58 protein-coding genes and 1 tRNA gene (1 of these 59 only partly in view) are annotated in these 55,861 nt (G+C 57.6%); 38 read left to right on the forward strand and 21 right to left on the reverse strand.

What is annotated here, in order from left to right; genetic code table 11:
- The first annotated feature begins 266 nt into the window (after positions 1–266).
- Positions 267–1,481 (forward strand): alanine transaminase, encoded by a 1,215-nt coding sequence (gene alaC, locus ACLH1I_RS00805; protein WP_004202031.1) that lies wholly within the window; start codon positions 267–269, stop codon positions 1,479–1,481.
- Between the two features lie 69 nt (positions 1,482–1,550).
- Here alaC and ypdK read toward each other — a convergent pair whose 3' ends face one another.
- From ypdK to ACLH1I_RS00820, 3 genes are all read right to left on the reverse strand, one after another.
- On the reverse strand, positions 1,551–1,622 hold the full coding sequence (ypdK, locus tag ACLH1I_RS00810) for a membrane protein YpdK (RefSeq protein ID WP_099119320.1): 72 nt from the start codon (positions 1,620–1,622) through the stop codon (positions 1,551–1,553).
- Positions 1,623–1,959: 337 nt separating this feature from the next.
- Positions 1,960–3,156, reverse strand: coding sequence for a CynX/NimT family MFS transporter (locus tag ACLH1I_RS00815; RefSeq protein WP_004202032.1), 1,197 nt, complete (start codon positions 3,154–3,156; stop codon positions 1,960–1,962).
- The gene (locus ACLH1I_RS00820) at positions 3,153–3,611 is read right to left on the reverse strand and encodes a nucleoside deaminase (protein WP_004202034.1); all 459 of its coding nucleotides are present in this window, start codon (positions 3,609–3,611) and stop codon (positions 3,153–3,155) included. The genes ACLH1I_RS00815 and ACLH1I_RS00820 overlap by 4 nt, the downstream gene beginning before the upstream one ends.
- A 132-nt stretch (positions 3,612–3,743) precedes the next feature.
- Between ACLH1I_RS00820 and cynR the strand changes: the two genes are divergently transcribed.
- Positions 3,744–4,652 carry a transcriptional regulator CynR gene (gene cynR / locus ACLH1I_RS00825; protein ID WP_049004003.1) on the forward strand — a complete coding sequence of 303 codons (909 nt, stop codon included), beginning with the start codon at positions 3,744–3,746 and terminating at the stop codon, positions 4,650–4,652.
- A 30-nt stretch (positions 4,653–4,682) separates the two neighbouring features.
- Here the strand turns inward: cynR and ACLH1I_RS00830 are convergent, their stop codons facing one another.
- From ACLH1I_RS00830 to ACLH1I_RS00850, 5 genes are all read right to left on the reverse strand, one after another.
- Positions 4,683–5,543, reverse strand: a complete 861-nt coding sequence (locus ACLH1I_RS00830) for a hypothetical protein (protein WP_065802946.1) — start codon at positions 5,541–5,543, stop codon at positions 4,683–4,685.
- 364 nt (positions 5,544–5,907) lie between these two features.
- Positions 5,908–6,390 carry a WbuC family cupin fold metalloprotein gene (locus ACLH1I_RS00835; RefSeq protein ID WP_043520206.1) on the reverse strand — a complete coding sequence of 161 codons (483 nt, stop codon included), beginning with the start codon at positions 6,388–6,390 and terminating at the stop codon, positions 5,908–5,910.
- 118 nt (positions 6,391–6,508) lie between these two features.
- Complete coding sequence (locus ACLH1I_RS00840; protein ID WP_151628833.1) at positions 6,509–7,846, reverse strand: sensor domain-containing diguanylate cyclase; 1,338 nt, start codon at positions 7,844–7,846, stop codon at positions 6,509–6,511.
- 363 nt (positions 7,847–8,209) lie between these two features.
- Positions 8,210–8,284, reverse strand: a tRNA-Arg gene (locus tag ACLH1I_RS00845).
- Positions 8,285–8,373: 89 nt separating this feature from the next.
- A complete protein-coding gene (locus tag ACLH1I_RS00850) occupies positions 8,374–9,303 on the reverse strand; it encodes a formate/nitrite transporter family protein (RefSeq protein WP_151628831.1) in 930 nt (309 codons plus the stop codon).
- Between the two features lie 289 nt (positions 9,304–9,592).
- Here ACLH1I_RS00850 and mlaA point away from each other — a divergent pair, with 289 nt between their 5' ends.
- Positions 9,593–10,354 carry a phospholipid-binding lipoprotein MlaA gene (gene mlaA, locus ACLH1I_RS00855; protein WP_004201799.1) on the forward strand — a complete coding sequence of 254 codons (762 nt, stop codon included), beginning with the start codon at positions 9,593–9,595 and terminating at the stop codon, positions 10,352–10,354.
- A 59-nt stretch (positions 10,355–10,413) separates the two neighbouring features.
- Here the strand turns inward: mlaA and fadL are convergent, their stop codons facing one another.
- Positions 10,414–11,736: a long-chain fatty acid transporter FadL gene (gene fadL, locus ACLH1I_RS00860; protein ID WP_023318794.1), complete on the reverse strand. Its 1,323-nt coding sequence runs from the start codon at positions 11,734–11,736 to the stop codon at positions 10,414–10,416.
- 373 nt (positions 11,737–12,109) lie between these two features.
- On the opposite strand from fadL, the gene ACLH1I_RS00865 reads away from it, so the two are divergent.
- The 4 genes from ACLH1I_RS00865 to sixA all read left to right on the forward strand — a co-directional run bounded on the left by ACLH1I_RS00865 (position 12,110) and on the right by sixA (position 16,702).
- Positions 12,110–12,394: a YfcZ/YiiS family protein gene (locus tag ACLH1I_RS00865; protein WP_004201797.1), complete on the forward strand. Its 285-nt coding sequence runs from the start codon at positions 12,110–12,112 to the stop codon at positions 12,392–12,394.
- 158 nt (positions 12,395–12,552) lie between these two features.
- On the forward strand, positions 12,553–13,863 hold the full coding sequence (gene fadI / locus ACLH1I_RS00870; protein ID WP_151628829.1) for an acetyl-CoA C-acyltransferase FadI: 1,311 nt from the start codon (positions 12,553–12,555) through the stop codon (positions 13,861–13,863).
- Entirely contained in the window at positions 13,863–16,007 is a 2,145-nt protein-coding gene (gene fadJ, locus ACLH1I_RS00875) for a fatty acid oxidation complex subunit alpha FadJ (RefSeq protein WP_411302668.1), read from the forward strand. Before fadI ends, fadJ begins: the two co-directional genes overlap by 1 nt.
- 209 nt (positions 16,008–16,216) lie before the next feature.
- On the forward strand, positions 16,217–16,702 hold the full coding sequence (gene sixA, locus ACLH1I_RS00880) for a phosphohistidine phosphatase SixA (RefSeq protein WP_004201794.1): 486 nt from the start codon (positions 16,217–16,219) through the stop codon (positions 16,700–16,702).
- Positions 16,703–16,721: 19 nt separating this feature from the next.
- Here the strand turns inward: sixA and smrB are convergent, their stop codons facing one another.
- Positions 16,722–17,273 carry an endonuclease SmrB gene (gene smrB, locus ACLH1I_RS00885; RefSeq protein WP_004201792.1) on the reverse strand — a complete coding sequence of 184 codons (552 nt, stop codon included), beginning with the start codon at positions 17,271–17,273 and terminating at the stop codon, positions 16,722–16,724.
- Between the two features lie 167 nt (positions 17,274–17,440).
- On the opposite strand from smrB, the gene prmB reads away from it, so the two are divergent.
- The 6 genes from prmB to ACLH1I_RS00915 are packed head-to-tail and all read left to right on the forward strand — an operon-like array spanning position 17,441 to position 21,998.
- Complete coding sequence (gene prmB, locus ACLH1I_RS00890; protein WP_004201790.1) at positions 17,441–18,373, forward strand: 50S ribosomal protein L3 N(5)-glutamine methyltransferase; 933 nt, start codon at positions 17,441–17,443, stop codon at positions 18,371–18,373.
- Positions 18,374–18,415: 42 nt separating this feature from the next.
- The gene (gene aroC / locus ACLH1I_RS00895; RefSeq protein WP_017899506.1) at positions 18,416–19,501 is read left to right on the forward strand and encodes a chorismate synthase; all 1,086 of its coding nucleotides are present in this window, start codon (positions 18,416–18,418) and stop codon (positions 19,499–19,501) included.
- A 2-nt stretch (positions 19,502–19,503) separates the two neighbouring features.
- Complete coding sequence (gene mepA, locus ACLH1I_RS00900) at positions 19,504–20,328, forward strand: penicillin-insensitive murein endopeptidase (RefSeq protein ID WP_004201788.1); 825 nt, start codon at positions 19,504–19,506, stop codon at positions 20,326–20,328.
- On the forward strand, positions 20,328–21,137 hold the full coding sequence (locus tag ACLH1I_RS00905; protein ID WP_004201787.1) for a sulfite exporter TauE/SafE family protein: 810 nt from the start codon (positions 20,328–20,330) through the stop codon (positions 21,135–21,137). Before mepA ends, ACLH1I_RS00905 begins: the two co-directional genes overlap by 1 nt.
- The gene (locus tag ACLH1I_RS00910; RefSeq protein ID WP_017899508.1) at positions 21,137–21,685 is read left to right on the forward strand and encodes an elongation factor P hydroxylase; all 549 of its coding nucleotides are present in this window, start codon (positions 21,137–21,139) and stop codon (positions 21,683–21,685) included. The genes ACLH1I_RS00905 and ACLH1I_RS00910 overlap by 1 nt, the downstream gene beginning before the upstream one ends.
- A gap of 31 nt (positions 21,686–21,716) precedes the next feature.
- Complete coding sequence (locus ACLH1I_RS00915; protein ID WP_004201785.1) at positions 21,717–21,998, forward strand: YfcL family protein; 282 nt, start codon at positions 21,717–21,719, stop codon at positions 21,996–21,998.
- Positions 21,999–22,059: 61 nt separating this feature from the next.
- Here ACLH1I_RS00915 and mnmC read toward each other — a convergent pair whose 3' ends face one another.
- Positions 22,060–24,048, reverse strand: a complete 1,989-nt coding sequence (gene mnmC, locus ACLH1I_RS00920; RefSeq protein WP_043520211.1) for a bifunctional tRNA (5-methylaminomethyl-2-thiouridine)(34)-methyltransferase MnmD/FAD-dependent 5-carboxymethylaminomethyl-2-thiouridine(34) oxidoreductase MnmC — start codon at positions 24,046–24,048, stop codon at positions 22,060–22,062.
- Between the two features lie 158 nt (positions 24,049–24,206).
- Here mnmC and fabB point away from each other — a divergent pair, with 158 nt between their 5' ends.
- On the forward strand, positions 24,207–25,427 hold the full coding sequence (gene fabB, locus ACLH1I_RS00925) for a beta-ketoacyl-ACP synthase I (protein WP_002913291.1): 1,221 nt from the start codon (positions 24,207–24,209) through the stop codon (positions 25,425–25,427).
- Between the two features lie 209 nt (positions 25,428–25,636).
- Entirely contained in the window at positions 25,637–26,812 is a 1,176-nt protein-coding gene (locus ACLH1I_RS00930) for an MFS transporter (RefSeq protein ID WP_023318791.1), read from the forward strand.
- A gap of 86 nt (positions 26,813–26,898) precedes the next feature.
- On the opposite strand, the gene flk is transcribed toward ACLH1I_RS00930, so the two are convergent.
- Positions 26,899–27,876 (reverse strand): flagella biosynthesis regulator Flk, encoded by a 978-nt coding sequence (flk, locus tag ACLH1I_RS00935; RefSeq protein WP_017899511.1) that lies wholly within the window; start codon positions 27,874–27,876, stop codon positions 26,899–26,901.
- A 110-nt stretch (positions 27,877–27,986) separates the two neighbouring features.
- Here flk and pdxB point away from each other — a divergent pair, with 110 nt between their 5' ends.
- From pdxB to ACLH1I_RS00985, 10 genes are all read left to right on the forward strand, one after another.
- Positions 27,987–29,123 carry a 4-phosphoerythronate dehydrogenase PdxB gene (gene pdxB, locus ACLH1I_RS00940; protein WP_004201779.1) on the forward strand — a complete coding sequence of 379 codons (1,137 nt, stop codon included), beginning with the start codon at positions 27,987–27,989 and terminating at the stop codon, positions 29,121–29,123.
- Positions 29,124–29,186: 63 nt separating this feature from the next.
- Positions 29,187–30,200 (forward strand): aspartate-semialdehyde dehydrogenase, encoded by a 1,014-nt coding sequence (locus tag ACLH1I_RS00945; protein WP_004201776.1) that lies wholly within the window; start codon positions 29,187–29,189, stop codon positions 30,198–30,200.
- Positions 30,200–31,012, forward strand: coding sequence for a tRNA pseudouridine(38-40) synthase TruA (truA, locus tag ACLH1I_RS00950; protein WP_198079922.1), 813 nt, complete (start codon positions 30,200–30,202; stop codon positions 31,010–31,012). Before ACLH1I_RS00945 ends, truA begins: the two co-directional genes overlap by 1 nt.
- Before the next feature lie 26 nt (positions 31,013–31,038).
- A complete protein-coding gene (locus tag ACLH1I_RS00955) occupies positions 31,039–31,698 on the forward strand; it encodes a DedA family protein (RefSeq protein WP_002913221.1) in 660 nt (219 codons plus the stop codon).
- Between the two features lie 185 nt (positions 31,699–31,883).
- A complete protein-coding gene (gene accD, locus ACLH1I_RS00960) occupies positions 31,884–32,804 on the forward strand; it encodes an acetyl-CoA carboxylase, carboxyltransferase subunit beta (RefSeq protein WP_004201773.1) in 921 nt (306 codons plus the stop codon).
- A 75-nt stretch (positions 32,805–32,879) separates the two neighbouring features.
- Complete coding sequence (gene folC, locus ACLH1I_RS00965; protein WP_017899514.1) at positions 32,880–34,148, forward strand: bifunctional tetrahydrofolate synthase/dihydrofolate synthase; 1,269 nt, start codon at positions 32,880–32,882, stop codon at positions 34,146–34,148.
- Positions 34,138–34,824 carry a cell division protein DedD gene (gene dedD, locus ACLH1I_RS00970; protein WP_004201770.1) on the forward strand — a complete coding sequence of 229 codons (687 nt, stop codon included), beginning with the start codon at positions 34,138–34,140 and terminating at the stop codon, positions 34,822–34,824. The genes folC and dedD overlap by 11 nt, the downstream gene beginning before the upstream one ends.
- 217 nt (positions 34,825–35,041) lie before the next feature.
- Positions 35,042–35,530, forward strand: a complete 489-nt coding sequence (gene cvpA / locus ACLH1I_RS00975) for a colicin V production protein (protein ID WP_002913214.1) — start codon at positions 35,042–35,044, stop codon at positions 35,528–35,530.
- A 33-nt stretch (positions 35,531–35,563) separates the two neighbouring features.
- A complete protein-coding gene (gene purF, locus ACLH1I_RS00980) occupies positions 35,564–37,081 on the forward strand; it encodes an amidophosphoribosyltransferase (protein ID WP_004180758.1) in 1,518 nt (505 codons plus the stop codon).
- Between the two features lie 137 nt (positions 37,082–37,218).
- A complete protein-coding gene (locus ACLH1I_RS00985; RefSeq protein ID WP_004180755.1) occupies positions 37,219–37,803 on the forward strand; it encodes a UbiX family flavin prenyltransferase in 585 nt (194 codons plus the stop codon).
- A 65-nt stretch (positions 37,804–37,868) separates the two neighbouring features.
- On the opposite strand, the gene ACLH1I_RS00990 is transcribed toward ACLH1I_RS00985, so the two are convergent.
- Positions 37,869–38,030, reverse strand: a complete 162-nt coding sequence (locus ACLH1I_RS00990) for a hypothetical protein (protein WP_004140952.1) — start codon at positions 38,028–38,030, stop codon at positions 37,869–37,871.
- 40 nt (positions 38,031–38,070) lie between these two features.
- Here ACLH1I_RS00990 and argT point away from each other — a divergent pair, with 40 nt between their 5' ends.
- The 5 genes from argT (at position 38,071) to hisP (ending at position 42,150) form a co-directional block, all read left to right on the forward strand.
- Complete coding sequence (gene argT / locus ACLH1I_RS00995) at positions 38,071–38,853, forward strand: lysine/arginine/ornithine ABC transporter substrate-binding protein ArgT (protein ID WP_004180753.1); 783 nt, start codon at positions 38,071–38,073, stop codon at positions 38,851–38,853.
- A 267-nt stretch (positions 38,854–39,120) separates the two neighbouring features.
- Positions 39,121–39,903: a histidine ABC transporter substrate-binding protein HisJ gene (hisJ, locus tag ACLH1I_RS01000; RefSeq protein WP_002913209.1), complete on the forward strand. Its 783-nt coding sequence runs from the start codon at positions 39,121–39,123 to the stop codon at positions 39,901–39,903.
- Between the two features lie 66 nt (positions 39,904–39,969).
- Positions 39,970–40,656 (forward strand): histidine ABC transporter permease HisQ, encoded by a 687-nt coding sequence (locus tag ACLH1I_RS01005; protein WP_004201769.1) that lies wholly within the window; start codon positions 39,970–39,972, stop codon positions 40,654–40,656.
- Entirely contained in the window at positions 40,653–41,369 is a 717-nt protein-coding gene (hisM, locus tag ACLH1I_RS01010; RefSeq protein WP_002913207.1) for a histidine ABC transporter permease HisM, read from the forward strand. Before ACLH1I_RS01005 ends, hisM begins: the two co-directional genes overlap by 4 nt.
- A 7-nt stretch (positions 41,370–41,376) precedes the next feature.
- Positions 41,377–42,150 (forward strand): histidine ABC transporter ATP-binding protein HisP, encoded by a 774-nt coding sequence (hisP, locus tag ACLH1I_RS01015; protein ID WP_198079923.1) that lies wholly within the window; start codon positions 41,377–41,379, stop codon positions 42,148–42,150.
- Positions 42,151–42,155: 5 nt separating this feature from the next.
- Here the strand turns inward: hisP and ACLH1I_RS01020 are convergent, their stop codons facing one another.
- Positions 42,156–42,683: a GNAT family N-acetyltransferase gene (locus ACLH1I_RS01020; RefSeq protein WP_017899517.1), complete on the reverse strand. Its 528-nt coding sequence runs from the start codon at positions 42,681–42,683 to the stop codon at positions 42,156–42,158.
- A gap of 119 nt (positions 42,684–42,802) precedes the next feature.
- On the opposite strand from ACLH1I_RS01020, the gene ACLH1I_RS01025 reads away from it, so the two are divergent.
- The gene (locus ACLH1I_RS01025) at positions 42,803–42,919 is read left to right on the forward strand and encodes a hypothetical protein (RefSeq protein ID WP_048295250.1); all 117 of its coding nucleotides are present in this window, start codon (positions 42,803–42,805) and stop codon (positions 42,917–42,919) included.
- Here the strand turns inward: ACLH1I_RS01025 and ACLH1I_RS01030 are convergent.
- The 3 genes from ACLH1I_RS01030 to yfcG all read right to left on the reverse strand — a co-directional run bounded on the left by ACLH1I_RS01030 (position 42,899) and on the right by yfcG (position 44,868).
- A complete protein-coding gene (locus ACLH1I_RS01030) occupies positions 42,899–43,792 on the reverse strand; it encodes a TIGR01777 family oxidoreductase (RefSeq protein ID WP_004201764.1) in 894 nt (297 codons plus the stop codon). The two genes, ACLH1I_RS01025 and ACLH1I_RS01030, sit on opposite strands and share 21 nt — an antisense overlap.
- 18 nt (positions 43,793–43,810) lie before the next feature.
- Positions 43,811–44,173 (reverse strand): dihydroneopterin triphosphate 2'-epimerase, encoded by a 363-nt coding sequence (gene folX / locus ACLH1I_RS01035; RefSeq protein ID WP_002913200.1) that lies wholly within the window; start codon positions 44,171–44,173, stop codon positions 43,811–43,813.
- Positions 44,174–44,238: 65 nt separating this feature from the next.
- Positions 44,239–44,868 carry a GSH-dependent disulfide bond oxidoreductase gene (gene yfcG, locus ACLH1I_RS01040; RefSeq protein WP_004201763.1) on the reverse strand — a complete coding sequence of 210 codons (630 nt, stop codon included), beginning with the start codon at positions 44,866–44,868 and terminating at the stop codon, positions 44,239–44,241.
- A 169-nt stretch (positions 44,869–45,037) separates the two neighbouring features.
- On the opposite strand from yfcG, the gene yfcF reads away from it, so the two are divergent.
- Genes yfcF through yfcD form a run of 3 tightly spaced genes read left to right on the forward strand, consistent with a single transcriptional unit; the run spans position 45,038 to position 46,899 of the window.
- Complete coding sequence (gene yfcF / locus ACLH1I_RS01045; RefSeq protein WP_004201762.1) at positions 45,038–45,682, forward strand: glutathione transferase; 645 nt, start codon at positions 45,038–45,040, stop codon at positions 45,680–45,682.
- A 56-nt stretch (positions 45,683–45,738) separates the two neighbouring features.
- On the forward strand, positions 45,739–46,290 hold the full coding sequence (yfcE, locus tag ACLH1I_RS01050; protein WP_048325233.1) for a phosphodiesterase: 552 nt from the start codon (positions 45,739–45,741) through the stop codon (positions 46,288–46,290).
- Positions 46,291–46,347: 57 nt separating this feature from the next.
- A complete protein-coding gene (yfcD, locus tag ACLH1I_RS01055) occupies positions 46,348–46,899 on the forward strand; it encodes an NUDIX hydrolase YfcD (RefSeq protein WP_002913197.1) in 552 nt (183 codons plus the stop codon).
- 89 nt (positions 46,900–46,988) lie between these two features.
- Here the strand turns inward: yfcD and pta are convergent, their stop codons facing one another.
- Positions 46,989–49,136, reverse strand: a complete 2,148-nt coding sequence (gene pta, locus ACLH1I_RS01060) for a phosphate acetyltransferase (RefSeq protein WP_004201759.1) — start codon at positions 49,134–49,136, stop codon at positions 46,989–46,991.
- A 190-nt stretch (positions 49,137–49,326) separates the two neighbouring features.
- Positions 49,327–50,529, reverse strand: a complete 1,203-nt coding sequence (gene ackA / locus ACLH1I_RS01065; protein ID WP_004201756.1) for an acetate kinase — start codon at positions 50,527–50,529, stop codon at positions 49,327–49,329.
- A gap of 338 nt (positions 50,530–50,867) precedes the next feature.
- Here ackA and yfbV point away from each other — a divergent pair, with 338 nt between their 5' ends.
- The 4 genes from yfbV (at position 50,868) to ACLH1I_RS01085 (ending at position 54,485) form a co-directional block, all read left to right on the forward strand.
- Entirely contained in the window at positions 50,868–51,323 is a 456-nt protein-coding gene (yfbV, locus tag ACLH1I_RS01070) for a terminus macrodomain insulation protein YfbV (RefSeq protein ID WP_002913194.1), read from the forward strand.
- A gap of 87 nt (positions 51,324–51,410) precedes the next feature.
- Entirely contained in the window at positions 51,411–51,905 is a 495-nt protein-coding gene (locus ACLH1I_RS01075; protein ID WP_004201754.1) for a YfbU family protein, read from the forward strand.
- 11 nt (positions 51,906–51,916) lie between these two features.
- Positions 51,917–52,576 carry a sugar phosphatase gene (locus ACLH1I_RS01080; protein WP_004201751.1) on the forward strand — a complete coding sequence of 220 codons (660 nt, stop codon included), beginning with the start codon at positions 51,917–51,919 and terminating at the stop codon, positions 52,574–52,576.
- 76 nt (positions 52,577–52,652) lie between these two features.
- Positions 52,653–54,485 (forward strand): SLC13 family permease, encoded by a 1,833-nt coding sequence (locus ACLH1I_RS01085; RefSeq protein WP_004201750.1) that lies wholly within the window; start codon positions 52,653–52,655, stop codon positions 54,483–54,485.
- 45 nt (positions 54,486–54,530) lie between these two features.
- On the opposite strand, the gene yfbR is transcribed toward ACLH1I_RS01085, so the two are convergent.
- A complete protein-coding gene (gene yfbR, locus ACLH1I_RS01090) occupies positions 54,531–55,130 on the reverse strand; it encodes a 5'-deoxynucleotidase (RefSeq protein ID WP_004201749.1) in 600 nt (199 codons plus the stop codon).
- 81 nt (positions 55,131–55,211) lie between these two features.
- A protein-coding gene (alaA, locus tag ACLH1I_RS01095) for an alanine transaminase AlaA (RefSeq protein WP_198079925.1) crosses the window boundary here: on the reverse strand, positions 55,212–55,861 show its 3' portion. It continues 568 nt past the right edge of the window; only the last 650 of its 1,218 coding nucleotides appear in the window; the start codon falls outside the window, past its right edge; its stop codon occupies positions 55,212–55,214.

Here is a 55,861-nt window from a genome sequence, read left to right on the forward strand (position 1 = left end):
AGGCGACAAACCGCTAGACAGCAGGGGAAACGATAAATACCCGTGATAGAAAAGATATCAATATGTTACCACTTGCATACAAAACGGTATTCATCCCGCGGCGTACTGCCGTATTTAGCGCAGACGATACCCGTTTTTAACGCCAGTGATTATTTTTCGTCAGGGCACTCGACAACGTGTTTTTTTTCAGGTTATTTTCTAAACGAGCCGCAACAGCGGCAGCGTCGCTCGGACGGTCCGGGCGCTAACGTTAATCAGAGGAACCTATGGCTGAATCCAGTCCTGAACGCCGTTTTACGCGTATCGATCGTCTCCCCCCGTACGTTTTTAATATTACTGCCGAACTGAAAATGGCTGCGCGCCGGCGCGGCGAAGATATTATCGATTTCAGTATGGGCAATCCCGATGGCGCGACGCCGCCGCATATCGTGGAAAAACTCTGCACCGTCGCGCAGCGGCCTGACACCCATGGTTACTCTACCTCGCGGGGGATCCCACGCCTGCGTCGCGCTATTTCGCGCTGGTATGAAGAACGCTATAACGTCGATATCGATCCGGAATCGGAAGCGATTGTCACCATTGGTTCGAAAGAGGGGCTGGCGCACCTGATGCTCGCGACGCTGGATCATGGCGACACCGTGCTGGTGCCGAACCCCAGCTATCCGATCCATATCTACGGCGCGGTGATTGCCGGGGCGCAGGTGCGCTCGGTGCCGTTGGTGGAAGGGGTGGATTTCTTTAACGAACTGGAACGCGCCATCCGCGAGAGCTATCCGAAGCCGAAGATGATGATCCTTGGCTTTCCCTCGAATCCGACCGCGCAGTGCGTCGAGCTGGATTTCTTTGAAAAGGTTGTCGCCCTGGCGAAGCAGTATGACATCCTGGTCGTCCACGATCTGGCCTATGCCGATATCGTGTATGACGGCTGGAAAGCGCCCTCCATTATGCAGGTGCCTGGCGCGCGCGATGTCGCCGTCGAGTTCTTTACCCTGTCGAAAAGCTATAACATGGCCGGCTGGCGCATTGGCTTTATGGTCGGCAATAAGACCCTGGTGAACGCGCTCGCCCGCATCAAAAGCTACCATGACTACGGCACGTTTACGCCGCTGCAGGTGGCGGCGATAGCGGCCCTGGAGGGCGATCAGCAATGCGTGCGGGATATCGCGGAACAGTATAAGCGCCGCCGCGATGTGCTGGTGAAAGGGCTCCACGAGGCCGGCTGGATGGTGGAGTGTCCGAAGGCGTCCATGTACGTCTGGGCGAAAATTCCGGAACCTTATGCCGACATGGGCTCGCTGGAGTTTGCGAAAAAGCTGCTTAACGAAGCGAAGGTTTGCGTCTCTCCGGGGATTGGCTTTGGCGATTATGGCGATACCCATGTCCGCTTCGCGCTGATCGAGAACCGGGACCGGACGCGTCAGGCGATCCGCGGCATCAAGGCGATGTTCCGCGCGGATGGCTTACTGCCCGCCGCGAGCTAGCGCTTCGGCGAATACGCTATAACAAAAACGGGAGCCTGTGGGCTCCCGTTTTTTTGACACCGCTGCAGTCTAGATCATCAGGGCAAAAGTACCGGCCCAAACGATGACCATAAAAGAGAGACCCATAAAGAAGTATTTCACGACTCATCACTCCACGCGCTTATGCGACGTTCAAATGAATTAATTGTTCTGTTTTTCAAGGGCTGTCGCCGGTGAAATCTCACCCTGCGGCAGCTCGCAATTCTGTGCGTTTAGTGCTCCAGATGGCGCTAATGTACGCCTAAAAAATCAGGGAAACAAGGGGCATTTTTTTATTAATTTTTAGTTACTTACGAGTGTCGTGATTCGGCGACACATTAATTTCGCCCGGTAATAAATTTAGCGCCAGCGACGCTACCAAAACGGGTTTCTCGTTAGTGATATTCGCGGGGCTAGTCAGGCTTGGCGCGCGGCATTCAGGTTGCCACGCGCCGCCGGTTTAATGCAGATCAGAGGCGCGCTGTCGCCACTCGGCCGGGTAGTGCGCTGGGATAAAGCGCAGCGTGAGCGCCATGAGTAACAGGACACAAAGCGCATGCCAGGACCAGTCAAGGGTGTAGTTCCCGCTCAGGCTACGCAGCAGGCCGGAAAGCCAGGGCGACAGGCCGGCGATGATAAATCCGATACCTTGCATAAAGGCTACCAGCCGGCCGGCCACCGTCGGTTGCCCGGCGTGATCGAGGGCCAGCACCAGGCACAGGGGAAACGCGCCGCCCAGACCCACGCCGCAGGCGAGGGCCCAAAGCGCTGGGAAGTGCTGCGGCAGCCAGATGAAGCCGCAGAACCCAATCAGCTGTAGCGCCAGAGCAAGCAGCAGAAGCTGGCGCCGGTCATCCTGGCGAGCCAGCGCCGGCAGCAGCAGCGCGCCTGCGGTTTGCCCAACCGTCAGCAGCGCCAGCAGCGAGCCGCTGTACTGGGCGCTGTCGCCAAGCTGCATATAGTAGGGCGGCAGCCAGGCGATTAGACTGGCGTAGCCGGCGTTGATCAGTCCGAAATAGAGTCCCAGCGTCCAGGCGCGGCGCTGGCCAATAATCGCCACCCGGGGCGCGGCGCTGGTCTGATGCGGGGCGCGGGGCAGGTGCCGACAAATCGCCAGCCAGCTGAACAGGGCGAGGAGGGCGGGGAGCGCCCACCAGGCCAGCGCATCCCGCCATGCTGTGCTATGCGACGCCAGCCATGGCGTAAACGCGGCGCCTAACCCGCCACCGCCCATTAGCGCCGCTGACCATAGCCCCATCACCAGCGGCGTCCGGCGGGCGAACAAGCGCTTAATTACCGCCGGGATGGCAGCCTGGATTATGCCGATGCCAACGCCTCCGGCCAGGGCGCTGGTGAGCAGTAGGCCGCTATTCGGAGCGATTTCCCGCAGCAGGGCGCCCGCCGCGATAATCAGCAGACTTAGCGCAATGCTACGGTTTTGACCGACATAACGATCGACCGAACCGGCGGCCAGCGCCAGCACGCCCATCGCTATCACCGGCAGGGCGGTCAGTAGCGCGGCCAGGGTATAGCTCATCCCGCTGGCGGCGCGGATCTCCGGAAGTAAAGGGCCGATGGAGGTGAGCAGCGGTCGCATATTTATGCCGATCAGCACCAGGATCCCCAGCGTCAGATTCTGTCGCAACACGGCTTTCATGGCTGCTGTTCCGCCCACCGCTGATAAACTGCCAGCCCCTCCGGCTGCGGGCGATGATGGATCGGCAACGTCTGCTGCGCCAGCGGCTGCTGCAACTGCTGATAAATCGCGGCGGTAGATAGCTGGAAAGGTTCTCCGTCCTGATTGCTGTTGGCGAAAAACACTTCCCGCACGCCGGTTAAATAGAGGGCGCTAAGACACATCGGGCAAGGTTGTCCGCTGGCGTAGATAACGCACTCGCGCAGAACCTCGCTCCCCAGCCTGGCGGCAATATCGCGGACGGCATTCAGTTCGGCATGCGCCGTTGGGTCGCCGCTTAGATGAAAGGTATTGACGGCTTCGGCGACAACCTCGTCATGGCGCACCAGCACGGCGCCAAAGGGACGACCGCCGTGGCTGATGTTGTGGTTTGCCAGCGTTAGGGCGCGCTGGAGATAGCGATCGTGAGCGGACATAGTCACTCCTGCATAAGATGCTGTTCAGGGAAAAAAAGGCAACGGGTCGTGCGTAGAGGGTACGTAACTTGTTTCATAAGTTAAAAGACTTATTTATGATTAACCCTAGTTGAATTACTTATAGGTAAGCGGATGCTCCTGCGCCATCTTTCCTACTTTATCGCCGTGGCAGAACACCGTGGCTTTACTCGCGCCGCCGCGGCGCTGCACGTCTCCCAGCCTGCGCTGTCACAGCAGATCCGCCAGCTTGAAGCCATGCTGGAGGTTCAGCTTTTCGATCGTTCTGGCCGTTATACCCGGTTAACCGATGCCGGAGAGATCTGGCTGGAGTATGCCCGCCGGGCGTTACGCGATCTTGAGGAAGGGCGGCGCGCTCTGCATGACGCTGAGGATCTGCAGCGTGGCAAACTCCGCATTGCCATGACGCCGACCTTCACCACCTATATGCTGGGACCGCTGGTGGAAAACTACTATCGACGCTACCCCGGAGTGAAATTGCTGATTCAGGAGATGAACCAGGAGCGCATGGAAACGATGTTGCTGCAGGATGAACTGGATGTCGGCATTGCCTTTGACGAAAGCCGCTCCCGGGATATTGTCGTTCATCCGCTGCTGACGGAAACCCTCGCGTTGGTGGTGAGCCGCAGTCATCCTCTGGCCAGAGAGAACGCCCTCCGGCTGCAGGCGCTCGACGCGCAGCCGCTGATTTTACTGAGCAGCGAGTTTGCCACCCGGGAGCAGATCGATCGTTATTGCCGTCGTCATCGGCTCGAACCTGACGTGCGGATGGAGGCCAACTCTATCGGCGCCGTTCTGTCGGTCATTCGGCGCACGCCCCTTGCGACACTGCTGCCGGCGGCGATCGCCGGGCAGTTTGATGATGTAGTGGCTATTGAGCTCGAACCTGCGCTGCTGCAGCGAACGGCCTGTTTGCTACAGCGCAGGGATGCATGGCAGAGCGCCGCGGCACGCGAATTTATCGCCCTGGCGCGGGAGATTGCGCTAACGCTTGAGCAGGAAAACCGCCTGCCTCCTGCCTGACGGCCTGCGTCGCTCGGCGGCGAGCCTGGACTAACGGTGGGTTGCGCTGCTGAAGTCGGCCTCATTGGGCAGGACATCCTCTCTCAGCATGACTTCCTCCTTAAGCCTTTCCAGCACGTGATGAAAGAGCTGGGTCTTGTCTGGCTCAGCCATCTTCTGCAATTTCACATTAAATAAAGTATGGGACTGAATTAGATCGTGGATAAATTCCAGCAGTACCTCACTTTGCGGAAGGGAGGTTAATTCCTGATGGATATAACCGGTTTGTTGCCGTAGCGGATTTTTTGTGACATCCATCGGTCGGGCGCTAATGCTATGGGCAAATATTTTCTCAATTGCCTGACTGGTAATATAGAGCCGGTTCAATGACAGGGTGGGGTTTTCTGCCTCCTGCGGAATGAAGTGACAATATACAAACGGTTTCTCAGGCAGCATCATGCTGAGCCTGTTTTCATGATGAATATCGTCAGGCGCCTCCAGTAACGCCATTAAATTCCGGCTGTGCGGATGCCAGAGTCCTGACGCAGTGACCTTGACGTTGAACTGCGTGACGGTATTCCCGCGCAGGGTTTCCATGACGGGAATATCGCCATCAAGCCGCAGAATGCTATGGATATGAGAGTGTGGCGACCAGAAGGTTTCCACCGTCTCCGATGAATTGAGTGGATTAAATGTGCTGGTTACTTCTTTTTCCTGATGAGAAAGGACGGCGAGTTTTAAGGTTCCCCGCGTCGGGTTAAGCTTCAGGCATAGATTGATCGCGCCGATATCATGCCAGTGAAGAATGTCTTCAATTTCGCAGTTTAATAATTTTTGCGCCCGGGGGAGAGAGCAATACTCCATTGGCGGTAAATTATTTAATTTCCAGATATTCCGTTCTGTTATATTCATAAGTTTTTTTGTTGCTAAAAAATAGCGGTTAGTATTGGGCGTAATCATCTAACAGCCACGTTTTATTGCCTGGACTCCCTGACCTGATTAATGAAACGCATTCACGTAGAGAATATTATATCGATAAGTTGATTATTCTTATTGTTACGTCAGATATTAACTTGACTGCGTTATCCTATCATTTATTTCGCTCGAGAAAAATAGTTTGCTTAGCGCCTGAATACAACACTTTTTTGTTATTTTTTATTAATGACTCCGACGAGGGAGAACACAGCATGAGGAAAACGCGGCTCTCGAGATAAATGCCATGACGACAGGGATAACGCAAACGGACGCTCTCGGCATCCGTTTGCGGCGGCCATGCTTATCGGCTGACAGAGGGATAGCGATCCCCCGGCTGCGCGATGGCATACCAGGCCATCATCTCCGCGGTTCCCGGCTGCCCTTCGGCTGGCGCCCAGTCCATGGTGTCGATTTCAGCAAGCGGCTGATAAGCGCCTTGTTTGACTTCAAATACCATTCCTCCTGCGTCAAGTGAGAGCACCGTATGCCAGGTGCCGGGCTCCATTTCCAGGGCCGTGCAGGTTTCACCCAGCACCACCCGGTTAGTAATCACGCCATGGTCATCAAAATTTAGCACCACAAAGCGGCCTTTCAGCGACAGCAAAAGTTCAAAAGTATGTCGGTGCCGGTGCGGGCGGATATAGGTGCCGGGTTCCATAGCGATAGCCAGGCGCTGCACCGGATCGCTCAGCTCAGGGTGAAAATTGCGATGGGCACGTAAGCGCGGGGAAGTGGCTGCCGCTTCGCTCTGCTGCTGCATATCGCTAAGGGTGATCTGTTTCATACCAACGCCTGGCTCCTTTGTTGTCCAGAGAGTGTTTCATCGACAGGGCGGCAGGTTGACGCCCAGGCCACGCGATATTGTACGCAGAAAGTGTGTTGCTGTCGGTTAATTGTCGAGGCTATCGAGTACAGGAGGACTTCTGCCAGGCAACCACACAATTCCTTCCTGCTTTTTTTGCCTGGTACAGGGCGTCGTCGGCGCGGTTAAGTAATTCAGTCTCTACCGTTTTAGGATCCTCCGTAGTGGCAAGGCCGATACTGATCGTGACGCTCTCGGGGAGTTTAACCCTGCTGCTGACGTCGCCTGGGGAGATAATAGCCTGGCGAATCCGCTCGGCGAGGAGTTGCGCCTGCTGTTGGCCAACGTCAGGCAGTAATAGTGCAAATTCCTCGCCGCCTGTTCTGGCCACAATATCATCTCTTCGAACCTGATCCTGAAGAACCCAGGCTACATACTGAATAACAAGATCTCCCTGAAAGTGGCCATATTTGTCATTTATGCGTTTGAAATGATCGATGTCGCATAACAAGATAGACAATGGTTTTTGCACAGAGACCCGTTGCATTTTTTTTGTCAGCGCAAGGTAAAAATAGCGACGGTTGTACAGCTGCGTCAGATAATCATGAATCGAGTTCTGATAGGCATTCTCATATTTATTGTTGGATAATTGATAAAGCTTAAACGCATTAAGGAAAATAATAATAATAAAGATCAGGGTGCCCAGCGTTTCGAAAAGCCTCGCTTTATACCATGTGTTTTCGCTAGCGACATCTGCGGTTGTTAAGAAAGAGAAGGTTAAGATATAAACGAAGCAGTAAAAATAGATTCCTGTCCAGAATATATTTCTGAAGCGGGTTAATGCAATCGTCGTGAAAAAGAGGAGCGTCCACATGTAAACCATTATATTACTGGCTAAGCGTATCGTTGGTTCATACAAGTGCATTGAGGAAAATCCAACAATCAGGACGATAGCTAAAGTAAGGCTTATGCAGGCAAAGGTAATAATAATGTGATTATGGGAGGCCAGCAGGCGATGAGAACGAAATCTGTATACTAATGCCGCGGTGATGATTTGGGTGAGTGTTAAGGCGTTGCGGTAAAAGTAATACCGCAGAAATTCATTGTATGAGATTGAGTCGTTGAGATTGCAATAAAACAGTTTGCTGTAATTTTGTAACGCAAGAATCATCATTATGGCAGAGCCAATAAAGGCACAGGCTACTGGTATGAGAAACAGACAGCGTTTATCACTTAAGTATTTTAAAGCGATAGTTATTGATATTAAAAAGTAAAATATCAGAATAATAAGGGTCATGCCGTAAAACAACAACGGCGCCGGGGTCGTTATCGTGTTAATGTAGGTTGTGGTAAAATTAATTAAGCAAAATAGCGCCAGTATAGATACTATAAAAAACAACGGTGTCCGGAGCGTTGATGAGGCTGAAGGCCTGTTCATTAGGTCATACCTGTCAGGGTAAGAAAACTATGTTGTTATGATCGTGAATATCAATATTGTGAATGACGGTGAGGAGTGAGCAGTATGCTTTTCGTGCGGTTGCTGCTGACGATATCATTACGTTTTACAACTCATCTTTTCCTGTGAGTCTTTCATTTTATTTGTAAAATGATCACTGGTGTTTTCCTCTTTTTAAAAAGAGGAATGGCGCAACGGGTTTTATATCTATAAATAAATCACTTTGTGCGTTAACAGGGAGGGGCATTGATGATCAGGTCGGTACTAGCTTGAGTGAACTATCTACCGGAGCTGCAGAAAAATCATCAAAAATCGCCGTGGATCCGACATAAAACAGGAGGATCATGGTGTCCCCTGCAGGAATCGAACCTGCAACTAGCCCTTAGGAGGGGCTCGTTATATCCATTTAACTAAGGGGACAAGGCGGCACGAGTATAGCGTTTTTCGCCCGCCTGAGTAAGTGCCATACCGTCTGACTGCTTAAACCCTCGCCATTCTGAGCGCTTTTTTTATGCCCGGTCGGCGTTTTTGGCTTTTCCGGCGGCCTGCGCGCGGGCTTCTGCTTTTCGCTTGTTGCTCATGTCGTTACGGATCTGCGCATGGCTCAACAGCGCGAAGATGAAGGTTCCGCCGCAGATATTTCCCGCCAGCGTCGGCAGGGCGAACGGCCAGATGAAGTCGCTCCAGGGAAGGCTTCCGTTAAATACCAGATAGAGGATCTCTACCGAGCCCACCACGATATGGGTGGTATCCGCCAGGGCGATAAGCCAGGTCATCAGAATGATCACCACGATCTTGGCGGCGCCGGCAAGGGGAAACATCCAGACCATGGTGGCGACCAGCCAGCCGGAAATAATCGCATTGGCGAACATCTCCGTCGGGCTGTTTTTCATCACATCTTCGGCGATGCTGACGAAGGCCTGGCGGGTCGGCTCATCAAAAACAGGCATATAATTGAAGGCCCATGCGGCCACCGCGGTGCCGATGAGATTGCCCGCCAGTACCACCGACCATAGCCGCATCAGCAAACCGACGTTTCCGGGGGTGGGATTGTGCATCACCGGCAGTACGGCGGTGACCGTGTTTTCCGTGAACAGCTGCTGGCGGGCCATAATCACGATAATAAAGCCGAAGGTATACCCGAGGTTCTCGAGTAAAAATCCGCCAGGGATCCCCTCCAGCTTGACGTGAAAAATCCCTTTCGCCTGCAGGGAGGCGCCCATCGACAGACCGGCTGCAATCGCCGACCACAGCAGGGCCAGCGCATCGCGCTCCATCTCTTTTTCCCCTTCCTGGCGAATATGTTCATGGATCGCCATCGCCCGAGAGGGAAGGCGATCTTCGTCAACTTCTATCTCTTCACCGCGCTGTTTTTCTTCACTTTCGACCTCGCGTTCGTCATCCGCAGGTTTTAATTTGTTATCGTCTGGTTCATCCATTTCACGGCCCTCGCTGACAAGTTATCTAGTTAAAGCGTAGCGGCTTTCCCTGGCGACTGGCTGGGGATACTCTTAAATCGCAAAAATGGTTACGCCAGATTTTTATCGCTCCGCTAGAATAGGAGCCCCGCGATCTCGTTATTCCCAGGCTATGATCAAATCAACAACTTGGGTGATATAGACATCGTTCAACGTGCTGTTACAATCGCTCACATCTTTACGGGCGGAAACGTTGTCTTTCCGTCATGGATGGCAACTCGCGATAGCCATAAAAACCAGGGAGACATCTATGAATTATCGCCTGTCGGCGCTTGCGCTTGGCGCCACATTGCTGGTGGGATGTGCCAGTTCCAGCTCTGGCGATCAGCCGCAGGGGCGCTCAGACCCGTTAGAAGGGTTTAACCGCACGATGTTCAATTTCAACTTTAACGTGGTTGATCCTTACGTGCTTCGTCCCGTCGCGGTGGCATGGCGTGACTATGTTCCGCAGCCGGCGCGCAATGGCTTAAGTAACTTCACCAGCAACCTGGAAGAGCCGGCGGTGATGGTGAACTCCTTCCTGCAGGGCGACCCCTATAAAGGGATGGTCCACTTTACCCGCTTCTTCCTGAACACCATCCTCGGGATGGGGGGGCTGATCGATGTCGCCGGGATGGCTAATCCGCAGCTGCAGCGCGTTGAACCGCATCGTTTCGGCAGCACGCTTGGCCACTATGGCGTCGGCTATGGTCCGTATGTGCAACTGCCATTCTACGGCAGCTTTACCCTGCGCGACGAAGGCGGCGATATGGCCGATGGCCTCTATCCGGTGCTCTCCTGGCTGACCTGGCCGATGTCGATCGGCAAATGGGCGGTGGAAGGCATTGAAACACGCGCTCAGCTGCTGGATTCCGACGGCCTGCTGCGCCAGTCTTCCGATCCTTACATTATGGTGCGTGAAGCTTACTTCCAGCGTCATGACTTTATCGCCAACGGCGGTAAGCTGACCCCGGCGGACAATCCGAACGCCCAGGCCATTCAGGATGAACTGAAAGATATCGATTCACAGTAATCGGCAAAGAAAAAAAAGGGTGAACATGATGTTCACCCTTTTTTGTTGTGTGCCGCTTATCAGAAGCGGTAGTTGAAGTTGGCGCCGTACAGCCAGGCGGTCCCTTCGGAACGGAAGGTATACGGGCCTTCCTTGATTTCAACATGCTGCCCGTGCATATAGGAAATTCCGACGTCAACCGACGCATCCTTGTTGAACGCGTAGGTGGTACCCGCGCTCAGCCACAGGCGATCCTGATCCGGAATGGAAATGGAGCGATTGTTGGCTGGTACCGGGCTGTCATCGAAGGCGATACCGGTGCGGAAGGTCCAGTTATCGTCATAATAATAGGTGGTCCCCAACGCAAGTCGGTAGGCGTCCTTAAAGCCTTCCTCTTTATAGAACAGCGTCTGGCCGTTGCTGCCGGTGGCTTTCAGCTCCTGGAACTGACTCCAGCTGGTGTAGGTCAGACTGTAGTGGACCGCCCACTGCGGCGCTACGCGGTTATAACCCGACAGCTCCCACATTTCCGGCAGGTTAAGGGTCAGTGAACCGTCGGTGGTTTGGCCATTAGTACCTGCTGGCAGACCGAAGTTGCCGAGGATCTGGTTATAGGCTGCCGGCAGGCTGCTGCGGTAGTTACCGTCGAAGTCGATCTTGACCTCGGAACGGTAGGTGAAACCGTAGCGGTTATTTTTATCCAGCTCGTAGAGGATACCGGCGTTCCAGCCAAAGCCCCAGGCGTTGCCATTAAGATGGGCGATCTGCGTGTCGGCCGGGATCTTCGCTACCTGGCCCGCCAGCGCCGGCGGCAGCGCGCCCGAGCCAGCGACAATCTGCCCCAGATCGCCAGCATAGCGCTCGATCTTCGCCTTAGCGTAGACCGCGTCAAAGCCTAAGCCGAAGCTCCAGTTGCTGTCGAGACGGTAGGCGCCGCTCAGGTTAAAGTTCGCGGTGGTCAGGTCGGTTTTCCCGCCCATGCTGCCGGCGGCATAGTCATCGTTGTATTCGGTTGCCAGGCCGTAGTTGGAGGTGATGGACGCCCCCCAACCAAACTGATCGTTAATCGGCGCGACAAAGTGGAAGTTAGGTACCCACGCCGTCGGGGCGATATTGTCTGCATTCAGGCTTTTGCCGGTGGGTGAAGTCCCGGAGACATTGACGCCCGGGTCGACAAAAACGGCGCCCGCCGACATGGTCGGACGGTCAAACATCATAATTAATGCCGGGTTACGACTGGCATTGCCTGCATCGTCTGCGATAGCCCCTTCACCGGAATAGGCCCGACCCAGCCCTGATGAAGAGAATTCGTTGAGCTGGAAGCCTGCTGACCAGGCCTGGGTGGAAACAAGTGCGACAGCCACTGCAAGGGCAGATTGGGTAAAGCGGGTTTTCTGGCTCATGCCCATAACCTCATTGAGTTATTTTTTTTTAAACTATGTTACATGCCGTAACAGAAGCGCGGAAGTGTAGGGTCTGCGGTACAACAGAGAAATCAGACCAGTGCGCTGAGTATAGGTCTGACCAGATGAGTTGTTGCAAGTTTGTTTATGAAGTTTTTCAATTGTGATAACAGAAACGCGATCCAGCTGGCAAAATTGTCGGGGGGAAGGAGAGAGAGAAAAGGTGATTTTTGTTTTAGATCATTTTTAAGTGTGATTTCTGTCACTTAACGCCGCGATGGCGATTATCGGCTGGAGGCAGACCAGGGAGCGGGCGTAAAATAGGCACATAAATTGTCTGGCACCGCAGGTGCATATCCAGAGGAAATCTACGATGAGTAAATGTAGCGCTGATGAAACCCCGGTTTGCTGCTGTATGGATGTTGGGACCATTGTCGACAACACCGACTGCACCGCCTCATACAGCCGCGTATTCGCCAACCGTGCGGAAGCAGAGCAAATGCTCGCCGCGCTGAGCGAAAAAGCCCGCAGTGTGGAATCTGAACCGTGCAAGATTAATCCCGTCTTCGCCGACGTTGACGGCGGCGTACAGCTGGATATCGATTTTGTGTTTAGCTGTGAGGCCGAATCCCTGATCTTCCAGTTGGGTCTGCGTTAATCCCTCCGCTTAACGCCCCGTGAAAGGGGCGTTATCTTTTCCGTTCAATGTGTTTTGGCTCGCAATTTTTCGCTTCCCCGATTGGCTTAATGTAAAAAATTAGTTAACAATGCTATCAGGTCAGACCACTTGTTTGTCTTGGTTAACAGGGGAGAGTTATGAGTCAGGCATTACCGCTTATCACCCGGCAGGGCGATCGCATTGCCATTGTCACAGGGTTACGCACGCCGTTTGCGCGTCAGGCGACGGCATTTCATGGCATTCCCGCCGTTGATTTAGGAAAAATGGTGGTTGGCGAAATGCTGGCGCGCAGCGACATTCCTGCGCAAGCCATTGAGCAACTGGTCTTTGGTCAGGTCGTGCAGATGCCGGAGGCGCCGAATATCGCCCGGGAAATTGTGCTCGGTACCGGAATGAGCGTGCACACCGACGCTTACAGCGTCAGTCGCGCCTGCGCCACCAGCTTCCAGGCCGTGGCGAATGTCGCCGAAAGCCTGATGGCCGGCACCATCCGCGCCGGTATCGCCGGCGGTGCCGACTCCTCCTCTGTGTTGCCTATCGGCGTCAGCAAAACGCTGGCCCGCGCGCTGGTAGATGCGAACAAAGCCCGCACGCTGAGCCAGAAACTGAAGCTGTTTTCCCGCCTGCGGCCGCGCGACCTGCTGCCGGTTCCCCCGGCGGTTGCTGAATATTCAACCGGCTTACGGATGGGCGATACCGCCGAGCAGATGGCGAAAAGCTGGGGGATCACCCGGGAACAACAGGATGCGCTGGCACATCGTTCACACCAGCTGGCAGCGAAAGCCTGGGAGGAGGGCAAGCTGTCCGCAGAGGTGATGACCGCCTATGCTTCTCCCTTCCGCGAACCGCTGGAGCAGGATAACAATATCCGTAAAAATTCAACCCTCGCGGATTACCAAAAGTTACGTCCGGCCTTCGACCGTAAACATGGCACCGTTACCGCCGCCAACAGCACGCCGCTCACGGATGGCGCGGCGGCGGTGATCCTGATGACCGAGTCGCGGGCCAAAGAGCTGGGTCTGACGCCGTTGGGTTATCTGCGCAGCTATGCCTTTACCGCCATCGATGTCTGGCAGAATATGCTGCTGGGGCCCGCATGGTCCACGCCGCTGGCGCTGGAGCGCGCTGGCCTGACGCTGGCGGATCTCACGCTTATCGATATGCACGAAGCTTTCGCCGCGCAGACGCTGGCCAATCTCCAGTGTCTGGCAAGCGACCGCTTTTCCCGCGAGGTGCTGGGCCGCGCGCAGGCCACCGGTGAGGTGGATGAGAGTAAATTTAACGTCCTCGGCGGCTCTATCGCCTACGGTCACCCCTTTGCCGCCACCGGCGCGCGGATGATCACCCAGACGCTGCATGAGCTGCGGCGACGGGGAGGGGGATTTGGTCTGGTGACGGCCTGCGCGGCAGGCGGTCTGGGCGCGGCGATGATTGTGGAGGCTGAATAATGGATACTGTTTCCGCTTTTAAGCTTGAGGTCCGTGCGGACAAAATCGCGGTGATCACCATTGATGCTCCGGGTGAAAAAATGAATACCCTGAAGGCCGAGTTCGGCAATCAGGTGCGGGGACTGATACGCCAGATACGCGACGATAAGTCGGTGCGCGGCGTGGTATTTATCTCCGCCAAAGCCGATAACTTTATCGCCGGCGCAGACATCAACATGATTGCCCGCTGCCGCAGCGCGCAGGAGGCGGAAGCGCTGGCGCGCCAGGGGCAGCAGATTATGGCCGAAATCCATGGCTTGTCGATTCCGGTCATTGCCGCCATCCATGGCGCCTGTCTGGGCGGCGGACTGGAGCTGGCGCTGGCCTGCCATGGCCGCATCTGTAGCGATGATGAAAAAACCCGACTCGGGTTGCCGGAGGTACAGCTTGGTCTGCTGCCGGGTTCCGGTGGGACGCAGCGTTTACCGCGGCTAATCGGCGTCAGCACGGCGCTGGATATGATGCTCACCGGCAGGCAATTACGGCCGCGCCAGGCGCTGAAGGCCGGTCTGGTGGACGAGGTGGTGCCGCAGACAATTTTACTGCAGGCGGCGGTGGAGCTGGCGCTGAAGGGACGTCCGACCAGCCGCGAGGTGCCGGTTCGCGAACGCGTGCTGGCGGGCCCCCTCGGTCGCCATCTGTTATTTCAGTACGCCGGCAAGCAAACGCAGCGCAAGACCCAGGGCAACTACCCGGCGGTGAAGCGAATTTTGCAGGTCGTCGAGAATGGTCTGGCCCACGGCTGCAGCAGCGGTTACGCCGAAGAGGCCCGCGCGTTTGGCGAACTGGCGATGACCCCGCAGTCGCAGGCGCTGCGATCGATCTTCTTTGCCAGTACCGATCTGAAAAAAGACCGTGGCGCTGAGGCGGAACCCGCTCCGCTGAGAAGCGTTGCAGTACTGGGCGGCGGCCTGATGGGCGGGGGGATCGCCTATGTGACCGCCTGTAAAGGCGGACTGCCGGTGCGAATTAAAGATATTCAGCCGAGCGGGATCAACCACGCCTTAAAGTACAGCTGGGATCTGCTGAACAAACAGGTTCGCCAGCGCCGACTGCGCCCCAGCGAGCGCGATCGTCAGCTGGCGCTGATCACCGGCACTACCGACTATCAGGGCTTTGCCCATCGCGACGTGGTGATTGAGGCGGTATTCGAAGACCTGGCGCTGAAACAGCGGATGGTCAGTGAAGTGGAGCAAAACGGCGGGCCGCAGACTATCTTTGCCTCGAATACGTCGTCGTTACCAATAGGCGATATAGCCGCCCATGCCAGCCACCCTGAGCGGGTGGTCGGCCTGCACTTTTTCAGTCCGGTGGAGAAAATGCCGCTGGTTGAGGTGATCCCGCATAAGGGAACCGATCCGCAGACCATTGCCACGGTGGTGCAACTGGCTAAACGTCAGGGAAAAACGCCGATCGTCGTGGCGGACAAAGCGGGCTTCTATGTGAACCGCATTCTCGCGCCGTATATAAATGAAGCGATGCGTCTGCTGGTGGAGGGAGAACCGGTTGAGGTGATTGATAAGGCCCTGGTGAAATTCGGTTTTCCGGTGGGACCGGTTCAACTGCTGGATGAGGTGGGTATCGATACCGGCACCAAAATTATTCCCGTACTGGAGAATGCCTTTGGAGAACGTTTTAGCCCGCCTGCAAACATCATTGACGCGATTTTGAAGGACGATCGCAAAGGTAGAAAAAATAATCGTGGTTTCTATCTTTATGAGATAAAAGGGCGTAAAAGCAAAAAACGGCCCGACCCGGCAGTCTATCCGCTGCTGGGCATCGACCGCCCGCAGTCGCGGTTGTCCGCGCAGCAGGTGGCTGAGCGCTGTGTGATGCTGATGCTTAACGAGGCGGCGCGCTGCTTTGATGAGCAGATCATCCGTAGCGCGCGCGATGGTGATATCGGCGCCGTATTTGGTATAGGGTTTCCGCCATTTCTTGGCGGCCCGTTCCGGTATATGGATACTATCGGCGCGGGTGAAGTTGCCGCGATCCTGCAGCGCCTGGCCGCCCAGTACGGCCCACGTTTTACACCCTGTGACACTTTGTTACGCATGGCCGAACAGGGGACCACCTTTTGGCCAGCGGATGAACGGCTGACCTAAGTTGTGGTCAAAGAAGGTAAATCCGGCTGCGGATGACGCTGTTGATTGGCTGTTTTGTAAACAATCATTGACTATACTTACGCCATTGAGGTAAAAAACAGCGTTTCATTCGTTGAATGGATCAGGCACAATGCCCGGCCACCGGGTTGCCTGCGTATTGTCTTCGCAGGCTAAACTTCGGTGCTTCTGGTTAACAAAAGCGGTGCAATATGCAAGTTTTTATTATGCGTCACGGCGACGCTGCCCTCGATGCAGCCAGCGACTCGGTTCGTCCATTAACCGTATGCGGTTGTGATGAGTCTCGTCAGATGGCAACCTGGCTGAAAGGTCAAAAAGTGGATATTGAGCGCGTTCTTGTCAGTCCCTATCTGCGTGCGGAACAGACGCTGGATATTGTTGGGGAGTGCATGAACCTGCCGAAACATGTCGACGTGATGCCGGAACTCACGCCGTGCGGCGATGTAGGTATGGTGAGCGCCTATCTGCAGGCGCTGGCAAATGAAGGCGTGGCGACGGCGCTGGTCGTCTCCCACCTGCCGCTGGTGGGGTACCTCGTCTCAGAGCTGTGCCCGGGGGAAACGCCCCCGATGTTCACCACCTCGGCTATCGCCTGCGTCAATCTGGACGCCGACGGCAAGGGTGAATACCTCTGGCAGAAAAGCCCCTGCAACCTCAAAATGGCCAACGCCATCTGATGGCCCCCGGAGCACGCCGTCAAGGCAGCTCCGGTGGTTGCCACTCCTCGACCTCAATCAGAATCAGCAGTGCGGCGTCACCGCCGTACTCTTTTGGCGCCTGATGAAAAGCCATGATGTGTGGATGCTGCGCCAGCCACAGCGGGGTTTGCTGTTTGAGAATGTGCTTGCCGTGCCCGTGCATCACGCAGGCGCAAAACACATGCTCGCGGCGGCAGGCGGCAATCAGCGCGCCCAGTTCCTGTTTGGCCTGCTGCTGGGTGAGCCCATGCAAATCGAGAAACAGTTCCGGCGAATAATCCCCACGGCGCAGCTTTTTCAGCTCAAAATGGCTGACGTCGGCGCGGACATATTTCGTCGAGCCTTCGGTATTCAGTAGCGGCTGAAACTCATCGGAAAAATAGTGGCTGTTGTCGGCCTGTTCCTGCAACAGACGCTTAGGGGCAACCTCGGTGATTTTCTTGCGCTGCGGGCGGTGCACGATGGTGTCCTGTTTGATCTTCCGCGTGCCGGTCATCAGCTGACGGAACAGCGCCTGATCCTCCTCGCTAAGCGATGTCTTCTTTTTCATTGTCCGCTCTCATTAATACTTTGCGCTAGTTTACCCGACTCAATATCCCTTCGGGCAAGGAAAACCTGTTTTTTCCCCCGCCACCCTACGCAAGAATGCTGATTTATCGCCGTCTTCATGGCACACTAGCCGCCGAATTTATAGCAGAGTGTGCCCTGGAGGATGTCGTGGATAAAATTTTTGTTGATGAGGCAGTCAATGAGCTGCATACCATTCAGGACATGCTGCGCTGGGCGGTAAGCCGTTTCAGCGCTGCTAATATCTGGTACGGTCACGGGACTGACAACCCGTGGGACGAGGCGGTACAGCTGGTGCTGCCTTCACTGTATCTGCCGCTGGATATCCCGGAAGATATGCGCACTGCGCGCCTGACCTCCAGCGAGAAACACCGCATTGTAGAGCGGGTGATTCGCCGCGTGAACGAGCGTATTCCCGTCGCCTATCTGACCAACAAAGCGTGGTTCTGCGGCCATGAGTTTTTCGTTGATGAGCGGGTGCTGGTGCCGCGCTCCCCGATCGGCGAACTGATCAATAACCAGTTTGCCGGTCTAATTAACCATAAGCCGCAGCATATCCTTGATATGTGCACCGGCAGCGGCTGCATCGCCATCGCCTGCGCCTATGCCTTCCCGGAAGCCGAAGTCGACGCCGTGGATATCTCCCCGGACGCGCTGGCCGTCGCCGAGCACAACGTGGAATCCCATGGCCTGATCCATCACGTGACCCCGATCCGTTCCGACCTGTTTCGCGATCTGCCGAAGCTACAGTACGATCTGATCGTCACTAATCCGCCGTATGTCGATGAAGAGGACATGGCCGACCTGCCGGAAGAGTATGAGCATGAGCCGGTTCTGGGTCTGGCCTCCGGAAGCGATGGCCTGAAGCTGACGCGCCGCATCCTCGGCAATGCGCCGGATTATCTCAGCGACGACGGCATTCTGATTTGTGAAGTCGGTAACAGCATGGTACATCTGATGGAGCAGTATCCGGACGTGCCGTTTACCTGGCTTGAGTTTGATAACGGCGGCGACGGCGTCTTTATGCTGACCAAACAGCAGCTGATTGACGCTCGCGCGCACTTCGGTATTTATAAAGACTAAAAAAAACAACACGCCAACATAACGACAAATAATGGAGCCGTGATGGCAGGAAATACAATTGGACAACTCTTTCGCGTCACCACCTTCGGCGAGTCGCACGGCCTGGCGCTTGGCTGCATCGTTGATGGTGTGCCGCCGGGCATTCCGCTGACCGAAGCCGATCTGCAGCACGACCTCGATCGTCGTCGCCCGGGCACCTCGCGTTACACCACGCAGCGTCGCGAGCCGGATCAGGTCAAAATCCTCTCCGGCGTCTTCGAAGGCGTCACCACCGGGACCAGTATCGGGCTGCTGATTGAGAACACCGATCAGCGTTCGCAGGATTACGGCGCGATCAAAGATCTGTTCCGTCCTGGCCATGCGGATTACACCTACGAACAAAAGTATGGTCTACGCGACTATCGTGGCGGCGGTCGCTCCTCCGCCCGCGAAACCGCGATGCGCGTGGCGGCCGGGGCGATTGCCAAAAAATTCCTCGCCGCGAAGTTCGGCATCGTCATTCGCGGTTGCCTGACGCAGATGGGCGACATTCCGCTGGCCATTAAGGACTGGGAACAGGTTGAACAGAATCCCTTCTTCTGCCCGGATCCGGAGAAAATCGACGCTCTCGATGAACTGATGCGCGGTCTGAAAAAAGAGGGCGACTCCATTGGCGCCAAAGTTACCGTCGTCGCCGACGGCGTACCGCCGGGCCTTGGCGAGCCGGTCTTTGACCGCCTTGACGCCGATATCGCCCATGCGCTGATGAGCATCAACGCCGTGAAAGGCGTGGAGATTGGCGACGGCTTCGAGGTGGTGAAGCTGCGCGGCAGCGAAAACCGCGATGAGATCACCAAAGCCGGATTCCAGAGCAACCACGCCGGCGGCATTCTTGGCGGCATCAGCAGCGGTCAGCAGATCGTTGCCAACATCGCGCTGAAGCCGACCTCCAGTATTACCGTTCCCGGTCATACCATTAACCGCTTTGGCGAAGAGGTGGAGATGATCACCAAAGGGCGTCACGATCCGTGCGTCGGCATTCGCGCCGTACCGATCGCTGAGGCCATGCTGGCGATCGTTTTAATGGATCATTTTATGCGTCAGCGCGCGCAGAATGGCGACGTGACGACGACAATTCCACGCTGGTAACCATGAAAAACACCGTTATCGCCCTGTTGGCGCTGCTGGCCAGCGCCGGCAGCCTGGCCGCCACGCCATGGCAGAAGATATCCCAGCCAATCGGCGGCAGCGCGCAGTCGATTGGCGCGTTCTCCAATGGCTGTATCGTTGGCGCCGAGGCGCTGCCGCTGAACGCTGTCGGCTATCAGGTGATGCGTACCGATCAGCGGCGCTACTTCGGTCATCCGGATCTGATTCAGTTTATTCAGCGCCTGAGCAATCAGGTGCACAATAAAGGCATGGGGACCGTGCTAATTGGCGACATGGGGATGCCGGCAGGCGGCCGTTTTAACGGCGGCCACGCCAGCCATCAGACGGGCCTCGATGTCGATATCTTCCTCCAGCTGCCGCAGACGCGCTGGACATCGTCCCAGCTGCTGAAGCCGCAGGCCCTGGATCTGGTCGCCAGCGATGGCAAACGCGTGGTACCGTCGCTGTGGAGTCCGCAAATCAGCCAGCTGATCAAGCTGGCGGCGGAAGATAGCGAGGTGACCCGCATCTTCGTCAACCCGGCGATTAAACAGCAGCTGTGCCTGGACGCGGGAAGCGACCGCCAGTGGCTGCGCAAAGTTCGTCCCTGGTTCCAGCATCGCGCCCATATGCACGTCCGTCTGCGCTGCCCGGCAGGCAGCCTGGAGTGCGAAGATCAGGCGCCACCGCCGGCCGGCGATGGCTGCGGAGCGGAGCTGCAGAGCTGGTTCGAGCCACCTAAACCCGGGTCTACCCCACCTGTGAAGAAGACGCCGCCGCCGTTGCCGCCTTCCTGCCAGGCGCTACTGGATGAGCATGTGCTGTAATGGATAGTTTTATCGAGTTGTTTTCCGTATCGCCGCTGGTGCTGGTGGTGCTTTTTTTTGTCGCCATCCTGGCCGGTTTTATTGATTCACTGGCCGGGGGCGGGGGCTTACTGACCGTGCCGGCGCTTATGGCGGCAGGCATGCCGCCGGCCCAGGCGCTGGCGACCAATAAGCTGCAGGCCTGCGGCGGATCGCTGTCGGCGACCCTCTACTTTGTCCGGCGCAAGGTGGTTAATCTCGCCGATCAGAAGCTGAATATTCTGATGACCTTTATCGGTTCAACCGCCGGCGCGCTGCTGGTCCAGCACGTGCAGTCCGATATTCTTAAGCAGATCCTGCCGTTGCTGGTGATCGGCATCGGTCTCTATTTTCTGCTGATGCCGAAACTGGGCGAAGCGGACCGGCAGCGTCGGCTCTACGGTCTGCCGTTTGCGCTGGTCGCTGGCGGCAGCGTCGGGTTTTACGACGGTTTTTTCGGCCCCGGCGCCGGTTCGTTTTATGCGCTGGCGTTTGTCACCCTCGCCGGGTTTAACCTGGCGAAGTCGACGGCCCACGCCAAACTGCTCAACGCCACCTCGAACGTCGGCGGCCTGCTGCTGTTTATTATCGGCGGGAAGGTTATCTGGGCCACCGGCTTTGTGATGATGGCCGGACAATTTATTGGCGCCCGCGCCGGCTCCCGGCTGGTGCTGAGTAAAGGGCAATCGCTGATCCGACCGATGATCGTTATCGTCTCGGCGGTGATGAGCGCGAAGCTTCTCTACGACAGCCACGGGGCGGAGATTTTGCAGTGGTTGGGAATTCATTAATGCAACAGCAACACCATTATCAGCAGCTGATCGATCTCTTCGATAGCTGCTTTGCCGCAGATTTTAATACTCGCCTGGTGAAAGGCGACGATGAGCCGATCTACCTTCCGGCAGACGATGGCACGCCATATCACCGTATCGTCTTCGCGCACGGTTTTTTTGCCAGCGCCCTGCACGAGATCTCCCACTGGTGTATCGCCGGCAAAGCCCGCCGCGAGCTGGTGGATTTCGGCTACTGGTACTGCCCGGACGGTCGCGATGCAATGACCCAAAGCCAGTTTGAGGACGTCGAGGTGAAACCGCAGGCCCTGGAGTGGCTGTTCTGCGTGGCGGCGGGATTTCCGTTTAACGTCAGCTGTGACAATCTGGAAGGTGACGTCGAACCCGATCGCATCGCCTTTCAGCGCCGGGTACATGCCCAGGTGATGACTCTGCTTGAACAAGGGATCCCCGAACGTCCGGCGCGGCTTATTCGCGCACTACAACACTATTATCAAACGCCGCCATTGACGGCAGAACACTTTCCGTGGCCGGAAGACCTGCACTAAGGCCACACATTACATGACAAGAGGTAAGACGATGATCGCGGAGTTTGAATCACGCATTCTGGCGCTGATTGACAACATGGTAGACCACGCCAGTGATGATGAACTGTTTGCCGGCGGTTATCTGCGCGGCCACCTGACGCTGGCGGTGGCAGAGCTGGAAGGTGAGGGCGAGCATTCAGCTGAAGCGGTACACAGCAAAGTCAGCCATAGCCTGGAGAAAGCCATCGGCGCTGGCGAGCTGTCGCCGCCGGACCAAATTCTGGTGCAGGGCATGTGGGAAAACCTGTATCTGCAGGCAAAAAATCAGGCCTGAGCCATGTTGTAGCCCGGGTCAGGCGTCAGCCGTACCCGGGAAATTGCCTGCCCTCATGGTTTTATTTCACCGCTTTTCCCTTCAGCAGTTTTCTCACCCATAGCCGATTCGGATTCAGCGCCGCCAGGGTGTCGCTATCCAGCGGCAGTGGTTCAGCGCTCATCTGCGCCGCCAGTATCTCAGCGCTTAACGGCGCGGTGCAAATGCCTCGCGATCCGAGGGCGCCAAGCATAAACAGGTTATGAAAGACCGGCGCGCTACCGGCGCTATCCTGCCGTTCGTGGAGGTCGGCGTATTGCGTCAATGTCGCCGCATAGTCCGGGACGTTGCCGACCATCGGCAGATGATCGCGGGTGGCGCAGCGCACGCCGCAGCGGGCGTCACTGGCGCTGATATCCACGTCCTGCGGCCACTCCGCGCCCGGGAAGCAGTCGATCAGCCGTTGCCGGTTGTGCTGCTGATCTTCTTCGCTGAAGGTGGTGTCGGTTTTGCCGCGATGGTAGCTGGCGCCAATACAATGCTGCTGGTTTTGCGGATTCTGCGGCGTCAGGTAGCCATCGTAGCACAGCACCTGGCGCAAGGCGGAAAGCCGCGGGGTGGTGGGTATATGGCTGACCTGGCCACCCACGGGATAGACGGGCAACGGCGCGGTTTGCGCAAAATCCGCGATGCGGTGGCCGTTGGCCAGCACGACCGCCTGATGATAGCGCTGGTGGTTGAGCAGCCAGCCATCGCCTTCTGCACTCAGCGTCTCGACCTGATAACCATAATGCACGTGCAGACCGCGAGTTGCCGCCAGCGCCAGCAGCTCGGCGGTGAGCTGCTGTGGACACAGCCAACCGCCGGCCGGATAGGTTATGCCGCCGCAGCCGGTCTCGACGCCGGTCAGCTCCGCGGCCTGATCCGCCGTCACCGCGCAGGCGATATCAGGGGGCAACTCCAGGGCCAGCATCTGGGCGATTTTGTGCGCGCTTTTTTCATCCCAGCCAAGCTGGGTGACCCCGCACCATTGATGATCGAACAGCACCGGCAGCGCGTCGTAGGTGCGGCGGGCGAAGGTAAAGGCGGCCGGGAAAAAGCGCGCCAGCGCCGGATCGTGCTGGCTTAACAGCGGGTAGAGCGCGCCCTGGCGATTACCGGAGGCGCCCTGCGCCGGGGCGTCGTCCGCGCAGTAGAGGGTCACCTGCCAGCCGCGACGCAGCAGCGCCAGGGAGAGCAGGGCGCTGGCGATACCGCCGCCGACGATGGCCGCTTCGCGGGCCTCGCTGCCTCGGCGGGCGAACCAGGGCGCGCGCGCCGGAAAGGCCAGCGTTTGCGCCATCTCGCCGGTCAGCATCTCCCGTTTGCGGCCGAAGCCCTTGGTTTTACGCAGGGTAAATCCGGCTTCCTGCAGGCCGCGGCGGACAAAACCGGCGGAGGTAAAAGTGGCCAGCGTTCCGCCGGGACGCGCCAGGCGCGCCATGGCATTGAACAGATCCTGGGTCCACATGTCGGGATTTTTCGCCGGGGCAAAGCCGTCGAGAAACCAGGCGTCCACCTGCTGATTCAGCGAATCATCCAGCTCTCTGGTCAGCTCGTTGATATCGCCAAACCACAGATCGAGCGTCACCCGTCCGCCGTCGAGCAGCAGACGATGGCACCCGGCGAAGGCCGAAGGCCATTGCGCCTGCAGCTGTTCTGCCCATGGGGCCAGCTCTGGCCAGCGCTGGTGCGCCAGGCGGAGATCTTCCGCCTTCAGCGGATATTTCTCAAAACTGATGAAATGTAACCTTTGCAGGGTAACGTCCGGGTTATCGCGAACAAAAACGTCAAACGCCTGCCAGAGGGTGAGGAAATTGAGCCCGGTGCCGAAGCCGCTCTCCGCGACGATCAACAGCGGGCGAGGGTGGCTGGAGAAGCGCTCCGGCAGGCGATTTCCGCCGAGAAAGACGTAGCGCGTCTCTTCCAGACCGTTGTCATTGGAAAAGTAAACATCGTCGAAATCTCGGGAAACAGGTGTACCCTCAGCATTGAATTCCAGGTTGGCGGGTTGTATAGCGTTTTGTTTCACGTAAGTTACTCGAATCACAAGGCGTAGCGCGATCTTAGCGATGTGTGCCTGAGGGCGCAAATTTATACACAAAATGTCTGATCGGACTTGTTCGGCGTACAAGTGTACGCTATTGTGCGACACGAAACTTAAAATAGTGCGACTTACAGAGGTATTTAATGAAACGTGCAGTGATTACTGGCTTGGGCATCGTTTCCAGCATCGGTAATAACCAGCAGGAAGTCCTGGCATCTCTGCGTGAAGGACGTTCAGGGATCACTTTCTCTCAGGAGCTTAAAGATTCAGGGATGCGCAGCCACGTATGGGGCAACGTTAAACTGGATACCACTGGCCTCATTGACCGCAAAGTAGTGCGCTTCATGAGCGACGCCTCCATCTATGCTTACCTGTCCATGGAACAGGCCGTTGCCGACGCAGGTCTGGCGCCGGAAGCATACCAGAATAACCCGCGTGTCGGCCTGATCGCAGGCTCCGGCGGCGGCTCCCCGAAATTCCAGGTCTTCGGCGCTGATGCCATGCGTAGCCCGCGTGGTCTGAAAGCCGTGGGTCCGTATGTGGTCACCAAAGCGATGGCTTCCGGCGTTTCCGCCTGCCTCGCCACGCCGTTTAAAATCCACGGCGTTAACTACTCCATCAGCTCCGCCTGCGCCACTTCCGCACACTGCATCGGTAATGCGGTAGAGCAGATTCAGCTGGGCAAACAGGATATCGTCTTTGCCGGCGGCGGCGAAGAACTGTGCTGGGAAATGGCCTGCGAGTTCGACGCCATGGGCGCGCTGTCCACCAAATACAACGACACTCCAGAAAAAGCCTCCCGCACCTATGACGCCAACCGTGACGGCTTCGTTATCGCCGGCGGCGGCGGTATGGTCGTGGTGGAAGAGCTGGAACATGCTCTGGCGCGCGGCGCGCACATCTATGCCGAAATCGTCGGCTATGGCGCAACCTCCGATGGCGCAGACATGGTAGCTCCATCGGGTGAAGGCGCAGTGCGCTGTATGCAGATGGCGATGCACGGCGTGGATACCCCGATCGACTACCTGAACTCTCACGGCACCTCCACGCCGGTCGGCGACGTGAAAGAGCTGGGCGCGATCCGCGAAGTGTTCGGCGATAACAGCCCGGCTATCTCGGCGACCAAAGCGATGACCGGCCACTCGCTGGGCGCGGCGGGCGTACAGGAAGCTATCTACTCCCTGCTGATGCTGGAGCACGGCTTTATCGCGCCGAGCATCAACGTCGAAGAGCTGGACGAGCAGGCAGCCGGCCTGAACATCGTCACCAAACCGACTGACGCTAAGCTGACCACCGTGATGTCCAACAGCTTCGGCTTCGGCGGCACCAACGCCACGCTGGTGATGCGTAAATACAACGCCTAATCAGCACGCGATGCACTGAGGGGAGCCACCGGCTCCCCTTTTTTGTCATCTTGACAGGGTAAGGTCCCGCAGGCACACTGCTGGCGAATCCATTAGTCTCTCCACTAATGCGTAAGCGTTTAACGTCAACCAACGCGCCTTAACCCTGATAGTCAGGTGGAGGGGGCGTGTCGCTTTGCTCGCCTTACTCTGCGAATCTGGAGTAATGCATGTCCGCAGTCACTGAAACAACATCTCATTCTTCCGCGAATTTTTCGCTTTTTCGCATTACATTCGCCGTCTTTTTGACCTATATGACCGTCGGTTTGCCGCTGCCGGTGATCCCGCTATTTGTCCATCAGGAGCTGGGATTTGGTAACACTGTGGTCGGCGTGGCGGTGGGGATCCAGTTCCTCGCCACCGTTCTGACCCGCGGCTACGCCGGGCGTCTGGCAGACCAGTACGGCGCCAAACGTTCCGTCCTGCAGGGGATGCTGGCCTGCGCCCTGGCCGGTGCGGCCTGGCTGGCCGCTGCGCTGCTGCCGCTGCCGGTGTTCGCGAAGCTGGGCCTGTTGCTGCTGGGCCGCCTGATTCTCGGGTTTGGCGAAAGCCAGCTGCTGACCGGCAACCTGAGCTGGGGGATGGGACTGGTGGGTCCGGCCCGCTCCGGCAAAGTGATGTCATGGAACGGTATGGCGATGTACGGTTCGCTGGCGGTGGGCGCCCCGCTGGGATTGTTAATATATAGCCATTTTGGCGTGGCGGTCCTCGCCTGCGTCACCATGGCACTGCCGCTCGTCGCCTGGCTCATCAACGGGACGGTGCGCAAAGTGGCGGCGCACGGAGGCGAGCGGCCTTCACTGTGGAGCGTCATCGGCATGATCTGGCGGCCGGGGATTGGTCTGGGCCTGCAGGGCGTCGGCTTTGCGGTGATCGGCACCTTCGTCTCCCTCTATTTTGCCAGCCATCACTGGCCGATGGCCGGCTTTACCCTGACGGCGTTTGGCGGCGCTTTTGTGCTGATGCGGGTGCTGTTCGGCTGGATGCCGGATCGGTTTGGCGGCGTTAAAGTGGCGATGGTCTCGCTGCTGATAGAGGCGGTCGGTCTGACGCTGCTGGGGCTGGCGTCGGGCGTCTGGGTAGCGCTGGCCGGCGCGGCGCTGACCGGATGCGGCTGTTCGCTTATTTTCCCGTCGCTTGGCGTGGAGGTGGTGAAGCGCGTCCCGGCGCAGGTGCGCGGCACTGCGCTCGGCGGCTATGCGGCCTTTCAGGATATCTCTTATGGCCTGACCGGGCCGCTGACCGGTCTACTGGCCACTTCGCTGGGCTACTCGTCGGTATTTCTTGCCGGCGCCCTCTGCGCGGCGCTGGGGATCCTCGTCACCCTCATCTCATTTCGCCGCTAGGTTGTTGTCCGGCCTGAAACCGCTGTAGTCAACACCGTGGCGTTCGGCATGAAAGGGAGCCGTGAACGCCACCTGTGCCTGCTGGGCTACAGCAGGAGCCACAGCACCAGGAGCAGGACAACCGCGCCCAGCGCCAGCTGCCAGGGCTTAGCGGCCCATGTCCGCCTGGTCACGGGCTCCTCCTGCGGGATCGCCAGCGTCTCCTGGGCGCGGGCTACCCGCAGCACAAACACCTTGTTCAACAGCGCCAGGATCTGCGCCGGGCTCAGCGTGGTCTGCGGCGTAACCTGCCAGTTGCGACGGGCAAAGTCGACAATCTTCTGCCACTCTGCGGCCTCAAGCGGCTGCTTGAGCGCTCCCTGCAGCGAGGTCAGCGTCGGCGCGGTTTGCGCGCTGAGGGTCTGCCGCGCCTGTAGCCAGTAGGAAAGCGGCGTGAAGTGCGTCGCCGGGATCAGCTCCCCGGACTTGACGCCGCAAAGTTCCAGCATGGACTGCCAAATCAGCTTGCTTGGTTCGCCAGTGGCGGCCGCCAGCTTCGTCACCAGCTGATTGAGCGTGTTGTGCTCGGCTGGCAACAGCGGGCGGAGGGTCGGCGGGCGCTGCTGCGGCTGCGGGATAGACAGCTGACCACGCTGCAGCAGATGCAGAATGTGCTCCAGTTGCGTCTGGCTGAGGGCATGCAGCGCCGTTTGCCCATAATGCTGACGAATATAATCGCTCACCGCCTGACGGTTATTGCCCTGGCCGAGCAGATCGCTGAGCTGCGCCAGGGTCTGGCGATGATGATGATTGTCCTGCGCGGCGGCTAAGCGCTGGTTGAGACTGGCCTCTGCGGCGCTGAAATGGCGGGCCAGCAGGGGCGTGTCGCCTTTTAGTCCGAGATCATGTTTGACGCAGGCCCACACTTCCGCATTCTGCTGCGAGGTCAGCGCCACCAGGCGCGTGATCAATCGCTCCAGGACGGTGCGTTGCTGCATGGAAAGCGAAGGTTCGCCGGTGGCGGCAGTGCCTGATGGGCCTCGCCCAGGAGGACGGTCTGGCATATCTGCAAGGGGGTGCGTCATGATTCATCCTTTCGATATCGCGGTACTGGAACCAGGTGATGAGTATGCCTGGCGGCCAGATTATGGCACACTTCCCCGGTTAACTCTCGTTCTCAGACAGGTACTGAACTGTGAAAATCCTCGTTGATGAAAATATGCCCTATGCCCGTGAGCTTTTTAGCCGTTTAGGCGACGTGCAGGCGATCCCGGGCCGCCCGGTTCCGGCCGATGCCCTGACCGATGCGGATGCCTTAATGGTGCGCTCGGTCACCCGGGTCAATGAAGCATTGCTTGCCGGCAAGGCCATCAGGTTCGTCGGCACCGCGACCGCAGGCACCGATCATGTCGATCAGGCGTGGCTGCAGCAGGCGGGGATTGGTTTCTCCGCGGCGCCCGGCTGCAACGCCATCGCGGTGGTGGAGTATGTCTTTTCAGCGCTGCTGATGCTGGCTGAACGTGACGGCTTCGCGCTGCGCGATCGCACCGTCGGGATCGTCGGCGTCGGTAACGTCGGCGGGCGGCTGCAAAAGCGCCTGGAGGCGTTGGGTATCAAAACCCTGCTTTGCGATCCCCCGCGTGCCGACCGCGGCGACGAAGGCGACTTCCGCTCCCTCGACGATCTGGTCCAGCAAGCTGATGTCATCACCTTCCATACCCCGCTGTATAAAGAAGGGCAATATAAAACCCTGCATCTGGCGGATGAGGCGCTGATTAGCCGCCTGAAGCCCGGAACGATTTTGATCAACGCCTGCCGCGGGCCGGTGGTGGATAACGCTGCGTTGCTGAAACGACTGGAAGCCGGTCAGTCCCTAAGCGTGGTGCTGGACGTTTGGGAGCCGGAGCCGGATCTCAACGTAGAGCTTCTTAAGCGAGTGGATATCGGCACGGCGCATATCGCCGGCTATACCCTTGAAGGGAAGGCGCGCGGGACGACGCAGGTGTTCGAAGCCTATAGCGCCTTTATCGGCCATCCGCAGCAGGTGGCGCTGGATACCCTGTTGCCGGCCCCGGAGTTTGGCCGCATCACCCTGCATGGCCCGCTCGATCAGCCGACGCTGAAAAGACTGGTTCATTTGGTGTATGATGTGCGCCGCGATGATGCGCCGCTGCGGAAGGTGGCGGGCGTCGCCGGTGAATTCGACAAGCTGCGTAAAAATTATCAGGAACGTCGCGAATGGTCTTCGCTGTACGTGCAGTGCAGCGATGAGCAGGCGGCGGCCCTGTTGCGCCAGCTCGGTTTTAACGCCGTGCATCATCCTGTTCGTTAATGTCTTCTTAATGCCCCTGCCGGATACTCCGGCAGGGCCGCTTTATTTCTGGAGTAAACCACCATGTCTGAAGGCTGGAATATTGCCGTACTGGGCGCAACGGGCGCCGTAGGCGAAGCCCTGCTCGAAACTCTTGCTGAACGCCAGTTCCCGGTGGGGGAGATTTTTGCTCTGGCGCGCAATGAAAGCGCGGGCGAACATCTGCGTTTTGGTGGCAAGTCGGTGATCGTCAAGGACGCCGCCGAGTTTGACTGGACCCAGGCCCAGCTGGCTTTCTTTGCCGCAGGCGCAGAAGCCAGTGCGGCGTATGTCGAAGATGCGACAAACGCCGGGTGTCTGGTTATCGATCTCAGCGGCCTGTTTGCGCTGGAGCCGGACGTACCGCTGGTGGTGCCGGACGTGAACCCGTTTGTGTTAGGCGATTACCGCAACCGCAATCTGATTGCGGTGCCCAACAGTCTGACCAGCCAGCTGCTGACGGCGCTCAAGCCGCTTATCGATCAGGGTGGACTGTCGCGCATTAGCGTCACTAACCTGCTCTCCGCCTCAGGGCAGGGGAAAAAAGCGGTGGATGCGCTGGCAGGGCAGAGCGCCAAGCTGTTGAACGGCATCCCCATCGATGAAGACGATTTCTTTGGCCGCCAGCTGGCGTTCAACATGCTGCCGCTGCTGCCGGATCGTGAAGGTAGCGTGCGCGAAGAGCGCCGTATCGTCGATGAAGCGCGCAAAATTCTGCAGGATGACGGGCTGATGATCTCCGCCAGCGTCGTCCAGTCGCCGGTCTTCTACGGCCATGCGCAGATGGTGAACTTTGAAGCGATGCGTCCGCTGGCGGCGGAAGAGGCGCGTGACGCCTTTACCCGCGGCGAGGAGATCGAACTGTCTGAAGAGGGCGAATTCCCCACTCAGGTTGGCGACGCCTCCGGTAACGCCCGTCTCTCCATCGGCTGCGTGCATAATGACTACGGCATGCCGGAGCAGGTCCAGTTCTGGTCGGTGGCGGATAACGTCCGCTTCGGCGGCGCGCTGATGGCGGTGAAGATCGCCGAGAAGCTGATTGAGGAGTACCTGTACTGATGTCTGAGATGGAGCAACAGCCGGTCTGTAAAATCGCGCTGGGCATCGAGTACGACGGTAGCAAATATTACGGCTGGCAGCGGCAAAACGAAGTGCGCAGCGTGCAGGAGAAGCTGGAAAAGGCGCTCTCGCAGGTGGCGAACGAACCGATTACCGTCTTTTGCGCCGGCCGCACCGACGCCGGTGTCCATGGCACCGGCCAGGTGGTGCATTTCGAAACCCGGGCGCAGCGTAAAGATGCCGCCTGGACGCTGGGGGTAAATGCGAATTTACCTGGTGACATCGCGGTGCGTTGGGTCAAACATGTACCGGCGGATTTTCATGCCCGGTTCAGCGCCACGGCGCGCCGCTATCGTTACGTCATCTATAATCATCGCCTGCGTCCGGCGGTATTGAGTCATGGCGTCACGCATTTTCACCAGTCGCTCGACGCCGCGCGCATGCAGCGCGCCGCGCAGTGTCTGCTGGGGGAGAATGACTTTACCTCGTTTCGCGCAGTGCAGTGCCAGTCGCGAACCCCGTGGCGCAACGTGATGCACATTAACGTTACCCGCTACGGCGCTTATGTGGTGGTGGATATCAAAGCGAATGCCTTTGTACATCATATGGTCAGGAATATTGTGGGCAGCCTGATGGAAATCGGGGCCGGAAACCAGCCGGAGAGCTGGATGGCAGAACTGCTGGCAGCAAAAGACAGGACGCTCGCTGCGGCAACGGCAAAAGCGGAAGGGTTGTATCTGGTGTCGGTGGATTACCCGGCCCATTATGATTTACCGGTGCTGCCAATGGGCCCGCTGTTTCTGGCGGACTAATAGGGTCATTAAGGGTAAAGACAAACATGGACTTGATTCACTTTTTAATTGATTTCATCCTGCATATTGATGTGCACCTGGCCGAGCTGGTCGCCCAGTACGGCGTCTGGGTTTATGCCATTCTGTTTTTGATTCTGTTCTGCGAAACCGGGCTGGTGGTGACGCCGTTTCTGCCGGGAGATTCCCTGCTGTTCGTCGCGGGCGCGCTCTCGGCCCTGCCCACCAACGATCTTAATGTCCATCTGATGGTATTGCTGATGGTTATCGCGGCTATCGTCGGCGATGCGGTCAACTACACCATTGGCCGGCTGTTCGGCGAAAAGCTGTTCAGCAATCCGAACTCGAAGATTTTCCGTCGCAGCTATCTGGATAAAACCCATAGCTTCTACGAACGTCACGGCGGAAAAACCATTATCCTCGCGCGCTTTGTGCCGATAGTCCGAACCTTCGCGCCGTTTGTGGCGGGAATGGGGCATATGTCCTATCGTCATTTTGCGGCCTATAACGTCGTCGGGGCGCTGCTGTGGGTGCTGCTGTTCACCTACGCCGGCTATCTGTTTGGCGATCTGCCGGTGGTGCAGGAGAACCTTAAGCTGCTGATCGTGGCGATCATCGTGCTTTCCGTCCTGCCGGGCGTGATTGAGATTATTCGCCATAAGCGGGCGGCGGCGAAGCAGGCGAAGTAGTTTAGCCTGTGTTGCGCGTGACGGTGCAGAGCGTCACGCGCAGCGGTTTGACCACTTTTTTATCCCATGTTCCGGGATGATATGATTTAATGTGCAACATTCATGGTCTGTAAGAGGCAAAAATGGCATTATGCGCCCCTTACGACAAAACTGGCATCGACCAGGTTCAGGCAGAAAGGTTATCAATGAGCTGGATTGAACGAATTAAAAGCAACATCACTCCCACCCGCAAGGCGAGCATTCCTGAGGGTGTATGGACCAAGTGCGACAGCTGCGGTCAGGTACTCTACCGCGCCGAGCTGGAGCGCAACCTGGAGGTTTGTCCTAAGTGCGATCACCATATGCGCATGTCGGCGCGTAATCGCCTGCATAGCCTGTTGGATGAAGGTTCTCTGGTGGAACTGGGTAGCGAACTTGAGCCAAAAGATGTGCTGAAGTTCCGCGATTCAAAAAAATACAAAGACCGCCTGGCGTCCGCTCAAAAAGAGACGGGCGAGAAAGACGCGCTGGTGGTAATGAAAGGTACGCTCTACGCGATGCCGGTTGTGGCCGCCGCCTTTGAATTCTCCTTTATGGGGGGATCGATGGGTTCCGTCGTTGGCGCACGCTTTGTGCGCGCGGTGGAGCAGGCGCTGGAAGATAACTGCCCGCTGATCTGCTTCTCCGCCTCCGGTGGCGCCCGTATGCAGGAAGCGCTGATGTCGCTGATGCAGATGGCGAAAACCTCCGCGGCGCTGGCGAAAATGCAGGAGCGCGGATTACCGTACATCTCTGTGCTGACCGACCCGACCATGGGCGGCGTATCGGCGAGCTTTGCGATGCTGGGTGACCTGAACATTGCCGAGCCGAAAGCGCTGATCGGCTTTGCCGGTCCTCGCGTCATTGAGCAGACCGTACGTGAGAAGCTGCCGCCGGGATTCCAGCGCAGTGAGTTCCTGATTGAAAAAGGGGCGATCGATATGATCGTTCGCCGTCCGGAAATGCGTCTCAAGCTGGCCAGCATTCTGGCGAAGCTGATGAACCTGCCGGCGCCGGTTGCCGCTTCGGAAACGCCTCATGAAGGCGTGGTGGTGCCGCCGGCACCGGATCAGGAACCCGAGGCCTGATAAAGCAGAGGGCAGGGCCTGGCGGCGCTGCCCTTTTTTATTCATACTCGTTAACCGTCAATTCTTGCGGGCATCATGGAAAAAGATCCTATTCCTCAGGCCACGTCGCCCCTGGCTACGTGGCTTTCTTATCTGGAACATCTGCACAGTAAAACCATCGACCTGGGGCTGGCGCGCGTCAGCGAGGTCGCGCGGCAGATGGATATCGTGAAACCGGCGCCGTTCGTCTTTACGGTCGCGGGTACCAATGGCAAAGGCACCACCTGCCGCACGCTGGAAACCGTCCTGATGGCGGCCGGCTATAAAGTGGGGGTCTACAGCTCTCCGCATCTGGTGCGTTACACCGAACGCGTGCGCATTCAGGGAGCGGAACTGCCGGAGGCGGCGCATACGGCCTCGTTTGCGGAGATTGAAGCGGCGCGGGGCGACATCTCGCTGACCTACTTTGAGTACGGCACGCTCTCTGCGCTATGGTTGTTTAAGCAGGCGCAGCTGGACGTGGTGATCCTGGAGGTGGGGCTCGGCGGCCGTCTCGACGCCACTAATATCGTGGATGCCGATGTCGCCGTGGTTACCAGCATCGCTCTCGATCATACCGACTGGCTGGGACCGGATCGCGAAAGTATCGGCCGGGAGAAAGCCGGTATCTTCCGTGCCGGAAAACCGGCGGTAGTAGGGGAGCCGGATATGCCGCACACCATTGCTGAAGTGGCGAGCGAGAAGGGCGCCCTGCTCCAGCGCCGCGGCGTCGACTGGCGCTATGAGGTGGAAGGCGAGACATGGTCTTTCCGCGACGCGGGCGGGGCGTTAAGCCGCCTGCCTCTGCCTCAGGTGCCGTTGCCTAACGCCGCCACGGCCGTGGCGGCGCTGCGCGCCAGCGGACTTGCCGTGGATGACGCTATCCTGCGCGCGGGGATCCGCGACGCGATGCTGCCGGGACGCTTTCAGATAATCAGCGACGCCCCGCGGGTGATCCTCGATGTGGCGCATAACCCGCACGCGGCGGCTTATCTCGCCGGGCGTCTCAAAACGTTAGCGAAAACGGGACGCGTGCTGGCGGTTATTGGTATGCTGCATGATAAGGACATTGCCGGCACGTTGGCCAATCTGGCCCCGGAAGTCGACGCCTGGTACTGCGCGCCGCTGGAAGGGCCGCGCGGGGCGACGGCGGAGCAGCTGGTGGAACATTTGCGTGGCGGCACAGTCTATAGCAGCGTGGCGCAGGCGTGGCATGCGGCCATGGCTGACGCTAAAGTGGAAGATACCGTGCTGGTGTGTGGTTCGTTTCACACGGTCGCACAGGTTATGGAAGAGATAGACGCGGGGAGAATCGGTGGCGAGTAAGTTTCAGAACCGTTTAGTCGGGACAATCGTGCTGGTGGCGCTGGGGGTGATTATCCTGCCAGGGCTGCTGGACGGGCAGAAAAAGCATTACCAGGATGAGTTTGCCGCGATCCCGCTGGTGCCGAAACCGGGCGATCGTGATGAACCGGATATGCTGCCGGCGGCGACTCAGGCGCTGCCTTCGCAGCCGCCGGAAGGGGCGGCGGAAGAGGTGCGGGCGGGCGATGCCGCCGCGCCATCGTTAGATCCGTCGCGTATCCCGGTGAACAGCAACAGCTTCGATGACGTTCAGGAGCCGGTAGTGGCCGCGAAACCCCAGCCTAAACCTCAGCCGAAGCCGCAGCCGCAACAGCAGGCCGCGACGCCAACGCCACCGCCTGCTAAGCCACAGCAGCAACAACCGCAGCAGCAGGCGGCCCTGCCGGCGCCGACCGGCAAAGCCTATGTGGTTCAGCTGGGCGCGTTGAAGAACGCCGATAAGGTGAACGAGATCGTTGGTAAACTGCGGGCGTCGGGCTTCAAAGTGTATACGTCGCCTTCGACGCCGGTACAGGGTAAAATTACCCGTATCCTCGTCGGGCCGGATGCGTCAAAAGACAAGCTCAAGGGCCAGCTGGGCGATCTGCAACAGATCTCCGGGCTCAGCGGGGTAGTGATGGGCTTCACCCCGAACTGATTGTTTTTTCCGCGATGCGGAAAGAACGCGGCGGGGCTAAACGCCCCGTAAACCCTGTCTCAGCCGCCCTGAAGAGGCGAAAGACAGTCTGGCGTTGAATGTTTTTTCAGCGCCATTTTTATTTCTGTAGGGCAAGGAAATCCCTACGCAAACGTTTTCTTTTTCTGTTAGAATGCGCCCCGAACTGGACGACAGGGCGTAAAATCGTGGGACGTATATGGTCTGGATTGATTACGCCATTATGGCGGTGCTGGGTCTTTCTTGCCTGGTCAGCCTGATCCGCGGCTTCGTTCGCGAAGCTTTATCGTTAGTCACGTGGGGTTGCGCGTTTTATGTCGCCAGCCACTACTACGCTGATCTGTCTGTCTGGTTTACGGGCTTTGAGGATGAACGGGTTCGAAATGGGATTGCTATTGCGGCGCTGTTTATCGTGACGCTCATCGTTGGCGCTATCGTGAACTATGTGATAGGCCAGCTGGTGGAGAAAACCGGTTTGTCAGGTACCGACAGGGTATTGGGGATCTGCTTCGGCGCGCTACGTGGGGTGCTGATCATCGCCGCTATTCTGTTCTTCCTTGACACCTTTACCGGGATGGCGAAGAGCGATGACTGGCATCAGTCGCAGTTTATTCCCTATTTTACCCCCGTCATCAGATGGTTTTTTGAATACCTGCAAAGCTCGTCAAGTTTCTTGCCTAAAGTATAGACTTTAGGTCGTTGCTGAACGAGGAAAAGACGTATGTGCGGTATTGTCGGTATCGCCGGTGTTATGCCGGTTAACCAGTCGATTTATGATGCGCTAACGGTGCTCCAGCACCGTGGACAGGATGCCGCTGGCATCATCACCATTGATGCCAACAACTGCTTCCGGTTGCGTAAGGCTAACGGGCTGGTAAGCGACGTATTCGAAGCCCGCCATATGCAGCGTATGCAGGGCAATATGGGGATTGGCCACGTGCGTTACCCCACGGCGGGCAGCTCCAGCGCCTCCGAAGCGCAGCCGTTTTACGTCAACTCGCCGTATGGCATCACGTTGGCGCATAACGGCAACCTGACCAACGCCCATGAGCTGCGTAAAAAGCTGTTTGAAGAAAAACGCCGCCACATCAATACCACCTCAGATTCCGAAATCCTCCTCAATATTTTCGCCAGTGAGCTGGATAACTTCCGTCACTACCCACTGGAAGCGGATAACATCTTTGCCGCGATTGCGGCGACCAACCGCTTGATCCGCGGCGCGTACGCTTGCGTGGCGATGATCATCGGTCATGGCATGGTGGCCTTCCGCGACCCGAACGGCATTCGTCCGCTGGTGCTGGGCAAACGTGACGTAGGCGATGGCCGCACCGAGTATATGGTGGCCTCGGAAAGCGTGGCGCTTGACACCCTTGGCTTTGAATTCCTGCGCGATGTGGCGCCGGGCGAAGCGGTTTATATTACCGAGAAGGGCCAGCTGTTTACCCGTCAGTGCGCCGATAACCCGGTCAGCAACCCGTGCCTGTTCGAGTACGTCTATTTTGCCCGTCCGGACTCGTTTATCGACAAAATTTCCGTCTACAGCGCCCGCGTTAATATGGGGACCAAGCTGGGCGAGAAGATTGCCCGCGAGTGGGAAGATCTGGATATTGACGTCGTTATCCCGATCCCGGAGACCTCCTGCGATATCGCGCTGGAGATCGCCCGCATCCTCGACAAGCCTTATCGACAGGGCTTCGTGAAGAACCGCTACGTCGGCCGCACATTTATCATGCCTGGCCAGCAGCTGCGTCGTAAGTCTGTGCGCCGCAAGCTCAACGCCAACCGTGCGGAGTTCCGCGATAAGAACGTGCTGCTGGTGGACGATTCCATCGTTCGCGGCACCACCTCGGAGCAGATCATCGAGATGGCGCGCGAAGCAGGGGCGAAAAAAGTGTATCTGGCCTCAGCCGCGCCGGAAATTCGTTTCCCGAACGTGTACGGTATCGATATGCCGACCGCCAACGAACTTATCGCTCATGGCCGCGAAGTGGATGAGATCCGCCAGATCATCGGCGCCGATGGCCTGATTTTCCAGGATCTCAACGATCTGATCGAGGCGGTGCGCGCGGAAAATCCGGATATTCAGCAGTTTGAATGTTCTGTGTTCAACGGCGTGTACGTCACCCGGGATGTCGACCAGCAGTACCTCGACTACCTCGATTCCCTGCGTAACGATGATGCCAAAGCGGTTCAGCTGCAGAACGAAGTCGAAAACCTCGAGATGCACAACGAGGGTTAAGCCGTTCACGCGTCGCGGGCCCGCCGTTCCTGATGGACGGCGGGCCTTTTTTTCGCCCGGCAACGGTGCGTCAATGGTTGCGCCAACGGCTATAATCCGGCAAAGTCTGCGGCACGACGCGCAAGGGGTAACAGAACGTGAAACGACTGATTATTGGCATTTCCGGCGCCAGCGGCGCCATCTATGGCGTGCGGATGCTGCAGGTGCTGCGGGATGTGCCAGATATTGAAACCCATCTGATCCTCAGTCAGGCGGCGCGCCAGACGCTGGCGATGGAGACCGACTTTACCGTGCGTGAAGTGCAGGCGCTGGCTGATGTGGTGCATGATGCCCGCGACATCGCCGCCAGTATCTCCTCCGGCTCGTTTAAAACCGCCGGGATGGTGATTTTACCCTGCTCAATGAAAACGCTCTCGGGTATTGTCCATAGCTACACGGATGGTCTGCTGACGCGGGCGGCGGATGTGGTGCTGAAGGAGCGTCGTCCGCTGGTGCTCTGCGTGCGGGAGACTCCGTTCCATCTTGGCCATCTGCGACTGCTGGTGCAGGCTGCGGAGCTGGGGGCGGTGATTATGCCGCCGGTGCCGGCCTTCTACCATCGGCCGCAAAGCCTGGATGATGTTATCAACCAGACCGTCAACCGGGTACTCGATCAGTTCGACATTAGCCTGGAACAAGACTTATTTACGCGCTGGCAAGGGTCACAGGATTGCACCAAATAGGTGCGTGAAATGTACGCTTGCGCTGCGCTGGTGCAAATTTGTCGTCCCGATCAAATCCTCGACATTTATTTCGTCTTTTTGCGCTCAGGCGCTGCGGTTTCGCCAGTAATGCTGGTATCTTCCCTTTTAAGACAATCCTGCAACTTTATTTTAACAAATTTAACCCTGTTCCCGGCACGCACCGGGAAGATGGCACAAAAACTGCAGGATTGATCGGCAATCACCATAACAAGCAACGCACCACATCACGACACTTAAGGGTACTGTATGAAGAAGACGATTCTGGCTCTCTCTTTACTCGTGGGAATGAGCAGCACGGCCAGTGTGTTTGCTGCTCTGCCGCAGAGCATTCGCATTGGCACTGACGCGACCTATGCGCCCTTTTCGTCGAAAGACGCGAAAGGGGACTTTGTTGGCTTTGATATCGATTTAGGCAATGAACTGTGCTCCCGTATTAAGGTGAAATGTACCTGGGTCGGCAGTGATTTTGACTCCCTGATCCCCTCCCTCAAGGCGAAGAAAATTGACGCCATCATCTCCTCGCTCTCCATCACCGAGAAGCGCCAGCAAGAGATCGCCTTCTCTGACAAGCTTTATGCCGCCGACTCCCGGCTGATCGCGGCCAAAGGCTCGCCGATCCAGCCGACGCTGGAGGCGCTGAAAGGTAAGCACGTCGGCGTGCTGCAGGGCTCCACGCAGGAAGCCTATGCTAACGATCGCTGGCGCAGCCAGGGCGTTGACGTGGTGGCATATCAGAACCAGGACCTGATCTATTCCGACCTCTCCGCTGGTCGTCTGGATGCGGCGCTGCAGGATGAAGTCGCCGCCAGCGAAGGCTTCCTGAAGCAGCCTGCCGGGAAAGATTTCGCCTTTGCCGGCCCGTCCGTTAAAGACAAAAAGTACTTTGGCGACGGCACCGGTATCGGCCTGCGTAAGGACGACGCCGAGCTGAAAGCCGCGTTTGATAAAGCGCTGGGCGAGATGCGCAAAGACGGCACCTACGACAAAATGGCGAAGAAATACTTCGATTTTAACGTCTACGGCGACTAAGACTGCCGCAGGCCCGCGCTATCGGGTGGGCCTGCCGCCATGCTCGTGTAAAAGCCCTGAAAAGGTGCATCGTCAGACGCTGTGGATCATTTTAGTGCAAAGGCAGGCGCTTTTGTGGCTAAAAAATGCATAGTTAAGCGTTTGTGATGCAAAAAAATGGCCTTTCTGGTGCATAAATCTTTGCCCTCAAGGGGCGAATAATGGCACGATAACTGGTGTTAATAGTTCTAATAAACCCGTTAGAATGACAGTCTGTCGAGGATAGTTATGAAAAAACTGGCGTTGTCTCTCTCTTTAGCGCTGGCCCTTTCCAGCGTTTCCACGGTCTTTGCCGCTATTCCGCAAAAAATTCGTATCGGTACCGATCCGACTTATGCTCCCTTCGAATCGAAGAATGCGCAGGGGGAATTGGTGGGTTTTGATATCGATCTGGCAAAAGAGCTGTGTAAGCGTATTAATACCCAATGTACCTTTGTGGAAAACCCGCTGGATGCGCTGATCCCCTCTTTAAAAGCGAAGAAAATCGACGCGATTATGTCTTCGCTGTCGATTACCGAAAAGCGTCAGCAGGAAATCGCTTTCACCGACAAACTGTATGCGGCTGATTCGCGTCTGGTGGTGAAAAAGGGCAGTCCCGTGACGCCGGATCTTGCCACCCTGAAGGGTAAGCGCGTGGGCGTGCTGCAGGGTACGACGCAGGAAACTTACGGTAATGAGCACTGGGCGCCGAAAGGTATCGAAATTGTCTCCTATCAGGGGCAGGACAATATCTATTCCGACCTGACCGCCGGCCGTATTGACGCCGCTTTCCAGGATGAGGTCGCGGCCAGCGAAGGGTTCCTGAAACAGCCTATCGGTAAAGATTATCAGTTTGGCGGTCCGTCGATTAAGGACGAAAAGCTGTTCGGCGTCGGCACCGGTATGGGGCTGCGTAAGGAAGACAACGAACTGCGCGAAGCGCTGAATAAAGCGTTTGCAGAGATGCGTAAGGACGGCACCTACGACAAGCTGGCGAAAAAATATTTCGATTTTAACGTATACGGCGAATAATTCTCACGCCTCACCATTGCGCGTCCGATTCACGCGCAATGGTGGATGACAGACAGGGTAGGCAGCATGCTGTATGGGTTTTCACAGGTTATTTTGCAGGGTGCGCTTGTCACCCTGGAGCTTGCGCTCAGCTCGGTCGTTCTCGCCGTCCTGATTGGGCTGGCGGGCGCTGGCGCAAAGCTATCGAGCAATCGTCCTCTGGCGCTGGTATTTGAAGGCTATACCACACTGATCCGCGGCGTCCCCGACCTGGTGCTGATGCTGTTGATTTTCTACGGCCTGCAGATTGCGCTTAACAGCGTTACCGACGCGCTGGGCATGGCGCAGTTTGATATTGACCCGATGATCGCCGGGATTATTACCCTTGGCTTTATCTATGGCGCCTATTTTACGGAAACCTTCCGCGGCGCCTACCTGGCGGTGCCGAAGGGGCATATCGAAGCGGCCACCGCCTTTGGCTTCAGCGGCGGGCAGACGTTCCGGCGCATCCTGTTCCCGGCGATGATGCGCTACGCGCTGCCGGGGATCGGCAACAACTGGCAGGTTATCCTCAAGGCGACGGCGCTGGTCTCGCTGCTGGGGCTGGAGGATGTGGTCAAAGCCACGCAGCTGGCGGGCAAAAGCACCTGGCAGCCGTTCTACTTCGCCATCGTCTGCGGCCTGATTTATCTGGTATTTACCACCCTTTCTAATGGCGTACTGCTGCTGCTCGAACGCCGCTATACCGTTGGCGTCAAGAGGGCTGACCTGTGATTGAAATTATTCAGGAATATTGGAAATCCCTGCTGTGGACCGACGGCTATCGCTTTACCGGCGTGGCGATTACCTTATGGTTGCTGATCTCTTCGGTGGTCATGGGGGGCATCCTGGCGGTCTTTCTGGCAATCGGCCGCGTTTCGAGCAATAAGTTCATCCAGTTTCCCATCTGGCTGTTTACTTACATATTTCGCGGCACGCCGCTGTATGTGCAGCTGTTGGTCTTTTACTCCGGTATGTACACCCTGGAAATCGTCAAAGGCACTGAACTGCTGAACGCCTTTTTCCGCAGCGGGCTAAACTGTACGGTGCTGGCGCTGACCCTGAACACCTGCGCTTATACCACCGAAATTTTCGCCGGCGCGATCCGCTCGGTACCGGCGGGCGAAATTGAAGCGGCGCGGGCCTACGGCTTCTCTTCGGTCAAACTGTACCGCTGCATCATCCTGCCTTCCGCGCTGCGGATTGCGCTGCCGGCCTACAGTAACGAAGTGATCCTGATGCTGCACTCGACGGCGCTGGCGTTTACCGCTACGGTGCCGGATCTGCTGAAAATCGCCCGCGATATCAACTCGGCCACCTATCAGCCGTTCACCGCCTTTGGCATCGCCGCGGTGCTCTATTTAATTATCTCGTATGTGCTGATTAGCTTGTTCCGCAAAGCGGAAAAGCGTTGGTTGCAGCATATCAAACCTTCTTCGACGCATTGAGAACGCCATGTCCGACAATAAATTAAACGTTATCGATCTGCATAAACGCTATGGGGAACACGAGGTGCTGAAGGGCGTCTCGCTGCAGGCGAAAGCCGGGGACGTTATCAGTATCATCGGTTCATCGGGTTCCGGGAAAAGTACCTTTTTACGCTGTATTAACTTCCTTGAAAAACCGAGCGAAGGCACGATCGTCGTCAGCGGCCAGAATATTGGCCTGGTACGGGATAAAGACGGTCAGCTGAAGGTGGCCGACAAGAACCAGCTGCGCCTGCTGCGCACCCGGTTGACCATGGTGTTTCAGCATTTCAATCTGTGGAGCCATATGACGGTGCTGGAGAACGTCATGGAGGCGCCGATTCAGGTGCTGGGCTTAAGCAAACAGGAAGCGCGCGAACGGGCGGTAAAATACCTGGTCAAGGTCGGGATAGACGAACGTCAGCAGGCGAAATACCCGGTGCATCTTTCCGGCGGCCAGCAGCAGCGTGTCTCTATTGCCCGCGCGCTGGCGATGGAGCCGGAAGTGCTGCTGTTCGATGAGCCGACCTCCGCGCTGGATCCGGAGCTGGTGGGCGAAGTGTTACGCATCATGCAGCAGTTGGCGGAAGAGGGGAAAACCATGGTGGTGGTGACCCACGAAATGGGCTTTGCCCGCCACGTCTCTTCGCATGTCATTTTCCTGCATCAGGGAAAAATCGAAGAGGAAGGGCATCCGGACGCGCTGTTCGGCGCGCCGAAAAGCCCGCGCCTGCAGCAGTTTCTGAAAGGTTCGTTGAAATAAACGGCTTACCCGGCGTCTGCGGGCGCCGGGTGGGATTCACGCTCCAGCCGGTAAATCCAGTCATCGTAATCGACGCCGTTCAGATGATAGGCTTTCTCCAGCACCTGCGTGCGCACAAAGCCTTGCTTCTCCAGCAGGCGCGATGATCCACGATTCTCTCCCAACACCCAGGCATTGATGGCCTGTACCCCCAGCGTGCTGAAACCATAATCGCAGATCGCCCGCAGCGCTTCGCTGGCATAGCCTTTTCCCTGAGCCTCGGGCAGCAGCGCATAGCCGACGTCGGCCTCGTGCGGATTTTTAGGGCTGATGCGAAGCCCAATATCGCCCAGCGCATCGCCGCGCTTATTACGCAGAACATACACGCCGGGATCGGCGCAGCGACTGGCGAACACGCTGCGCAACGCCTCCTCGCTTAACACTTCGCCCATAAAACGCATCACCTGCGGATCCTGGCGCAGGCGCAGAAAAAAGGGCCAGTCATCGGTAACAAAGCGGGTAAGCGAAAGGCGAGGCGTGGTGATGGTCGTCATAAAGCAGTCAATTCGAAGAAGAAAAGGCCTACCTTAGCACTTTGCTTCGCCAGGTAACACCGGCGAACCGGCCGGCTGGCGATGAACTCAGGCGCTTCAGGGCGCTGGTTGTCCGGGATATGGCGATGCTGCAGCGCCAGGCTGAGGCCATCCAGGCGTGGAGCATGAGCCAGCAGAATGGAATCAGGAGAGCCAATGCTCCCCTGTGTCAGCCATTAACTCAGCACATCCTTTAGCGCTTCGTCGAGATCGTACCAGCGGAAGGCGAAGCCGGCGGCTTCCAGTCGCTTAGGCAGCGCGCGCTGGCCGCCGAGCACCAGCACAGCGGATTCGCCCATCAGCAGGCGGATGGCGGCGGCGGGAACGCGGAAAATCGCCGGTCGATTGAGCGCATGCCCCAGCGCGTGGGCGAACTGCTCGTTATGCACGGGATAGGGCGAAACCATATTGAATGGGCCGCGCAGATCGTTATCCAGCAGCCACAGAATGCCGTTAACCATATCGTCGATATGGATCCAGGCCAGGTACTGTCTGCCGCTGCCGATAGGCCCACCGAGGCCGAGCTTAAAGGCCGGGGTCATTTTGCCAAGAATACCGCCCCGCGGCGCCAGTACCACGCCGGTGCGCAGCAGACAGACGCGGGTGCGCTCGCTTTGCGCTTCGCAGGCAATTTGCTCCCAGCGGGCGCAGAGCTTATGGGTAAACTCATTGTGCGGCGGCTCTTCTTCTGTCACCACCACTTCGCCGAGGTCGCCGTAATAGCCGGTGGCTGACCCGCTGATCAGCACGGAGGGAGGAGTATCGCTGGCGTGGAACAAGCCCACCAGCCGCTGAGTGAGATCCCAGCGACTATGGCATAAGCGCTGTTTCTGCTCGGCGGTCCAGCGTTTATCGGCGATGGGCTCGCCCGCCAGATTGATGACGGCATCAATGTCATTGAGGTGGTGATGGCCCTCGAAATCGCGCCACAGCGTGACGCGCGGATCGAGACGGGCGCGGGCGGTATCCGGATGTCGGGTGGAGACCGTGACGCTATGCCCAAGCTCCAGCAGTCTGGGTATCAGATGTCGGCCAATCAGGCCGGTACCACCAGTAAGCAGGATCTTCATACCACCTCCCTGACATGGTTAGCGCCGCCAGCTCATGGTCATGGATACCGAGTCGGCATAGCGCAGCGCGTGAAGTTTATCGATCTCCACTTCAGCATATGTGACCCAGTGATGTTCGCATGCGATATTCAGCACATCCTGAGTTAATTTTTCCAGCAGCGAGAAACGACCATTCTCAAGATGGCTAATGATGCGTTTGGTAATGGTGCGGTAGTTCAACGCATCATTAATGTCCTCGCTGTCGCGCGCTTTATCGGCAGGGTAGTGAATGGCCACATTCACTACCACGTCCTGGCGGTTGGCGATCTCTTCCTCTTTAATACCAATAAAAGTACGCAGGCGCAGGTTCTTAATACGAATAATGGCGTCTGGTTGAGACATTGCAGGCTTCCTCCGTGGTTTAAGTCCTGCAATCATACAACAAAGCGCGACGGGCGAGCAGGGGGTTAATAAGGCTGAATTTTTAGCATCGCTTCCACCGTCGCCGGCCGCTGCTTAATGCGCTCATACCAGTTATGCACCGCCGGATAGTTCGCCAGATCGATCCGCTGGCGGACATGGCAGTTCACCCAGGGCCAGGCGGCGATGTCGGCGATGCTGTAGTGGTCCCCGCCCAGCCACGGGCTGGATCCCAGGCGATGATTCAGTACCCCATAGAGTCGCTGGGTTTCCACCTGAAAACGCTCAATCGCGTAGGGCACGGTTTGCGGCGCTGAGTGGGAAAAATGCTGATTTTGCCCCAGCATCGGCCCCAGGCCGCCGACCTGCCAGAACAGCCACTGCAGGGTGGTATAGCGCGCCCGCAGCTCCCCGCTCAGCAGCTTGCCGCTTTTTTCCGCCAGATAGAGCAGGATGGCGCCGGACTCGAAGACGCTCAACGGCGCGCCGCCGTCGGCAGGCATGTGGTCGACGATAGCTGGAATTTTGTTATTCGGCGAAATCGCCAGAAACTGCGGATGAAACTGCTCCCCTTTGCCAATATCGACCCGAATTAGCCGATAGGCCAGCTGCGCCTCTTCGAGAAACAGGGTGATTTTGTGGCCGTTTGGGGTGGGTGCATAGTAGAGATCGATCATAATATTTCCCGCCGTCGTGGGTCGCAAACTGATCGAGTATAGGTGAAGCTGCGCGACCCGGGAAAAAATCCGCGAGCGGGGCGCCAGCCACGCAGCGGACGAGCAGTGACATCGCCGGTAAGACAGGCTATGTTGGTTTATTGCCCTGTCTACCAAACCTGAGGAAGTTATGAGCCAGCCTGTGATTACCCTGTGGTCCGATGCCGATTTTTTCTCACCGTACGTGATGTCTGTTTATGTCGCGCTGCAGGAAAAGAGCCTGCCTTTTAGCCTTAAAACCATCGACCTGGGCAGCGGCGAACATCTGCAGGCCGGCTGGACGGGCTATACCGCCACCCGTCGCGTACCGCTGCTGGAGGTTGACGATTTCGCGCTGAGCGAGTCTTCGGCGATTACCGAATATCTCGATGAGCGTTTCGCGCCGCCTGAGTGGGAGCGCCTTTATCCACACGATCTGCAAAAGCGGGCCCGCGCCCGGCAGATCCAGGCCTGGCTACGCAGCGATCTGGTGCCCATTCGTGAAGAGCGATCCACCGCCGTGGTGTTTGGCGGGGTGAAAATGCCGGCGCTCAGCGAGGCAGGCAAGCGGTCGGCGGAAAAACTGTTTGCCACCGCTACCACGCTGCTGGCTCACGGCGGGCAAAATTTATTCGGCGAATGGTCTATTGCCGATGCCGACCTGGCGCTGATGCTCAATCGTCTGGTTCTTAATGGCGATGAGGTGCCGGAGGCGCTGGCGGATTATGCGACTTTCCAGTGGCAGCGGGCCTCAATCCAGCGTTACGCGGCGCTTTCCGCCAAACGCGGAGGCTGATAACCCGCCGCGCTTCCGCTATCATAGAGGCATCGTAACCAGTGGAGATGGAACCTATGAAGCTGATGTTTGCCTCCGATATTCATGGTTCGCTACCTGCGACGGAACGCGTGCTTGAGCGGTTCGCGCAAAGTAGCGCCAGGTGGCTGATCATCCTCGGCGATGTGCTTAATCACGGGCCACGCAACGCGCTGCCGGAAGGCTATGCGCCGGCGGAGGTGGCCGAGCGGCTGAACAGCGTGGCGGAGCGCATCATTGCGGTTCGCGGTAACTGCGACAGCGAAGTGGATCAAATGCTGCTTCGTTTTCCCATGACCGCGCCCTGGCAGCAGGTGCTTGGCGAAGGCTACCGCTTGTTTCTGACCCACGGTCATCTTTATAGCCCGGACAATTTGCCACCACTTGCCGCTGGCGATGTCCTGGCGTATGGCCATACTCATATTCCGGTTGCTGAAAAACGCGGGGCGTTCTCTCTGTTTAATCCAGGCTCAGTGAGTATCCCAAAAGGGGGATATTCCGCCAGCTATGGGCTACTGGATGAGGGGCGTCTGCAGGTTTTAGCACTCAATGATAATCAGGTTATTGCAGAGGTCGCAATTTACCCGTAATTTAGCCCTCAATCATAAAGACGCGCCGCAAGAGCGCTTTTAAAGTAAGGTTTCCTGATGGCGGAACAGAATCATTTGGCAAGCACAGAATGGGTCGATATTGTTAATGAAAACAATGAGGTGATAGCACAGTCCAGCCGCGAGCAGATGCGCGCGCAGTGCCTGCGCCACCGGGCGACCTATATCGTCGTTCACGACGGAATGGGGAAAATTCTGGTGCAGCGACGCACCGAGACAAAAGACTTTCATCCGGGCATGCTGGATGCCACCGCCGGCGGCGTCGTGCAGGCTGATGAGCAGTTGCTGGAGTCGGCCCGTCGCGAGGCGGAAGAGGAGTTAGGCATCGCCGGGGTGCCGTTTGCCGATCACGGCCAGTTCTACTACGAAGATAAATTCTGCCGCGTCTGGGGAAGCCTGTTCAGCTGCGTCTCCCATGGGCCGTTTGCCCTGCAGGAAGAGGAGGTGAGCGAGGTGTGCTGGTTAACGCCGGAAGAGATCACCGCCCGCTGCGATGAGTTCACGCCCGACTCGCTGAAAGCGCTGGCGCTGTGGATGACCCGTAACGCCGGCAACGAGTATGATGACGCGGAAGAGAGCGAGCGCGAATAAACGCGCTAACGCGTGGCAGCAACTGCTGTTCGCCTCCTGACAAAAAAAGGCAGCCATCTGGCTGCCTTTTGCTTTCTCTCAGCGGGCGATTACTTCTGCTGCTGAGCTGACTGGATCGCGGTCAGTGCGATAGTGTAGACGATATCGTCAACCAGCGCGCCACGAGACAGATCGTTGACCGGCTTGCGCATACCCTGCAGCATCGGCCCGATGGAGATCAGGTCGGCAGAGCGCTGTACCGCTTTGTAAGTGGTGTTACCGGTGTTCAGATCCGGGAAGATGAACACGGTCGCGCGGCCAGCTACCGGCGAGTTCGGCGCTTTGGATTTCGCGACGTCAGCCATCACCGCGGCGTCATACTGCAGCGGGCCGTCGATCATCAGGTCAGGACGTTTTTCCTGCGCCAGACGGGTCGCTTCGCGGACTTTTTCTACATCGCTACCCGCGCCGGAAGTACCGGTGGAGTAGGAGAGCATCGCCACGCGCGGTTCGATGCCGAAGGCAATCGCGGAGTCAGCGGACTGAATCGCGATTTCCGCCAGCTGCTCTGCGGTCGGATCCGGGTTGATCGCGCAGTCGCCGTAAACATAAACTTGTTCCGGCAGCAGCATGAAGAACACGGAAGAGACCAGCGAGCTGCCCGGTGCGGTTTTGATCAGCTGCAGCGGCGGACGAATGGTGTTGGCGGTGGTGTGTACCGCGCCGGACACCAGGCCATCGACTTCGTCTTGTTCCAGCATCAGGGTGCCGAGAACCACGTTATCTTCCAGCTGCTCGCGGGCGACGGCTTCGGTCATGCCCTTGTTCTTACGCAGTTCGACCAGGCGAGCCACGTAGCTTTCGCGCACCACTTCCGGGTCGACGATTTCGATACCGGCGCCCAGCTCAACGCCCTGCGCTGCTGCAACACGGTTAATCTCATCCGGGTTGCCCAGCAGCACACAGGTGGCGATCCCGCGTTCGGCGCAGATGGCTGCGGCTTTCACGGTACGCGGCTCGTCGCCTTCCGGCAGAACGACGCGTTTGCCGGCTTTGCGCGCCAGCTCGGTCAGCTGGTAGCGGAAGGCTGGCGGAGAGAGACGACGGCTGCGCTCGGAGGTCGCGGTCAGCGATTCGATCCAGTCGGCGTTGATGTAGTTGGCAACGTATTCCTGAACTTTCTCAATGCGCTCGTGATCGTCAACCGGCACTTCGAGGTTGAAGCTCTGCAGGCTCAGGGAGGTCTGCCAGGTGTTGGTGTTGACCATAAACACCGGCAGGCCGGTGGCGAAGGCGCGTTCGCACAGCTTGCTGATGCGCGCGTCCATTTCATAGCCGCCGGTCAGCAGGATGGCGCCGATTTCCACGCCGTTCATCGCTGCCAGGCAGGCGGCAACCAGCACGTCAGGACGATCTGCGGAAGTAACCAGCAGCGAACCTGCGCGGAAGTGCTCCAGCATGTGCGGGATGCTGCGCGCGCAGAAGGTCACGGATTTCACGCGGCGGGTGTTGATATCGCCTTCGTTGATGATGGTCGCATTCAGGTGATGGGCCATGTCGATCGCGCGGGTGGCGATCAGATCGAAGCTCCACGGTACGGCGCCCAGCACCGGCAGCGCGCTGCCTTTTTGCAGCTGAGCCGGGTCGATCTTCACGACTTTCGCTTTGGATGAGTCGTCGAAAATTTCCGACAGATCAGGACGGGTACGGCCCTGCTCGTCGACCGGCGCGTTCAGTTTGTTGATGATAACGCCGGTGATGCTGGTGTTTTTCGCGCCGCCAAAGCTGTTGCGGGTCAGTTCAATACGCTCGTTCAGCTGTTCTGGCGTATCGGTACCTTGCGACATGACGAAGACGATTTCCGCGTTCAGGGTTTTGGCGATTTCAAAGTTCAGCGCCTGAGCGAACTGATGCTTACGGGTCGGCACCAGGCCTTCCACCAGCACCACTTCCGCGTCCTGGGTGTTCGCGTGATAGTTGGCGATGATCTCTTCCATCAGCACATCTTTCTGATTGCTGGAGAGCAGAGATTCAACGTGGTTCATCTTCAGCGGTTCAGCAGCGGTGGTGGTGGAGGAGCTGGCGCGAACGATGGTGGTGGTCTGGTCCGGGGCATCGCCGCCGGAGCGCGGCTGGGCGATAGGTTTAAAGACGCTCAGACGAACGCCTTTGCGTTCCATAGCGCGGATCACACCGAGGCTGACGCTGGTCAGACCTACGCTGGTACCGGTAGGAATTAACATGATAGTACGGGACACGGTATATCCTCTTTCGTTACCGCCAGTATCAGGCGGGATACAAAACAGCACCACCAGCGACCCGTCATACTCCACGTTGCACGTGCGTTGGCTCTACTTGCTCACCCCGGTCGCGTATGCGCCGGGGATCTGCTGTGTCGCCGCCTTCCTGCAGCGCGAAGTATTGCGGGTCAGGGCTGGCGGTGTGGAATTATGCGGTCAGACGGCTGGCGTCTTGCGCGATGACCAGCTCTTCGTTGGTCGGGATAACCACGGCAGGACGGGTGCCTTCTTTGTTGATGAAGCCAGACTTGCCGAAGCGGGCAGCCAGGTTACGCTCATGGTCAACTTCGAAGCCCAGTACGCCCAGTTTGCCCAGCGACAGCTCACGCACCATCGCGGCGTTTTCACCGATGCCACCGGTGAAGACCACGGCGTCGAGACGGCCGTCCATCAGCGCGGTGTAGGAGCCGATGTATTTCGCCAGGCGGTGGCAGTAGACGTCCATCGCGCGTTTAGCGTCGGCTTTTTCCTGGTAGTTGTCTTCTACGTAGCGGCAGTCGCTGGTGACTTCGGTCAGGCCCAGCAGGCCGGACTCTTTGGTCAGCATTTTGTTGATGGCGTCAACGCTCATGCCCAGGGTGTCGTGCAGATGGAAGATGATGGCCGGATCGATATCGCCGGAGCGGGTACCCATCACCAGGCCTTCCAGCGGGGTCAGACCCATGGAGGTGTCAACGCATTTGCCGTTACGAATAGCGGAAACCGAACCACCGTTGCCAAGGTGGCAGGTGATGATGTTCAGCTCTTCAACCGGCTTGTTCAGGATCTTAGCGGCTTCCTGAGTCACGTAGAAGTGGCTGGTGCCGTGTGCGCCGTAACGACGAACGCCGTGCTCTTTGTACAGGCTGTACGGCAGGGCGTAGAGATAGGATTCTTCCGGCATGGTCTGGTGGAACGCCGTATCGAATACTGCCACGTTTTTGTCTTTCAGGTGCGGGAAGGATTTCAGCGCTTCAGCGATGCCGATCAGATGTGCCGGGTTGTGCAGCGGTGCGAAGGACGCCGCGTCTTTAATGCCCTGAATCACGGACTCGTCGATGACGACGGAGCTGGTGTATTTTTCACCGCCGTGGACGATACGGTGGCCAATTGCGGTCAGCTGAGCAGACAGTTCTGGTTTTTGTGCCAGAATAGTGTTAACGATAAAGTTCAGTGCTTCGCTGTGCGCGGCGCCCGCGCCTAATTCGGCTTCTTGTTTGCCGCCGTCAATTTTCCATTTGATACGGGCTTCTGGCAGGTGGAAGCATTCCGCTAAACCGGACAGGTATTCGTCGCCGTTAACGGCGTCAAGGATAGCAAATTTCAGAGAGGAGCTACCGCAGTTCAGAACCAGTACTAACTTACTCGACATGGAAGTACCTTTTTATGATACGTGGCTAAAAAAACGTCAGTGTGTCATTAGCGTAGCGCAGGATGACCTCGACATTTATGATTAACATCATGCCTTGTTCTGTTTTCAGGCACGATGAGATAAGTACATTTGATTTTATGCCATTTTGCATAATTTTCAGCCAATGGCAGAATATGCGATAATTTGACTAGCCTGGCAAAAGAGTCTATCCGCCCTTTCAGGCGGGCACAGGATACCTGATTGCGGCATCCTTTGCCAAAATCTTTTGAACGATGTCATGCATAGTTGGTTTTTTGCACGAATTTTTTAAGTTTTATATGTAAAGTTGAGGTAAAGCCATGTCGACCCCTGAGAAACGCCCCGTTAGCTTCTTTAGCTTGTTCAACCGCGGGCAGCACTACGCGAAGACCTGGCCTCTCGACAAGCGCCTCGCGCCGGTATTTATTGAAAACCGCATCATTCGTGCCACCCGCTACGCCATCCGCATCATGCCGCCGATCGCCATTTTCACCCTCTGCTGGCAGATAGCGCTGGGCGGCCAGCTGGGGCCCGCCGTGGCCACTGCGCTGTTTGCACTGAGCCTGCCGATGCAGGGGTTATGGTGGTTGGGTAAACGTTCAGTGACGCCGCTGCCGCCTTCCATTCTTAACTGGTTCTACGAAGTACGCGGCAAACTGCAGGAGGCGGGGCAGGCGCTGGCGCCTGTCGAAGGCAAGCCCGATTATCAGGCGTTGGCTGACACGCTTAAGCGCGCCTTCAAACAACTCGATAAAACTTTCCTTGATGATTTGTAATTCACTACGGAAAACGCATATAAAAGAAGGCGCATGATTTATGCGCCTTCTTTATTTCACGCCCTACCGTGCTACAGGAGTCACAACATGGAAATGACCAATGCGCAGCGTCTGATTTTATCCAATCAGTACAAGATGATGACGATGCTCGACCCGGACAATGCGGAGCGCTACCGTCGTCTGCAAACCATCATTGAGCGTGGGTATGGGCTGCAGATGCGTGAACTGGACCGCGAGTTCGGCCAGCTGACGGAAGAAACCTGCCGTACCGTAATCGACATCATGGAGATGTACCACGCGCTACACGTCTCCTGGACCAACCTGAAAGATGCGGCGGGTATCGACGAGCGTCGGGTCACCTTCCTCGGATTTGATGCCGCCACCGAAGCGCGTTTTCTCGGCTACGTGCGCTTTATGGTCAACGTTGAAGGCCGTTACAGCCACTTTGACGCCGGCACCCATGGCTTTAACTCGCAGACCCCGATGTGGGAGAAATATCAGCGGATGCTGAGCGTCTGGCACGCCTGCCCACGCCAGTATCATCTGAGCAGTAACGAAATTAACCAAATCATCAATGCCTGAGGGAGGTGCCCGTGCAGTGTAAAGGTTTCCTGTTCGATTTAGACGGGACGCTGGTGGATTCCTTGCCGGTGGTGGAGCGTTCATGGTGCAAATGGGGGGATCGTTTCGCCATTGACCATGATGAAATTCTCAGTTTTATTCACGGCAAGCAGGCCATTACCTCCATTCGCCATTTTATGCCGGGTCGCAGCGAGGAGGATATCCAGGCCGAATTCCGTTATCTCGAGCAGATGGAAGCCACTGATATCGAAGGCATCGTCGCCCTACCGGGGGCGTTAGCCCTGCTGAATACGCTCAATGAGGCCGGGATCCCATGGGCGATTGTCACCTCCGGCTCGATTCCGGTTGCCCATGCGCGTCACCGCGCGGCGGGCCTGCCGATGCCGGAGGTGTTTGTCACCGCTGAGCAGGTGAAGCACGGCAAGCCGGCGCCGGACGCCTATCTGCTGGGCGCCGAGCGGCTGGGTCTGCCTGCCGGGGAGTGCGCGGTGGTGGAAGATGCGCCGGCGGGGCTCCTCTCCGGACTGGCGGCCGGCTGTCGCACTATCGCGGTCAACGTGCCCGCCGATGCCCCCCGTCGGGATGAAGCCGACCTCGTGCTGAGCAGCCTGGAAGATCTGGTGGTTGAACGCCAGACTGACGGCGTGGTAAATGTGCGTCTTAAAGCATAAACCCATGATTTCGCCCCGCGTCGTCGGGGCTTTTTTATGCCACTATGTCGACTCCCACTTGTGACAAGGAAACGTTGTGAACGGTGAATTGATTTGGGTTTTATCCCTCCTGGCCATAGCGGTTGTGCTGTTTGCTACCGGTAAGGTGCGCATGGATGCTATCGCCCTGATGGTCATTGTCGCCTTTGTCCTCAGCGGCACGCTGACGCTGACTGAAGCTTTTTCCGGGTTCAGCGATCCTAACGTGATCCTGATTGCCGCCCTGTTTATTATCGGCGACGGCCTGGTGCGTACCGGGGTGGCCACCAAGATGGGCGCCTGGCTGGTGAGCGTGGCAGGCAACAGCGAAACCAAAATGCTGATCTACCTGATGCTCACCGTCGCCGGGTTGGGCGCGTTTATGAGCTCCACCGGCGTGGTCGCCATTTTCATTCCGGTGGTCCTTAGCGTCTCGGCGCGGATGAATACCTCACCCTCGCGGCTGATGATGCCGCTGAGCTTCGCCGGGCTTATCAGCGGGATGATGACCCTGGTGGCGACACCGCCCAACCTGGTGGTCAACAGTGAACTGCTGCGCGAAGGACTGCACGGCTTCAGTTTTTTCAGCGTCACGCCGATTGGCCTGGTGGTGCTGATCCTGGGCATCGTCTATATGCTGGCGGTGCGCTTTATGCTGAAGACGGATAATGGCGATTCCGCGCGCGATGGGCGAAAAAGAAGTACCTTTCGCGATTTGATCCGCGAATATCACCTCACCGGCCGCGCTCGCCGGCTGGCGATCCGACCCGGTTCGCCGATGATCGGTCAGCGGCTGGATGATTTAAAGCTGCGTGAGCGCTACTGTGCCAACGTCATCGGCGTTGAGCGCTGGCGGCGGTTCCGCCGGGTGATTGTTAACGTCAATGGGGTCTCGGAATTTCGCGCCCGCGACGTCCTGCTGATCGATATGTCTGCCTCCGATGTCGACTTGCGCCAGTTCTGCGGCGAGCAAATGCTCGAGCCGATGGTGTTGCGCGGGGAGTATTTTGCCGATCAGGCGCTGGATGTGGGGATGGCGGAGGTGGCGCTGATCCCGGATTCAGAGATGATAGGCAAAACGGTGCGTGAGATAGCCTTCCGCACCCGGTTTGGTCTCAATATCGTCGGCATGAAGCGCGATGGCAAAGCGATGGATGGTTCCGTGGTCGATGAGCCGCTGCAGCTCGGCGATATTCTGCTGGTGGTCGGCAACTGGCGGCAAATTGCTCTGCTGGCGAAGCGCGGCCGGGATTTCGTGGTGCTCAATATGCCGGTTGAGGTTGATGACGCTTCGCCGGCCCACAGCCAGGCTCCGCACGCGATTTTCTGTCTGGTGCTGATGGTGGCCCTGATGCTGACGGATGAAATCCCCAACCCCATCGCCGCGATCATCGCCTGTCTGCTGATGGGCAAATTCCGCTGTATCAACGCCGAAAGCGCCTACAAGGCGATCCACTGGCCGAGCATCATTCTGATTGTCGGGATGATGCCGTTCGCCCTGGCGTTGCAGAAAACCGGTGGGGTGGATCTGGTGGTTAAGGGACTAATGGACGTCGCCGGAGGCGAGGGGCCTTATCTGATGCTCGGCTGCCTGTTTGTGATGTGCGCGGCGATAGGCCTGTTTATCTCTAACACGGCCACCGCGGTGCTGATGGCGCCTATTGCCCTGGCGGCGGCGAAGTCGATGGGTGTGTCGCCTTATCCCTTTGCCATGGTGGTGGCGATGGCGGCTTCGGCGGCGTTTATGACCCCGGTCTCTTCGCCGGTTAATACTCTGGTGCTTGGCCCGGGTAAGTACTCATTTAGCGATTTTGTCAAAATCGGCGTGCCCTTTACCGTGCTGGTGATGGTGGTCTGCGTTCTGCTGATCCCGGTGCTCTTCCCGTTTTAAGATATGCAGGCCGGGTAGGGGGCGACCGCTGCCCGGCCTGAAAAATTACAGCGGCGAATCCTGGCTGATTTCATCCAGCGACAGCTGGAAGCTCGGGACAAACACCTGCATAAAGTAATCCATCTCCGCGCTGCGCCGCGACGCCAGCGTTTTTTCCAGACGGCCTTTGGCCAGCAGAAATTCGTTGTTGCCCGCCGACAGCTCTTCGAGGCATTTCAGGTAGGCGCAGAGGGCGTCAGCCTGTTTGACGATCGACTGCTCTTCCTCACTGTAATGATGCTCGTCAATCAGCGGTTCGAAAATATCGCGCAGCTCGTCGGGCACCATATCCACCAGCTTCTGCTGGGCGATTTTCTCAATCGCCTTATATTCCTGAGCAATCTGTGAATTAAAATATTTCACCGGGGTAGGGAGATCACCGGTTAAAACCTCGGAGGCGTCGTGGTACATCGCCAGCAGGGCGATACGCTCTGGGTTGACCTGGCCGCCAAATTTGCGGTTTTTAATCGCCGCCAGCGCGTGGGCGACCATCGCCACCTGCAGGCTGTGCTCGGAGACATTTTCGGTGCGCACGTTGCGCATCAGCGGCCAGCGGTTAATCAGTTTCAGACGGGAGAGGTGGGCAAAGAAATGACTCTGACTCATAGGAACCCTTAATCAGTGACAACATCGGGTTCCATTGTGCGCAGGGATCGCCGCCGGATGCAAATGCCGGCGGCAGCACGACTAAAGCTGATGGTAGCCGGAGAGGAAGCGGCCAAAGCGGGAGATCGCCATCTCCAGGTCGTCTTCGCGAGGCAGGGTCACAATACGCACGTGATCCGGCCACGGCCAGTTAAAGGCAGTACCCTGCACCAGCAGCACTTTCTCCTGCAGCAGGAAATCGAGCACCATTTTCTGGTCGTCGTGAATATTGAAGCGTTTGGCGTCAATTTTCGGGAACATGTACAGCGCGCCTTTTGGCTTCATGCAGGAGACGCCCGGAATATCGTTGATCAGCTCCCAGGCGCGGTTGCGTTGTTCATACAGACGCCCGCCTGGAATGATGAATTCGCTGATACTCTGGTAGCCGCCCAGCGCGGTCTGGATAGCATGCTGGGCCGGCACGTTGGCGCACAGACGCATCGAGGCCAGCATTTCCAGTCCTTCGATATAGCCTTTCGCGTGTTTTTTCGGGCCGTTCAGCACCATCCAGCCCTGACGGAAGCCGGCGACGCGGTAAGTTTTCGACAGTCCGTTGAAGGTCACCGTCAGCAGATCCGGCGCCAGAGCGGCAATCGAGTGATGCTGGGCTTCGTCGTAGAGGATCTTGTCGTAGATCTCATCGGCGAAAATAATCAGGTTGTGCTGGTGGGCGATCTCCACGATCTCCTGCA

The organism is Klebsiella sp. 1SOBk10mer, from assembly GCF_046602535.1.
Taxonomy (GTDB): Bacteria; Pseudomonadota; Gammaproteobacteria; order Enterobacterales; family Enterobacteriaceae; genus Klebsiella; species Klebsiella quasipneumoniae.

Coding starts and splice junctions, on each gene's coding strand:
- yfbV (WP_002913194.1), top strand. CDS start 50,868: ATGTCGACCCCTGAGAAACGCCCCGTTAGCTTCTTTAGCTTGTTCAAC.
- folX (WP_002913200.1), bottom strand. CDS start 44,173: ATGTCTCAACCAGACGCCATTATTCGTATTAAGAACCTGCGCCTGCGT.
- yfcD (WP_002913197.1), top strand. CDS start 46,348: ATGGCGGAACAGAATCATTTGGCAAGCACAGAATGGGTCGATATTGTT.
- hisJ (WP_002913209.1), top strand. CDS start 39,121: ATGAAAAAACTGGCGTTGTCTCTCTCTTTAGCGCTGGCCCTTTCCAGC.
- ACLH1I_RS00990 (WP_004140952.1), bottom strand. CDS start 38,030: ATGGTGATTGCCGATCAATCCTGCAGTTTTTGTGCCATCTTCCCGGTG.
- ACLH1I_RS00820 (WP_004202034.1), bottom strand. CDS start 3,611: ATGTCCGCTCACGATCGCTATCTCCAGCGCGCCCTAACGCTGGCAAAC.
- ACLH1I_RS00830 (WP_065802946.1), bottom strand. CDS start 5,543: ATGAATATAACAGAACGGAATATCTGGAAATTAAATAATTTACCGCCA.
- ackA (WP_004201756.1), bottom strand. CDS start 50,529: ATGTCGAGTAAGTTAGTACTGGTTCTGAACTGCGGTAGCTCCTCTCTG.
- yfcF (WP_004201762.1), top strand. CDS start 45,038: ATGAGCCAGCCTGTGATTACCCTGTGGTCCGATGCCGATTTTTTCTCA.
- ACLH1I_RS00850 (WP_151628831.1), bottom strand. CDS start 9,303: ATGGATGAACCAGACGATAACAAATTAAAACCTGCGGATGACGAACGC.
- ACLH1I_RS01020 (WP_017899517.1), bottom strand. CDS start 42,683: ATGACGACCATCACCACGCCTCGCCTTTCGCTTACCCGCTTTGTTACC.
- flk (WP_017899511.1), bottom strand. CDS start 27,876: ATGACGCACCCCCTTGCAGATATGCCAGACCGTCCTCCTGGGCGAGGC.
- aroC (WP_017899506.1), top strand. CDS start 18,416: ATGGCAGGAAATACAATTGGACAACTCTTTCGCGTCACCACCTTCGGC.
- yfcG (WP_004201763.1), bottom strand. CDS start 44,868: ATGATCGATCTCTACTATGCACCCACCCCAAACGGCCACAAAATCACC.
- ACLH1I_RS01030 (WP_004201764.1), bottom strand. CDS start 43,792: ATGAAGATCCTGCTTACTGGTGGTACCGGCCTGATTGGCCGACATCTG.
- fadI (WP_151628829.1), top strand. CDS start 12,553: ATGAGTCAGGCATTACCGCTTATCACCCGGCAGGGCGATCGCATTGCC.
- ACLH1I_RS00840 (WP_151628833.1), bottom strand. CDS start 7,846: ATGAACAGGCCTTCAGCCTCATCAACGCTCCGGACACCGTTGTTTTTT.
- ACLH1I_RS01075 (WP_004201754.1), top strand. CDS start 51,411: ATGGAAATGACCAATGCGCAGCGTCTGATTTTATCCAATCAGTACAAG.
- sixA (WP_004201794.1), top strand. CDS start 16,217: ATGCAAGTTTTTATTATGCGTCACGGCGACGCTGCCCTCGATGCAGCC.
- argT (WP_004180753.1), top strand. CDS start 38,071: ATGAAGAAGACGATTCTGGCTCTCTCTTTACTCGTGGGAATGAGCAGC.
- purF (WP_004180758.1), top strand. CDS start 35,564: ATGTGCGGTATTGTCGGTATCGCCGGTGTTATGCCGGTTAACCAGTCG.
- cynR (WP_049004003.1), top strand. CDS start 3,744: ATGCTCCTGCGCCATCTTTCCTACTTTATCGCCGTGGCAGAACACCGT.
- ACLH1I_RS00835 (WP_043520206.1), bottom strand. CDS start 6,390: ATGAAACAGATCACCCTTAGCGATATGCAGCAGCAGAGCGAAGCGGCA.
- mepA (WP_004201788.1), top strand. CDS start 19,504: ATGAAAAACACCGTTATCGCCCTGTTGGCGCTGCTGGCCAGCGCCGGC.
- fabB (WP_002913291.1), top strand. CDS start 24,207: ATGAAACGTGCAGTGATTACTGGCTTGGGCATCGTTTCCAGCATCGGT.
- folC (WP_017899514.1), top strand. CDS start 32,880: ATGGAAAAAGATCCTATTCCTCAGGCCACGTCGCCCCTGGCTACGTGG.
- mlaA (WP_004201799.1), top strand. CDS start 9,593: ATGAATTATCGCCTGTCGGCGCTTGCGCTTGGCGCCACATTGCTGGTG.
- fadL (WP_023318794.1), bottom strand. CDS start 11,736: ATGAGCCAGAAAACCCGCTTTACCCAATCTGCCCTTGCAGTGGCTGTC.
- ACLH1I_RS00905 (WP_004201787.1), top strand. CDS start 20,328: ATGGATAGTTTTATCGAGTTGTTTTCCGTATCGCCGCTGGTGCTGGTG.
- truA (WP_198079922.1), top strand. CDS start 30,200: ATGTCTGAGATGGAGCAACAGCCGGTCTGTAAAATCGCGCTGGGCATC.
- smrB (WP_004201792.1), bottom strand. CDS start 17,273: ATGAAAAAGAAGACATCGCTTAGCGAGGAGGATCAGGCGCTGTTCCGT.
- ACLH1I_RS01005 (WP_004201769.1), top strand. CDS start 39,970: ATGCTGTATGGGTTTTCACAGGTTATTTTGCAGGGTGCGCTTGTCACC.
- yfbR (WP_004201749.1), bottom strand. CDS start 55,130: ATGAGTCAGAGTCATTTCTTTGCCCACCTCTCCCGTCTGAAACTGATT.
- ACLH1I_RS00930 (WP_023318791.1), top strand. CDS start 25,637: ATGTCCGCAGTCACTGAAACAACATCTCATTCTTCCGCGAATTTTTCG.
- hisP (WP_198079923.1), top strand. CDS start 41,377: ATGTCCGACAATAAATTAAACGTTATCGATCTGCATAAACGCTATGGG.
- ACLH1I_RS01025 (WP_048295250.1), top strand. CDS start 42,803: ATGGCGATGCTGCAGCGCCAGGCTGAGGCCATCCAGGCGTGGAGCATG.
- ACLH1I_RS00915 (WP_004201785.1), top strand. CDS start 21,717: ATGATCGCGGAGTTTGAATCACGCATTCTGGCGCTGATTGACAACATG.
- accD (WP_004201773.1), top strand. CDS start 31,884: ATGAGCTGGATTGAACGAATTAAAAGCAACATCACTCCCACCCGCAAG.
- fadJ (WP_411302668.1), top strand. CDS start 13,863: ATGGATACTGTTTCCGCTTTTAAGCTTGAGGTCCGTGCGGACAAAATC.
- cvpA (WP_002913214.1), top strand. CDS start 35,042: ATGGTCTGGATTGATTACGCCATTATGGCGGTGCTGGGTCTTTCTTGC.
- ACLH1I_RS00865 (WP_004201797.1), top strand. CDS start 12,110: ATGAGTAAATGTAGCGCTGATGAAACCCCGGTTTGCTGCTGTATGGAT.
- ACLH1I_RS00955 (WP_002913221.1), top strand. CDS start 31,039: ATGGACTTGATTCACTTTTTAATTGATTTCATCCTGCATATTGATGTG.
- yfcE (WP_048325233.1), top strand. CDS start 45,739: ATGAAGCTGATGTTTGCCTCCGATATTCATGGTTCGCTACCTGCGACG.
- ACLH1I_RS00910 (WP_017899508.1), top strand. CDS start 21,137: ATGCAACAGCAACACCATTATCAGCAGCTGATCGATCTCTTCGATAGC.
- ACLH1I_RS00815 (WP_004202032.1), bottom strand. CDS start 3,156: ATGAAAGCCGTGTTGCGACAGAATCTGACGCTGGGGATCCTGGTGCTG.
- ACLH1I_RS00945 (WP_004201776.1), top strand. CDS start 29,187: ATGTCTGAAGGCTGGAATATTGCCGTACTGGGCGCAACGGGCGCCGTA.
- alaC (WP_004202031.1), top strand. CDS start 267: ATGGCTGAATCCAGTCCTGAACGCCGTTTTACGCGTATCGATCGTCTC.